Here is a 57,671-nt window from a genome sequence, read left to right as displayed (position 1 = left end):
TAGGTTAAAAGAACGTACCCTTAGTGATGAACCTATTGATGACTGGTTTGAAATTCTAGAAGAGTCTTTTCATAATTATCAATTTAAGTTACCTGGTGGTGAATCCTCTAAGGAAGCATTTAATAGAGCTAATACAGTCCTGGAAGAGTGTTTGTCAAACGATCAGTATGATTCAACGATTATTGTAACACATGGAAATTTATTAGCACTCATGTTAGAAAAATTCCAGGTTGATTTTGGTTTTCATGGCTGGAAAGCACTAACCAATCCCGACATATTTTTGGTACAGCGGGTCGGTGGTGAAGAGGTTATTGAAAGAATCTGGGAGTAATCTTCCCATGAAAACAGTTGAAAATATTGATATTTAAGCTATAATTGTATTCGGGCTTTTTAAAATATGGTAAAATGTATAGGAAGATACATAGTTTGATTCTGATTAAAGGAGGGGACAGTCTTGGCATTTGTTATTACATCGCCTTGTAAAGTAGAGAAAGCAGGCGAATGCGTAGAAGTTTGCCCTGTAGATTGTATAGAAGAAGGAAAAGACATGTTTTATATCGATCCAGATATTTGCATAGATTGTGGTGCCTGTGAAGCAGTATGTCCTGTTGAAGCGATCTATATGGAAGATGAAGTACCTGATGAAGAGCATGAATACATTGCTTTAAATCGGAAATTTTTTGAAGAAAGCTAATTGAAAGCCCACTTTTATAGTGGGCTTTCTTAATGCCTGATTTCAAATTTCTTAAAGGTAGTGTCAATCGGATTCTTTTCTATTCCTATGTTACTTACTTTAGCAAACATAGATGGTCCTTTCCTGACTTTATCAATAAAAGTGTGTATATCGTTCTCTTCACCCTGGGCAACTATCTCCACAGATCCGTCTTCAAGATTTTTCACCCATCCGGTAATGTTATTTTCCATTGCTGTACTTTGTGTAAAATAACGGAAACCAACTCCCTGAACCTTTCCTTCAACAATTAGATGGAATTCTCTCATAATTATCACCCCTCGTTTCATCATAACACTTGTTCTATTCTGCTTCAAAGTCTGCTGAAAAGATGTCATAATCCTGCAGTAATTGGCCATGCTAAGTATAGATGGAATGAGAAAGGAAGATAGAATGGAACATTTACGTATTCCTTTATGGCAGGAAGGATCGGTTATTGAAAAATTCCCTACATTAAATAAAAACGAAAAAACAGAAGTTACTATCATAGGAGCAGGATTAACCGGTCTTACGGCTGCATATTTACTGGCAACAAATGGCGTAAACGTGGTTGTAGTTGATCGCGATAGAATTGGGAATGGAACTTCGGGCCACACTACTGCCAAGATTACAGCACAACATGGGATGGTTTACAATGAGTTTATTTCTCATTTTGGGATGGAACAAGCAAGTATGTATTTTCTAAGCCAGATGGATGCAATGGACAAAATTGAAGAGATAATCCAGAAACATGAGATAAAATGCCAATTTGAGAAGCAAGATGCCTATTTGTTTACTAACAATGAACAAAATCAACGAAAATTAGAAGCTGAATTTGAGTCTTACCGTAAATTGAATATCGATGGGGAAGGATTATTAGAGATACCGGTAAATTTTCCAATTAAATATGCATTGAAAATGAGAAATCAGGCACAATTCCACCCAATGCAGTATATGAAGGCACTGGTAGATGTGATCATTGAACATGGTGGCAAAATTTACGAAAATACTTCGGTATATGATATTGATAGTAATGACCATCGTGTTGTAAGAGCTGTTAACCAGCAGACTATAGTGTGTGATCAGGTAATTATTGCAACACATTTTCCGTTCTTTGAAGGGGAAGCATTTTACAGTGCAAGGATGTATCCTTCAAGATCCTATGTCACAGGTTTTACTTCAAACAGTAAATATCCTGGTGGTATGTATTTGAGTGTAGATCAGCCCGCACGTTCTCTAAGAACTGTGCAACATAATAATCAGGAAATTTGGCTTTTAGGTGGGGAAAACCACAAAACAGGCCAATACAATGAAAACAATACACCATATGATAACTTGAAGGAGCTTGCTCAAACAAAATTTGATGTGAAAGAACGGATGTATGAATGGTCTGCTCAAGATTATACAACACTGGATAAGCTCCCATATATAGGAAGGTTAAATAAAAACCGTGAAGAGATCTTTGTTGCAACAGGTTATAGAAAATGGGGCATGACGAATAGTATGGTAGCAGCAAACGTAATAACAGATATGATATTACAAAAAGATAATCCGTATATTGATCTGTACCGGCCAACGAGATTTCATGCAGATCCCGATTTAAAGAAGTTTATAACAATGAATACCAATGTAGCAAAAGAATATATTATGGGGAAAATCGGTACTAAGAATGATGAAATCGACCAATTAAAGCAAAATTCTGCAATGAAAATGAAGCATCATGGACAAACGATTGGATTATTTAAAGATAGTCAAAATAAAATACATGCAGTAGATACTACATGTACACATTTAGGCTGTGAAGTAAACTGGAACGACACAGAAAAAAGCTGGGATTGTCCATGCCATGGTTCAAGGTTTCAGTATGATGGAGCAGTAATTGAAGGACCAGCAATCGAACCATTAAATAAAATCGACTTTTCAAATTAGGTTTCGTCTCACTATCTTAAGTATACTTGCGCATTGAGATGGTGAGACTTGTATTTTATTAACTTCTCATAATAAATATTATGTAAACTAGAATAAAGGTTAAATAATTCCGTAAGTAACCACCAGATTCTTCCGCCCTTTTACGGTTCGAAAAGTATAATTCACCTCAAATTAAAATACATACACACCAGGAAAAATCCATTCCTGGTATGTATGTATTCATTTCTTATTTTACTGTGGATTTTTGTATGAAGTTAAAAAATGCGATCTCATCATTATGATAAGCAACTTCAAAATAATCTGATAATCCATCTTCATCCGAATCAATCATTAATGGATTCGTAAAGTAAACTTTGACTTCCTCGTAATCTGTTAAACCGTCACCATCTGTATCAACTATATACGGGTCAGTACCTGATTTTCTTTCTTCTTTATCAGTGAGACCATCACTATCAGAATCTTTATCCGGTTTCTTAACCGGTTTACTTTTAGGTTTTGGCCTTTCTTCTTTTGTTTCCATTCTAATCAGGCTATCCATAAATGTATGAATCATCTCGTTACTATCCCTTTGAACAACTAACTTATTCGAAATATAGACCTTGCCCCAACTGTAGTTACGAACAAAGTCCTCTGAATTCTCGAAATAGCCATTGACCAATTTGATATCGGAATAATTATATTCTTTTACTTTTTCGCCATTATGAGTAATCGATTGACTTACATCAAAAATATCATCTTTTTTAATTGTTACAACACTCTCTGTTTCTACAGTAACATTGTTTTCCTCTTCTGTTGAACTTTTGCGATTTACAGAAAGATTTTGATTCTGATCATTTTGAGCTTCTCCAGATGTTCTCACCGTCTGGATTTGTTCTAAAGAAATATCCGTACTTTGTTTCTGCACGTTTACTTGATCAGATAACTTTTCTTTCTGTTTTGTCGAAATATTTGCTTTTTGCTGTTGATTAGCATCAGCAATTGCGCCAGCTGTTTCAACCGACTGTTTCTGTTCGGAGATGATAACCTGGTTCTGATCCTGATTATTTCCATTAATTTCCTGAGATTGAGATGCTAAAAGACTTGCCTCTTGTTCCTGACCTGCCACGATTTCATCAGCCTTCTCAACTGATTGCTCCTGATTTAATTCAATTTCAACATTCTGGCTCTGTTCAGCTGAATCATTTTCTTCATCATATTCCTGTTGCTGTGTCTTCTCACCATCTGCTGTTTGTTCCTGAATTAGTTCCCCTTCGTGCGTACCCTCTGTATCAATAGATTGCGATTGTTCTGCATCACCTTGTGTAAATTGATTTTGATCGGTAGCTGTTGTTTCTTCTGCAAGAACCGACATACTTACTGAGGATTGAAATATCAGCATTGCTGTAAATAAAGAAATTATGGTTCTTTTTAACAAATGATCACCTACTTAAAGCCATCTACGTTCTTAAAAACGAACACAGATGGCTGGATTTAATTACCTAGCGCGTTGACGCTGAACAACAGTTGTTGTTGATGATTGGCTTTGGCTGATGTTAGTTCCTTGGGCACTCGAGTTTTGATTAGTTGTGTTGCTGACGTTTTGTGACTGGTTATTATTGCTGCCCACAGCAACTTGAGTTTGCTCTGATGCATTATCAGATACCTGGTTTTGGCAAATATCTTCACCGACTGCTCCAGCATTCTGATTTGTATTGTTATTTACCTCTTGCTCCTGGTCGTTATTCACACCAGCTGAACCTTGATTTGAGATCGAATCATTAAAAGAATCTTGATTTTGACCGATATCTGCACCAATTGCTCCAGCATTTTGCTCCGTGTCATTGTTTACTTCTTGTTCCTGATCGTTTGCAACACCTAAAGAACCCTGGTTTGATAAAGATTCATTTGTAGAATGCTGCCCTTGACCGATATCCACACCAATTGCTCCAGCATTTTGCTCCGTGTCATTGTTCAGTTCTTGTTCCTGGTCATTGGATACACCAGCAGATCCCTGGTTTGAGACAGACCCGTTATAAGAAATTTGACCTTGATCGATATCCGCACCAATTGCTCCAATGTTCTGCTCCGTATCATTGTTCACTTCTTGTTCCTGATCATTATCTATACCTACAGTTCCTTGATTTGATTCAGAGCCATTTAGAGCATCTTGTCCCTGACCAATATCCACACCAATTGCACCAGTGTTTTGGTCAGTATCATTGCTTACTTCTTGATCCTGATCATTGGATACACCTGCAGATCCCTGGTTTGTTACTGTTTCTGTAGCAGAATCCTGCCACTGACCATTTCCTGCGCCAATTGAACCGGCATTTTGATCAGTATTATTTTCAATTTCCTGATCCTGGTCATTGAATAATCCTGCAGATCCCTGATCTGAAGTCGATCCATTAAAAGAAGTTTGGCCCTGATCTGTACCAACCCCAATTGCGCCGGCATTTTGGTCTGTGTTATTTTCTAATTCCTGCTCTTGATCATTGAATCCGCCAATAGTATCCTGGTTGGAATTAGAAACGTTATTTGAATCCTGTCCTTGTCCAATACCAACACCGATTGCACCAGCATTCTGGTCTGTGCTGTTATCAATTTCCTGCTCCTGATCATTGACAGCACCAGTTGAACCCTGACCTGCAGTAACTTCATTTGAACTAGTTTGTCCTTGATCAATTACAGCACCAATTGCGCCGGCATTTTGGTCAGTTGTGTTATTTGCTTCCTGTTCCTGGTTATTGAAAGCTCCATCTGTATCCTGATATGAACTATTACCGTTATAAGATCCTTGTCCCTGATTAATTGCACCGCCTACAGAGCCTGAAACTTGTTCTGTATTATTATCAAGGTTTTGTTCCTGGTCGTTAAATCCACCATTAGATGACTGGAATTGTTCTGAGCCATTCATTGATTCTTGCTGCTGATTATTGTTACTTCCAAAAGTAAATTGGAAACCAAATGAATTATTTCTTGTACCTTGGTTTTGATTATTGAAAGAACCTTCAGTCTCAGCATCCTGGTATGTATCATTTACAGACCCTTGACTTTGACTGGAATTGTTTCCAAAACCAAACTGAAAGTGCCCAGAAGAATTTCTTATACTTGAATATTGACGGCTGTTCCATGCATTTTCCCCAATCTGGAACTGGCCTACTGAGTTATTGCTATACTGGTTTTGTTGCGAATTGGAACCAAAAAAGTTTTGATATGAGTCCACTCGATTGTCAAAAAGGGTGTCTTGAGAATTTGAGTGACTATCTGCACTAACTGATAACCCTCCAATAAACATTGATGATACGATGAAACTTGTGCTTAATACATTAATGATTTTTTTGTTTTTTCTTTTCAAAATATATCCCTCCTATTTTTTTCTGTACATATCTGTACGTTATAAAGTATATAATAGATGTTTTTATAAATAAAACCCGATATTCGGCGAAAAACAAACAAATAAACGGAAATATCGTTCCTAATAAAGAACAAACGCGGTTTTTCTTAGTTTCTCTCTTTTTATCGAACAATTATATTCGTTATATAGAACAAATATAAAAATCTTCATCTGAAAACGTTTTATATAAAATGACTGGTTATAAAGTGCTGTTCATCGTTCATAGGATAATAACAGTTAGTCAAAAGGAAAAGTTTGGAAAGGAGTTTGCATGATAACATTACCAACAAATAAAGATATATATTTATTTCATCAAGGTACTAATTACTTTAGTTATCAATCACTTGGTTGCCACTATCATGAACTAAACGGCAGGAAAGGATATCTTTTTTCTGTGTGGGCCCCCAATGCTGTTTCAGTTACAGTTGCAGGTGACTTTAATCATTGGACTGGATCTGGTTATAAATTAGAACGCATTCCAGATACAGGTATATGGAAAGGTTTTTTTACTACACTGGCTGAGGGCATTCCATACAAGTATAAAATCATAACCAAAGATGGGCATGAATTATTAAAGGCAGACCCCTTTGCGTTTCAAATGGAGTTACGACCACTTACAGCATCATTAACCCCTTCCACTTCCAGTTACAAATGGAATGATCAAAATTGGCAAAAATCCAAAGAAAAACAATCTTCCTATCAATCTGCTGTTTCTATATATGAAATACACTTTGGTTCGTGGAAACTAAAAAAAGATGGTACGTATTACAGCTACCGGGAAATGGCTGAAATGCTGATACCATATGTTAAGAAAATGGGTTTTACTCATATTGAATTAATGCCAATCGCTGAACATCCTTATGATTTATCCTGGGGCTACCAGATTACCGGATATTTTGCACCAACGAGCAGATATGGAACAGCTGATGATCTGAGATTCTTCATTGATCAGTGTCACCAGGCGAATATCGGAGTAATCCTGGATTGGGTCCCTGGTCATTTCTGTAAAGATGAGCAAGGTTTACGGTTATTTGATGGATCACCTATTTATGAATACTGTGATCCGGATAAGGCAGAGAAACACACCTGGGGAACATTAACATTTGATTTCGGGCGACCGGAAGTGCAGAGCTTTCTCATATCCAATGCACTCTACTGGCTTAAAGAGTTCCATCTGGATGGTTTACGTGTTGATGCTGTAGCAAGTATGACTTGCCTAAACTTTGACCGGCCCGAACATTTAAATAAAGTAACAAACAGTTATGGAACGGAAGTAAATTTAGAAGCTTTAGCTTTTCTTAAAAAATTAAATGAAGTAATATTTCACTATTTCCCTCATACGTTTATGATGGCTGAAGACAGTTCGGATATGGCCCTTGTCACAAGCCCGGTAAGCACTGGCGGACTTGGCTTTAATTATAAATGGAATATGGGATGGATGAACGATCTTTTAGAATATATGTCATATGATCCTGTATATCGCAAATGGCATCACCATTTAGTATCATTTTCAATGATGTACCATTACAGTGAGAACTTTGTCCTTCCTTTATCCCATGATGAAGTAGTACACGGTAAAAAGTCCTTATTAGATAAAATGCCTGGTGATCAATGGCAACAGTTTGCAAATTTACGGGTATTATATGGCTATATGTTTTGTCATCCTGGTAAAAAGCTTTTATTCATGGGTGGTGAATTCGGTCAATATATGGAATGGCGGGACCACCACGAACTGGACTGGTTACTATTAGATTATCCATTACATAATCAGATGCAAAAATACTTGCAATCCCTGTTGCATTTTTACAGAAAAAACCTTCCTCTATATCAATTAGATTATGATCAGTCAGGGTTTGAATGGATTGACGCTGATAATTGTGACCATAGCATATATGTGTTTCAACGTATAAGTAAACAACCAGATCAATTTCTAGTTATAATCTGTCATTTTACACCAAATGTTTATGAGAATTATAAAGTTGGTGTGCCATTACCTGGCACATATAAAGAAATATTTAATTCAGATGATAGTAAGTATGGAGGATCAGGTCAAATTAATACCGGCAATCAAGTTACAATTAATGAAGAATGGCATTGTCACAAACAACATATCCGGGTAAAAATCCCTCCACTCGCAATAAGTATTTATCAATTAGTGAAAGAGTTTGTGAAGGAGGAAACAAAGTGAAAAAAGAATGTGTCACAATGCTTCTGGCAGGGGGAATTGGCAAAAGGCTAGGACAATTAACAAAAAATGTAGCTAAACCAGCAGTCCCTTTTGGTGGAAGATACCGGATTATTGACTTCACTTTAAGTAATTGTGTTCAATCAAAAATGTATACAGTAGGAGTGCTTACGCAATATCAGCCCTTAACTTTACACAAACACATTGGTATAGGGAAATCGTGGGATCTGGATCGTATGGATGATGGCTTAACCATCCTCTCCCCTTTTACAGAACATGATGGCGGGAAATGGTATGAAGGGACAGCAGATGCAGTAGCTAAGAACATTCGCTTTATTGAGCGGTACGATCCGGACTATGTACTTATTTTGTCTGGTGATCATATTTATCATATGGATTACAATGAATTACTTCATCATCATAAGTCAGTTAATGCGGATGTTACCATTTCTGTTATTCAAGTACCTTGGGAGGAAACGTCCCGTTTTGGAATAGTTAATATGAACAACCGTTATCAGATTACGAGTTTTGAAGAGAAACCTCTCTCTGCGAAAAGCAATCTAGCTTCCATGGGGATTTATATTTTTAAGTGGGATGTATTAAAAGATTTCTTGCAATATGATCATAACAATCCAGATTCAACCCATGATTTTGGGAAAGATATCCTGCCTTATATGTTACATAAAAAAAGGAAATTGTATGCATACCCATTCAGCGGGTACTGGAAGGATGTCGGAACGGTTCAAAGTTATTGGGAAGCACATATGGATTTGTTGGATGATCACTTTCTTTTGCAATTAAATAAAAAAAACTGGATAACATATTCCCATGATAATAACTTCGCGCCTCAGCTGATTGCAAGTACTGGGTCTGTCAATCAGTCACTGATTAATAATGGGTGTGTAATTTCTGGTTCCGTGGAGGCTTCCGTATTATTCGAAGATGTACAAATCGGGATTCACACTATTGTGAAAAATTCAATTTTACATCCAGGTGTAAGAGTCGGCCATCATGTAATATTAGAAAGAGTTATTGTGCAAGAAGGCGTAAATGTGCCTGACTTTACCACTGTTTCTGTTCCTTTATCTGAAGAGCCAGTCGTTTTAACGAATGAATACTTTCAGGAAATACAAAAAGTAGGTGGATTGAATCGATGAATAATGTGATGGGTATTATTAATCTGGCAGGGGATAATGCTTGCCTGTCAGAGTTAACGAAAGATCGCTGCTTAGCTGCAGTTCCTTTTGCGGCACGGTACCGGCTAATTGACTTCTCTTTAACTAATTTGATTCGTTCGGGTATTAACAATATTGCTATCTTTGCCAGAAAAAATTATCGTTCATTAATTGCCCATGTTGGTAATGGAGCAGATTGGGAACTTAACAAACGGCATGGTGGTTTGTATGTATTGCCTCCATTCTGGGAGGAAAATGGCTCCTTGGGTGATTTAGAGTTTTTTGGATATAATTGGGATTATATAGAACGCAGCATGGCAGACCACCTGTTAGTTACAGGAAGTTCATTTATAGCAAACACTGATTATCTTGACTTGATTGAACGCCATATTGAACAGAAGGCAGATGTCACCCTATTATCAGCATATTCCTCATCCTCCAATGCTAAAAAGTTAGCTATTCAGTTAGATCTTGATCACTCTGTTACCGATATCGCTGATAATTTATCTGGTGAACCAATTTTTACAGGGGTGTTTATTATAAAGAAATCTTGTTTGTTCGATTTAGTTCACTCTAACAAGCAGATGGTTGGAGGGAATTTCCTTGTGGATACAATTTGGGAAAATTTATCTTCTTTAAATGTTCGCACAGCTGCACACGAAGGTTATGGCAGTTTCATAGAATCTTCAGTGGATTATTTCCGTGAGAATATTGCTTTACTGGATCCAAATAATTATTTTCGACTATTCCAACCAGGGAAAAATGTTTCTACTAAAATAAGTAATTATAAACCTGCGAAATTTGAAAAAACGGCCAATGTAAATAAGTCTATTATCAGCAGTGGCTGCCAAGTTGCTGGTAATGTGGAGAAAAGCATGCTGTCAAGAGCCGTAATTGTTGAAGAAGGATCTACTATAAAGAATTCAATCATCCTGGATCATTGCAGGGTCAAATCTGGGGCATATATTGAAAATGCAATTATCGACAAATATTCCGTATTATCTACAGAGGATATAATTATTGGCAAGTCAGATGATCCGCATGTAATTGGAAAAATTGATAAAACACCCGTGGTGCCGGAATGATGAAAAAAAAAGTACTATTCGTAGCATCGGAATGTACTCCGTTTGCGAAAACCGGTGGTTTAGCAGATGTCATTGGTTCTCTTCCTCCTGTACTTAACCAGCTTGATGATATTGAAACACGTGTCATCCTGCCATTATATCGATCTATTTTAACTAACTGGCGTAAACAACTGGTAAAAGTGACTTCATTTGATGTCTCTGTTGGCTGGAGAAAACAGCCAACTAGTTTATATATAATGAGATTTGATCAAGTGACATATTATTTTATTGAAAATGAGTATTACTTTTCAAGAGATGATGTATACGGCTATGAAGATGATGGAGAACGTTTTGTGTATTTTTGCGAAGCGGTGATCTCTTCCCTGCCATACATGAATTTTCAGCCTAATATTATTCATGCCCATGATTGGCAAGCTTCCCTATCACTGTTATTTAATAAAGTTTATTCAAATACGCCAAAGATGAAATCTGTCCTCACCATCCACAATTTAAAATATCAGGGTATTATGTTACGAGAATCCTATCATGATTTGTTTCGATTGGATGATGAGCATATTGCCGGAATGGAATGGCATGGATTACTTAATTGCCTGAAGGCAGGGATTTATCACGCAGACAAAATAACAACTGTTAGTCCGACATACGCAGAAGAGATTAAGACTCCATATTATGGCGAGGGGTTGTTCAAATGTCTTCAAGACCGAAGTAAAGACCTTTCAGGAATACTAAATGGAATTGATACAAAAAGCTATCATCCAAAAACAGATCAATCCATTCGTTTCAAGTATCAGTACTCTTCCTCAAGAAAAAGATTAAATAAACTTTATATTCAGCATAAATTTCAAATGGAAATTGACCCTGATAAGCCGATGTATGTGATGATTACTCGTTTTGTAGAACAAAAGGGTCTACATCTTATTGAGAGGATATTAGATCAGTTTTTATCAGAAGAAGATGTCCAATTTATTGTATTGGGTACGGGAGAATATCACTTTGAACATTTTTTCTACCAAATGGAACAACAGCATAAGGGAAAAATGATTGCATATTTACAGTTTAATGAGAAACTGGCACGGCAATTATATGCTGCTGGTGATTTTTTTGTGATGCCTTCCAAATTTGAACCTTGTGGTCTTGCTCAGTTAATTGCACTTCAGTACAATGCAGTTCCAATTGTCAGAGAAACCGGAGGGTTGAAAGATACGATAGTACCATATAATGAGTATACACATGCAGGAAATGGATTTAGTTTCTCTCATTACAACGCCCATGATCTTTTAGCAGTATTACGTTATTCACTTACTATTTTTAAAGACCAGGATAAATGGTACCCTCTCTTCCGAAATGTAACTAAGTCTTCCTTTAGCTGGGAGCTATCCAGAGATCAATATGTTAAGATTTATGATCAGATACTTGGAGTCGGACCATCTAATGTTAGGAGTGATAAAACTTGGCAAGTTTAACGGTCCAGCAGTTTATCAATAAAATTGAAGAACAGCGGTCCTTGAAAGAGACAAATGCTGCTAGTTATAAAGAAATATACTATATAGTCTGTTCCATTCTTAACGAATTCATCTCAGAGGATTGGAAACAAACATCTGATCAAGTCCGGTCATCTATGGCTAAGCGTGTTTATTACATTTCTATGGAATTCTTAATCGGCAGTTTATTAAAAAATAATCTGTTACACTACAATTTATTAACAGTTTGTAACGATGCATTGTTGGAATTAGGATTTGATCCGGAAAAGGTGTATGAAGCCGAACATGATCCAGGTTTGGGAAATGGTGGCTTAGGCAGGCTGGCTGCCTGTTTTCTGGATTCTATGGCCTCATTAAAATATCCGGGTATCGGCTGCGGAATAAGATACCGATATGGTTTATTCGAACAAAAAATTATAAATGGTTACCAGACAGAATTCCCTGATGATTGGTTAAAGGAAATTTATCCTTGGGAATTGAGAAAAGATGAAGACTCAGTTGTTATTGAATATGGAGGAAATGCCTCTCTTTATAATAATGAATCTGGAAATCTAAGTTGTAAATATTCCGGAACGGAGAAAGTCAGAGCTATCCCTTATGATATACCAATTGTCGGTTTCCGCAATCAATTTATAAATACACTAAGGCTATGGAGTGCAGAACCTGTTCTCGAACTAAATCATGCCAAAAAGGATAATTATTATGATCATTTAGAATATGAAAAACAAATCGAACAGATTTCCGGCTATCTTTATCCGGATGATTCAAGTATTGCAGGGAAAAAATTACGTCTTAAACAGCAATATTTCCTAGTTGCTGCATCTTTAAGGCAAATATTAAATGATTATCGAGAAAATCATTCGTCAAATTATCATTTACTATATGAAAAAGTAGTTATTCAAATTAATGATACCCACCCTACTCTTGCTATTCCGGAATTAATGAGGATTTTGATGGATGAAGAACAATTTAGCTGGAGTGAAGCATGGAACGTTGTAGAAAATTTATTCGCCTATACCAATCATACGATCATGTCAGAGGCATTGGAGACTTGGCCTGTCTGGATGGTGCAAGAAATTGTACCACGCCTGTACATGATTATCGAAGAAATGAATGAACGTTTTTGTCTATATATATTCTATAATCATCCTGAATTGCGTCATAAAATCCCTCAGCTTGCAATTATTGCGGATGATCACGTACACATGGCACGTTTAGCAATTGTTGCAAGTTTCCGAGTGAATGGTGTGGCAAAACTTCATACAGAAATACTTAAAACTAAAGAAATGCGGAGTTTTCATTCTGTTTTTCCTGGCAAATTTCAAAATAAAACAAATGGAATCTCTCATAGACGCTGGTTACTAATGGCAAATCCTACATTAGCAGAATTCATTTCCTCAATTATAAGTCCAGTATGGATCGACCAGCCATGTGAATTAAACCAATTACTTCGTTATTCAAATGATCGGGAACTTCTGAAAGAGCTAGCTGCCATAAAGTTAGCTAATAAGCAGGATTTAGCCCGGTATATTTTCAAGCAGACCGGCATTACTGTTAATGATCAGTCGATATTCGATATTCAGATAAAAAGGCTCCATGAATACAAGCGGCAACTGTTAAATGTATTTCATATCATCTATTTATATGAACGGGTTAAGGAAAACCCTAATTTGAATGTGATGCCAAGGACATTTATTTTTGCCGCAAAAGCAGCACCAGGTTATCATTTAGCTAAAGAGATAATAAAACTTATCCATACAGTGGCAGATATCGTAAACAATGATCTATCGATTCAGGGGAAGATAAAGGTTGTATTTCTTGAAAACTATAATGTTAGCCTTGCTGAAAAAATTATTCCAGCAGCTGATGTTAGTGAGCAGATTTCAACAGCGAGTAAAGAAGCCTCTGGAACTGGTAATATGAAAATGATGATGAATGGTGCGTTAACGATTGGTACATTAGATGGAGCTAACCTGGAAATGGAGCAATTAGTTGGAAAACATAACATGTTTATATTCGGTCTGCGATCCGAAGAAGTATATCAGCATTACAACCTAGGGGATTACCAGGCAAATGAAATCTTTCAAACAGATCAGAGAATCCAGTTTATATTAAATCAACTACATGATGGTCTTTATCATACATCTTCTTTTAAAGATATATATTTTCAGTTATTACAGACAAATGACCCATACTTTATCTTAAAGGACTTTGACAGTTATGTAGAAGCACAACATTTAATTGATCTCACCTTTCGCGATCAATTAAAATGGCAATCCAAATGTTTGATAAATATTGCGCACTCAGGTAAATTTTCCAGTGACCGAACAATTAATGAATATGCCAGTGCAATATGGAACATAAACTCCTTAAAATAGTTGCTATTTCCTAGATTTCTTTTTGTAATTAACTGTTACAGAGCTAATTAAGTTTCAGATCTTTTAATTTTGCCATATAAAAACTGCACCCTCCATTTGTTTGTGTCCAACAATTGGGGTGCAGTTCAATAATTTTATCTGAATGTTTTATCATGTGTTTCGGATTCTCTTCTTAAACGCTCCTTCTAGCGAAATACAGTTTCTTCTAAAAGGGTTTTATTTTCTCGCTCTTTCGCTCCCCTTCTGGTGAAATCCATTCTATCACTGCATAATAGTTATCTATATCTGTGAGCTTTATTCCTTCCCCTTTAATTACTGGTATTCTCTGTGTCGCACTGCCAGTCCCTATATTATTGAAATTTGACACAGAACTAACAATCTTCATTCCTTGTAATTCGACCTTTTCATCATCGATCATTGCAATCATTTTAAAAGAAACATAGTCAGTAATTTCCCTTTTGATTTTATGGTGTAATTCCCCATCTCCAGCGAACATTTCGTTATCTTCAATTTTTAACTCATACCCGGTCAGGTTCCAATACTCACTATCACCATTTATAGTAATCAATTGTGTCTGTTCCTGCTTCTCAAATTGTTCTTCTAACTCGCAACCTGTAAACAGTAATAACAATAGAAAAGTTATAACTAAGATTAAGCTATTTTTTATCATTAAATGCTCCACCTCAAATACTTAGTTAAAATAATACTTTACCCACTAAGAGCAACACTAGTTGAATATGCTCGTTCTGTTTTTTTCTAACTATATTTTATCATAAAATACTTAACGAATCTTCTTTAAAAGGGGGAGCGTCAGGAAAATACGGATTTACTACGATAAGGAAATTCCAAATGAAAAAGCCCGATTTCTCTTCAAAAAAATAGAGAAAGTAAGCTTTTCAGTTACAATGAAGAATTATTGCACCATATCTCACCTCTAGGTTGGAACATATTAATTTACTTTTGGAAAACCCTTTTAATTCATAAATAATGGTCTCGTTAGATTCTTTAGACCTTTGAAAAATCTTAACGTTGTTAAAAAGAGATAAAGATTGACATAACACTAAAAAGAGTACAAAACTCCATGCTTTGTACTCTCTTTTTGTGCTCTTCTGTTGTTTTTTCTTCCGTACAAGACCCATTATGCAAATAGCGTGCTTCTTTACTCTTTTACTCTATACTTCTCTTCGAGGCTGTTTCTGATTAATTTTGTCGTGCTTGCTATTTCGATTCCCAGAATATAAGCAATATTCTCAATAGTCATGCGTTTCTCCTGGTATAAAAACGTTGCATATTCTTTTCTAATTCTTGATACTGTGATTTTTGGGTCGATAGAATAATCGTTTGAGATTATTTCCAAATGAGAAACAACAGTAGTGAATGCAATCGGGAAAATTGATTGGTTATGTTTTTTAGTGATTAAGAAATACGGTGTATCCTGATGTCTTATGAATTTCTCCTGCTCGATAAATAATTCCCTATCAGCCTTATCTTTAAATGTAATAATTCGATTCTTTAACAGTAAGTTTACACACTCTCTCTCAATCTGTACATCTTGTTTTTTAAATTGAAAGTCTACATTGCGCAATCCTTTTAATGCTAATAAATAGACTAATTTTCTCTGTGTCGTATAGTCTGAATGATTTCTTATTTCTGGTAATAATTCAAGTAATTCAACGTAAGACTGTGCAGACGGTGGTATACTTTTTTTGTGAATTGGAAGTGACTTGATTTTCATAACAGGATCAATTGATACTTTGCCAACCTGCCATGCATAATCAAAAAAAACACGGAGTATAGATAAGTATTTATTTACTGTACTTCTATTACTGCCTTTCTCCAATTTATCCTGAAGAAAATCTTTTACGTCCCTCGGATTAATTTCATATAATTCTTTTTCTTTATGAAACTTTTTATCAATGAATTGAAAGAATAGTTTTATTACAAGCTGGTAGTCTTTAATTGTCTGTTGACTTTTCCCCTGCTCTTCTAAAAATTTACCAAAACCATACGGCATCCTAAACCACTTCCTGATAGTTGGTATCATTCATTATATGAATATTTTACCACAAATCTTGCAGATAAATCTTCGTTGTTGTAAAATAGACTTTGTTTTGTTTATAAAGGATATTTGAAAGTAATCTATTACTTATAAATAAACCTTTAAAAAAAAAAGAAATTACTTTATTAACCACTCAAACAGGTATTTTTCCCTGTACATGTCGTCAGGGTACTTTACAAACCCACTGTCCCCTTCCTCATATAAACTTTGCAGAAACTCATTTAACGCTCCCATATATTGTTCATATAAAAATTCAAAACTTACTGGTTCTTCAGGCATTAACTTATCCTGGCATACTGTTGGATTGGCATAATTAACATACGTTCTGCATGGTAATGGCCTTATTTCATATGCCAGACATTGATTTGTTTCTGTATTTAACATTACGCATGGCAGATTATTCTTCCTGTATTCAAATTTGAAGCTATCATCCTCTTTTTCAATATTTTTCAACTGAAGTAAAACTCTTTTATATTTTTTATAATAATTGCGGATATGGTGATCAATCTCCTCTTGTCTCTCTAACGGCATTTCTTCTATAGATGCTTTCATAAGTTTCGCTTCAAGTTCATTTATGATAATCGGAAAATAACAGCAAAAAGCGCAGCCCATCTGACAGCTTGGCTTTACATCCATTAATTTTTCCATTGAATTTATCTCTCCGTTGATTAATTCCAATAATCCTTTATAACTTGCTAATAGTTTCTGGTCTATCGGTAAATCTGTCATAGTATAATGTTCCACTAAGTCATAAAATTTATCTTCTTCTATTACATATCTCTCGCTTAGCTCCATACACCTTGTTTTTATTTCTTCTAAAGTTAAATATTGCTCCATGCTTCCTCTCCTTTTTCACCTTCATTCTTCTCATGATAAAGCAATACTGCTTACAAAACAATACAACTTGTGTCAATTTTAAAAAGCAGATACCGAATGATAGAAATTGAATCGAGTCCTGTGTTTCATAATTAAGCAAAGCTTTCCTTCCCATAATACCTGTTAATACTAGTCTATTATCACTAGAACTTATACGTATCTTTTCAAGCAATTCAATCTTTATAGTGAAATTAAAATAATTCAGCAATAGAATCATATAAAAATTGTCCGTATGTCCAATATTACTTAATTATAGGCATATAGAATATGAAAGAGTTGCCATAAATTGCTGAATTTCATTTTTACTGTTGAGCATTATCCGATCTAGTGGTTTAATTGGCATTGTAATCAATTGGCCAATTGATACAAAATTAATAAAAAAACTGGAGGGATTAACAATATGAACATAAGAAATATGGTTATTGCTGCTTTTAGTTTATTATTATTTTTCGTTTGTTTTTCTGATACTACCCTTGCTGCATCCTATGATTCAAGTAAGTCATATAAAATTATTAATCGCAACAGTGGAAAAGCATTAGAAGTTTACCAATGGTCATCAAGTGATGGTGGCAATATTGTTCAATATGATGATCTTGGCGGGTTAAATCAGCAATGGCGTATTGTCGATACTGGCGAGGGATATCACAAATTCATCAATATGAATAGCGTAAAAGCAATGGAAGTTTATAACTGGGATACCAATGCCGGAGCAAATGTCGTTCAATATAATGACTCAAATATCAGTAGCCAGCAATGGGATATTGTCGATCTTGGGAATGGTTACGTTAAAATTATTAACCGGTATAGCGGAAAAGCACTGGAAGTGTATGAATGGTCCACCGCTAACGGAGCAAATATTGTACAGTGGGATGATTTAGGCGGAGAAAATCAGCAGTGGAAAATAATTGAAGTGCCTCCGAGTGAAACGATTACTGTTAATGAAACAATTGTAGTTGAAGCAGGAGAGACATTTGATGGTGAAGGAAAAAGGTATGTCGCTAACCCCGCTACTTTAGGTGACGGAAGTCAGGATGAAGGACAGAAACCGGTCTTTCGCCTAGAAGAAGGTGCCACACTAAAAAATGCAGTACTTGGTCACCCAGCAGCTGATGGTGTCCACACTTACGGAAATGCTCGCGTCCAAAATGTAGTTTGGGAAGATATCGGTGAAGATGCATTGACTATTAAAGAAAGCGGCCATGTAATTATTCGTGGCGGAATGGCTCAACATGGTTCGGACAAAATGTTTCAAGTAAATGCACCAGCAACGCTTGAAATAATCAATTTTACTGCACGAAATGCCGGAAAGATGGTTCGTCAGTTGGGCGGCAGTACATTTCATATGACGTTAAGAATTGAAGGATCTGTAATAACTGATATGAATGAAGCTATTTTCCGGACAGACAGTTCTACTAGTGAAGTCACTATGATTAATTCACGATATTCAGATGTAGGAAGAAAGTGGTATAATGTCCAACATGTTTCAGAGTCAAACAATTTCGAATTCTAATTATACACTTGTTTTTACAATAATAAGCGCAAAGGTTATTTCTTTGCGCTTATTGTGGTTTCTAGAATTGGAAATTAAACTAATGAAGTACTCTCTCTACAGGAAGAAACGAAAAGTTGGTTTGAAGATAGTAACAAACAGTAATGCCACATATTAATAAAATACAAAAGAATAGATCTTCCCGGCCATATTTTATCTGGTAGTAATAGGTTCTTCCACGGTTACCATTAAACTGTTTCGCTTCCATTGCAATTGACATTCGATGGGCTCTACGGATACTTTGTGCAAGAATTGGTACTGCATAATATCTTATTCTTTCATAAATCCCAGAAATAGTGTGGGAAAAGGTTACTCCACGCACTTTCATCGCTTGTCTTAATGTATTGACTTCCTCAGCAATCATTGGTAATAACCGGATAGCTGCCATAAAACTATAAGCTATTTTCGGCTTTAATTTATATTGCTGCATAGTTGAATAAAACAAAGAAACAGGTTTAGTTGTTAAAGCAAATATCAAACCAAGCAAACCGAAAATAATGCTCCTTATGCCTAAATGAAGTCCTCTATACAAACTCTCTTCCGTAATATGGAATAATCCAAACTGATAGAGCGTTTTATCTCCTTCCCCAAAAAAAGCCATTGACGTGAAAGATGAAATAAAAATTACAATGAAAGGTAGAGTGAACAGTAATAACCATTTATACGAATAACCTGTCATAAAAAAGTATATAAACGACAAACCGATAACAAAATACAAATGAAAATGAATGTAATCAATTAATAATAAACCAACAAATACGACTACGAGAAGAATAAGCTTTATTGAGGGATTGACATGATGAAGCCAAGTTTGTTTTGAACTAAGTTCCCATGACACTCTGCCTTACCCCCATTCTATCACTATGATAATCCGTTTCATAAAGTCTTCGAGCATCTGTTAGCATACCATCTCTGATTTTCCATTCTGTGTTTGCATAGTGTTCCCTGATATTTTTGTCATGTGTAACCATTAGAATTGTCATCCCGCTGCGATGAAGAGAAGCAAAGTAGTCGAGCATGCGAAAAGTATTCGCAGCATCCTGGCCAAATGTAGGCTCATCTAAAAGTAAGATTTGAGGTCTTGTTATGGCTATGGCTGCAATGCTTAGTCTTTTCATTTGTCCAACAGATAATTGAAAAGGATGTTTTTCTTTTACATGGTCTAATTGAAAAATATTAAGCTGTTCCATAATCCGCCTGTCACACTCATCATTTGAAAGCTGGCTGTTCCTTAAAGAGAAAGCCAGTTCTTCATAAACTGTGTCTGTTATGAATTGCAATTCCGGATTTTGAAACACATATCCCATATAGCCGTAATAGTTGCTATCATTGTTCATGGAATAGCTTATTTCACCTTTTGTTTTGATTAATTTCGCTAAAGCTTGTAAGAGTGTACTCTTGCCAGACCCATTGTCTCCTGTAATGACCACCCAGTCTCCCCTATTAACCGTCACTTCCTCTACCCGTATTAATTCTTTTTTATTTTTATAACCTTTGAGTTGTTGAATCGTCACTTCCGGAAGGAGCACTTCCACGCATTGTTTATCATTTTTAAGTTTTTCTTGCCAGACACTCGGATACCATACTCCATATTGACTGAATAGATATTTACACTGATGCACCATCACTTCTGGTTCACCACTCGCAACTAACGATCCTTCTGAATTAATCATAATAATCCTGTCAACAAAGTCAAATACCTGTTCAATTTTATGCTCAACAATAATGACTGTTTTATCTGATGCTATGTTCATAACGGTATCCCAAACCTGCTTCGTCCCTTCCTCGTCAAGCATAGCAGTCGGTTCATCTAAAAAAAGGACATCAGGCTGTAATGCCAGTACACTAGCAATAGCTAACCGCTGCTTCATTCCACCAGATAACCGGTCTATCTTTGTATGTATATCTGGTAGAGATAAACAAACATCATCAAGGTATTTTTTAATTAATGTTGGCATGTCATCGGGAGGAATTTGAGTGTTTTCTAAAACAAACGCTATTTCTTCATCTACATACGGCATACAAAATTGCGAATCAGGATCTTGAAACACATAACCATAACGGTTCGGCAGCTTGCAATCGGTACATTTCATAGGTACTTCTACAGAATTCGGAATAATCCCTGCAAGAATTTTCAACAATGTAGACTTACCTGCTCCGGACGGTCCAACGAGCAACACCTTCTCTCCCCGGGTTACTGACAGTGAGAAATCCTTAAATAAAAAGGACTTCTCATTTGGAAACTTCACTTTCAAATCTTCTACACTTACTGCTGTTTCAGCCATAAAATCACCTAATTTCTTCATCCAGTGCCTGATAATGTTTCTCATTAACAGGTCTTACCAGGTTAGTTACACCAGTCTTTTCAAGAGCTTTTACAAGATAAAATGCAAAGAACCCTGTAATAATTATGGCTCCAACAGTTCTCATCACAATTAATAGAGTTAAATTCCACCAGACTAATTCTGTAATATAGCCATAGTATAGGTCCAGCCAGAGTGATCCAATTGTTGCTCCTACAGCCGCAAGACACATCACAAAGATTCGAGAACTTTTGTAGCGAAATATAGCAAAAATAAGTTCACAGCCTAAGCCTTGTACAAGACCGTATAATAGGAGGCTGATTCCCCAATGACCTCCAAACAGAAATTCCCCTTGAGCTGCTGCTAATTCTGCCAAAAGAGCGACTCCCGGTTTTCTGATAATTAAGAATGCAACAGTAGCAGCCATAAACCACATTCCATAGATCAATTGATCAATGTGTAAACCAAGAATAGATAGACTGCTGTATAAGGGACCCCACAGTTTATAAATCACACTAAATCCAATGGCGATAACGATAGTGACTAAAATATCTGTTAATGTAAGTTTAGTTTTTTTCATAAACAGCCGCTCCTTTCGCTGTCACACTGTCCCAGGACTCCAATTGATAGGCCATTTCCCAAAATAGCAATTCATAGTTACTGCTTATCACAAAATGTTCCTTCATCCGTTCTTTATCTTCTTCCGTTACTATTTCGGCGATTTCATCTAAGCGATTAATCTGTTCTTCTACTAGTGATCGGAACCAATCACCACCGTATGCAGCGATCCATTTCTTATAAACGGGATGGTCCGGCTGACAATCTTTTAATACTTCACCAACTTCATAATATAACCAGTAACATGGTAATATAGCTGCAATGATGTCACCTAAATGGCCTTCATATGCGGCACGGTACATATGGGAAGTATAGGCATATGCTGTAGGGGATGGCTTAAATGCTGCTTTTTCTGCTTCACTTATACCCAGAATTTCTGAAAAACTGCGATGCAACTCCATTTCTGCTTCATATGTACCCTGAGCATGGGAAGCCATTCGGTTAGTCATTTCCAAAGACGGAGCCTTTGCCGCTCCTAACGATTGAATACGGGCAAAATGTGACAAATAATAGGCATCCTGCAGAACATAATACTTAAATTTGTCAACCGGCAGAGTACCTTGACCGATCCCTTGCACAAACGGGTGAGTAAAACTCGCCTGCCAAATCGGATCCACTTCTTTACGTAACATTTCTGAAAATTTCATTAATATTCCTCCTCTTATAGATCACAAAAAAACCACTATCCATACCAACGTACAGATAGTGGTCATAATTACAGAATTATGATAAAGAAGAGTATAATTACACCTTATACCTTCGCCACTTCCCTACGCTGGTATGAACCAGATCAGGTTCTAAGGGTCTTAAAGTACAACTTTAATCTCAGTCTTCAAAAGACACCCCTAGTGGAATGATGTGATATTTAATTATTTCGTATTTACTATAACAAATTTTGCGTACTTGTCAATACATTAACTGGTAATAAAACAAAATAGTTCCTTTTCCCCCTGTTGCCTCATCTTCTCTTCCACCCTGGTTTACTGTGTGTTACTTATATTTCAAATTTTTGAACGACTCCATGAAGTTTTTTAGATAGATCATTTAATTCGTTAATATTAGTAATAATCTGATTCATAGACTGACTCGTTTGTTCTGAAGTTGCCGTTGTTTCTTCAATTCCGGCAGCTGACTGTTCAGAGATCGAAGCTACTTCCTGAAGCGCTGCATTCATTTCCTGGCTACTTGAAGTGATATCAGTTAAGTTGCTGGAGATATTCTGAATATTCTCGACAACTAATTTTACTGCCTGATTAATTTCTTCAAATGTCCGCCCAGTTTCTTCAATTTGTGAGGTCCCTTCCTTAACCTCTGTATAGCCACCTACAAGTGAATCTGACACCGTAGTAGTTTCCTCTTGGATACTATGAACAATTGTTGTAATATCTTTAACAGACACACCTACTTGTTCAGCTAACTTCCGAACTTCATCTGCCACTACTGCAAAACCTTTTCCGTGTTCTCCAGCTCTTGCTGCTTCAATTGCTGCATTTAATGCAAGGAGGTTCGTTTGTTCAGCAATATCTTTAATAACAGAAATTAATTTCGTAATTTCATGTGATTTGCTGTCAAGGACTTTCATTTTGTCTACAGCTTCTGTAACGATACGGTCGATCCGTTCCATTTGTGCAATCGAATGCCCCATTAAATTTTTACCATCTGTGATTAATGTTTCAGCAGATGAAGTAGAATCAGAGATGGATTCAGCGTTTTCATTTGTTGTCGAGATTTTTGCGGTAAAGTTCTGCATCTCTTCTGTTAAATTACTTAAGAAGTTGGCTTCATTATCTGAACCTTTTGCCAGTTCCTCCATAGTTGCAGACACTTGTTCTGCACCAGTATGTACTTCTTTTGCGCTAGATGTCAGTGCAGTACTCTGCTGTGTCACTACATTGGAAATATCAATGATATGTGTAATCATATCTCTTAAATTTTCTCTCATTGTATTAATAGATGCGACCAATTTACTTATTTCATCTTTGCCTTTATATTTAATATTTTCAATATTTAACTTTCCTGTGGCTATTTGATTACTGTAATCAATGACTTTTTTCAAATTGCCGGATATGTTTCTACTGATAAAGAAAACTGCCAGAATACTTAACAGGATTGAAACACCGATTGATGTAATCAGCGTGATAAATGTTTGATTTTGTGCTAAGTTTGCATTAGAAACAGCTATCTCTCTATCTTCATTAATAATATCTACTAATATCTCAAGAATAGCTACTGTCTCCAATTGAAGATTATTTAAATTCTGGGCATTTCTTTTTGCTGCAACAAAGTCATTTACTTCCACAGCAGGAATTACATCATTTACAAAAATTTCATCCATTGTACCCATATTTGCAATTACCTGATTAAACAATTCGGATGATTCGGGCGTTTCCATATATTTTTGCAAATCTTCCGTTAATAGATCAAATTGATGTTTTCTATCTTCATATTCTGCCACATATGATGAAGTGGAATAATGTACATAATTGGCTACTCTTAAACCCATCGATTCTGTCAAATTACTCATTTGGGAAATATCCAGTGCTATATCACTTCTCTTTTCTAATTCCTGAATATTATTACCCACCCCTTTTACTAACCACGTCGTTAATAAAGTTGATAAACAAAACAAAATAATGACTGCCGCAAATGACAACGCTATCTTTCTGCCTATACTTAGATGATTGAAAAAATAAAATTTTGGTAACTTGATTTTTTTTAGTAATTTCTTTCTCACAATAATTTCCCCCTGATGTCGTGTTTGCAAAAACTTAAAACAAGATGATTGTACTAATCAATAAAGAAAATCATGACATTTAAACCACCTCTAACCAATAAATATGACTATTTGAGCAGAAACAGATAAAATAATTAGGCTAAATTATCTATTCTTAACTCAATCATACAACATATACGCACATAAAACAATTTTATTTTAAATTTTTTTATAATAAGTTACCTGTTATAAGTATTATGATGAAAGTTGACCGAACAAGTGATGTTTTATTTTAAAAGGCATTGCAATCACAAAATCAATCTGATATAGTATTAGCTAATACTAAAACAATTAAATAAATACTGCTTCAATGAATATTGAAGTGAGAATAGAGGTGCAAAGACCATTAGTATATAGTTGGAGGGGATGTGACCTGTGACAACTATTGAAAGGGGGATTTGCCGAAGTGATAAGATTTGCATCCATCTTAATCACTGGTCCTGCATTGAAGAAATGCCGGGCTGTCATATAGTTTTCAACTATATGGAGGGCTATCTCACGCATCTTATCCTTTGTAATGATGCCACAATGAGACCCTCTCATTGTGGCTTTTTGATTTGCGGGACAGGATAAGTTTGCTGTAAAACTAGATTGCTAACCTTAATCAGGTAGTGGCAGGTTTTCTTTTACTGTGTTGGGATATGCTCTATTCATACTTATATAAGAAGAATTGTTTTAAAACTATGAATAGAGGTGGATTATTATCATGAATTTTGGACGTGTAATTACAGCAATGGTAACACCGTTTGATCAAAATGGAAAAGTAGATTATCCAATGACAGAACAGTTAATTAACTACTTAATTTCCAATGGGACGGAAGGAATTGTAGTTGCCGGTACAACTGGTGAGTCACCAACCTTAACCTGGGATGAAAAAATTAACTTAATTCAATTCGTTGTCAAGATTGTCAATAAACGGATACCTGTCATTGCAGGAACGGGTTCGAATAGCACTCAGGCATCTATAGATCTGTCTAAGCAGGCGGAAAGATGTGGGGCAGACGCCATTATGCTAGTAACCCCATACTACAATAAACCTTCCCAGCAAGGCATGGCGGCCCATTTTAAAGCTATAGCCAATTCAACAGCTTTACCGGTCATGTTATATAACATTCCTGGCAGATCCGGAGTGAATTTATTACCAGAGACAATTATTGAATTAGCTGAAACGGATAATATTGTCGCTGTTAAAGAAGCAAGCGGGAATCTGGATGCTATGGCGAAAATTATCCGTGATACATCAAGCGATTTTTCTCTATACAGTGGCGATGACAGCCTAACGCTTCCTATACTTGCTATTGGAGGTAAAGGAGTAGTATCAGTTTCCTCCCACATTGTCGGTAATGAGATGAATGAAATGATCAGTGCCTTTCAACAAGGCCGTGTTTCGGATGCTGCCGTTTTACATCAACAATTGCTACCAACAATGCAAGCATTGTTTACAGCACCTAACCCTTCCCCGGTGAAGGCTGCTCTTGGACTTATCGGATTAAATGTTGGCTCTGTTAGACTGCCGCTTCTCCCACTCAGTGAAGAAGAGATCCATTCACTGGAAAAGCAACTGTATTTTACAGAAAATAAATATCATGCAGGTTAAAGGAATTGCAAAAAAAGAGAAGTCGTTAACTAATTGACTTCTCTTTTTTGTTTAATATTTTATTTGCCAGTTTTTCGATTACCTGTGCTAAAAGTAATGTTCGGGGAATGAAGGAATCGAGTTCCAAATACTCATCTTCCCTGTGGGCATTACCCCCAACGGGCCCCAGCCCATCGACTGTCGGGATGCCTAATGCAGCAGGAAAAGATGCGTCAGATCCGCCGCCCGTTTCCGTATCCTTTATATTTATCTGCAATTCACTTCCAACTCTTTTGATAATTGTCAGTAAACGCTCCGTTTTTTCTGTTTTTTCCATTGGAGGACGATTAATTTCACCATCTATGGATACCTTTGTACCATCTACCTCTGTTGTGGCGGAAATTTGTTCGATTTTCTTTTCAATATCTTCTGCTTGCTCCTGATTTCTGAACCGAACGTCAATCTCTGCTGTTGCATGATCGGAGATCGTATTTACCGAACTGCCCCCTTCAATTAAACCAACATTTACATGAATACCTGCTTCTTCATCTGTGATCTCGTGCAGTTGAATAATTTTATGTGCTAATTCTTCTATCGCGCTTCTGCCTCTTTCCGGTTCAATTCCTGAATGAGCAGCCTTTCCAATCACCTCTAATGTGTAGCGACCCTTCCCTCTTCTCGCAGAAACAATTGCACCGTTTTTTCTTGCTGGTTCCATAACCAGCGCAAACTTTTTCCCTTTTGCTTTTTCTTCAATTAAATGCCGCGAGCTAATCGAACCAACTTCTTCATCACTAGTTAAAAGTATTTCTGCCTCATGGAATGCTTGGCTATTAATATTCTTCAATGCTTTCATTGCGTAATAAACAGATACTAAGCTTGCCTTCATATCAATAACACCTGGTCCAAAAGCACGGTTGTTTTTCATTTGAAACGGTCTTCTGGCAGCTGTTCCTTTTTCAAAAACTGTATCCATATGTGCTATAATGAGAATGGAAGGGGTCTTGTCTTTATGTTTAATTGAACGGATTGAAAGGTGATCACCATATTTTGATTGGTTGTGTTTTTGGACATGTAAACCTAAATCCTCATAAAGTGCTTTCATCTTACCACCAATCAAATTGACACCCTCTTTATTATTAGACCCGCTATCAATGTTGACCAGTTGCTCTAAGAGTTTCAACATTTCATCTAGATGCTGTTTTAAATAATCGTTCATTATATGTTTCCCTTACCTTCTTTTAAGATTAAGAAAATCATACTATATTTTATGAAAGAATGCTATATTTATTGACAAGGATCTCTAACCATTTATTAAGGATGACAAAATTTACGGAAAGGAAATGATTATGCGTATATTTGTAGATGCAGACGCTTGTCCTGTAACTGATTTAATAATAAATGAAGCAAAGAGCTTTAACATCCAGGTCACTTTGGTAAAAAGTTATAACCATTTCTCTCTGCAGAATTATCCCGATCATGTGAAAGTAACATATGTTGACACAGGTGCGGATGCTGCGGACTATAAAATTATCGGTATGGTAAAACCAAACGATCTGATCATCACCCAAGATTACGGTCTTGCTGCTCTCGGTCTTGAAAAAGGATGCTATGTTCTCCATCATGTGGGGTTCTTTTATTCAAAACAACGGATTGACCAAATGTTAGAGGAGAGACATCGCAATGCAAAAGCAAGAAAAGCCGGATATAGAACGAAAGGACCAAAGAAACTGGAAGACAGCCAAAAAGAAAACTTCCGTAAGACTTTACGAAAGTTTTTAATAAAGGATTAAGTATTATGAGGGACGATTTCAGCAATTTTACTAGCATGCCAGCGTTCTGCTGTTTCTGTTGTTACTTCATAAATTTTCCCTTCTCTTAACAGTTGGCCATTATATGTTGTTTGTACTAACATTTTTACTTTAATCATAAATAACTCCCTTACTTTTTACTAATATACTGGTTTAACCAGTTCAGACAGACACTTTGCCACATATAGACATGCGGATGTTCATCTGCTAGACCGAGGCCATGTCTTCCTTCCTGATAAATATGTAAATCATACGGTATATTTTTATGCTGTAATGCTTCTGCATAATGCAGACTATTAAAATTGGAAACAGATGGATCATTAGCTGTTGACCATATAAAAGCGGGTGGAGTGTTTTCAGTAACTAACTTATCCGCCGAAAACCTTGCAACCAATTTCTCATCAGCCTGCTCACCTATTAAATTATTTTTACTACCTTGATGTGTATGTTCACCCATTGTAATAACAGGATAGCACAAAATATGGAAGTCCGGTCGGCTGGAATAATTCATTATTGTATTTTCGCTCGATTTGTCACCATCGTCGAACAGGTTACTAATAATTGCCGCTAGATGTCCTCCAGCAGAGAATCCTAAAACACCTATCTTTTCCGGGGATATCCCCCAATTGTCTGCATGAAAGCGGACAGCCCTTACTGCCATTTGTCCATTAGAAATTACTTCCTGTTCGTAAATTGGTGCAACTTGGTAGCGTAATACTGCTGCATGAAATCCATTTTCATTGAGCCATTTTGCAACAGGTTCACCTTCATGAAATGCACGGTGACTGTATCCACCCCCTGGTATGACTATAATAAACGGTGCATTCTTTTTATTTTCCAACAGAAACGGCGTTAAGCTGGGACATTTCTCGTGAAGGGAATCGTTTTGCCAATCAATTTCACTTTGTTTTAAAATCTTCATTATTCCTTCCTCCCCTGTATTTTTTTTCTCTATTTTACCATAAAAGTGAAAGCATTTTATCATAATATTGTGGGTCTGATAATTGTTTCAGGAATATGGGTATATACCCTTACATAATGGGTAAACGTGCATAGGCTGTTAACAGGAAATGAATTAATTGTTTAATTATGAGAGGAGTATGTATGGTGTATACACCTATGAATTATAATTACCTCAACGAACCGCAATTACGCGGGCATGATGAACGCTTCTTCGGTCCCATCGGGCCATTGGGAGCTGGATTACTTGGTTTTGGATTAGGCTTTCTTGGAGGAGAATTGGCAGACGGTCCACCGAGGCCTTACCCCTACTCGTACGGCCCTTACGCACCATATGGACCATATTCACCCTATTATGGGCCAGGACCAAAAGCATTTGGGCCACCTCGTCCACCATACGGACCTGGGCCTTATTATGGACCTTTTTAAAACTATTAATGGAATCATAATGAAAAAGGATTTAGATGATTTATCTAAATCCTCTTTCATTATCTAACAAAAATATTTAAAAGAACATGAGTTAAAAGAGATGCATGCTTAAATACCTTTCACCTGTATCAGGGGCTATGCAGACAACCTTCTTCCCTTCCCCCAACTGTTTTGCAACTTGTATTGCAGCAAAGACAGCAGCTCCAGCTGATGGTCCTGTAAAAATACCTTCCTCAATTGACAGCCTTTTAAAAGTATTAACAGCATCTGCATCACTTATTTGAATAATCTCATCATAAATCGTTGTATTTAATATTTGAGGGACAAAACCAGGGCTCGTCCCAACTAATTTATGTTTGCCAGGTTTTCCTCCAGATAGTACAGGGGATCCCTTCGGTTCTACTACAGCAATATGTAAATGAGGGATTTTTTCTTTAAGTGTTTCACCAGTTCCTGTTATTGTCCCGCCGGTTCCAGCTGTTGCGATAAATCCATCCAGTTGCATATCCATTTGATCTAATATTTCCACTGCTGTTGTATGGCGGTGAATATCCGGATTAGCAGGATTTTCAAATTGCTGTGGCATGAAGCTGCCAGGAATACGATCAACCAATTCTTTAGCCTTTTTAATTGCACCAGGCATTTTCTCACTGCTCGGTGTTAAAACTACCTCCGCGCCATATGCTTTTAAGATATTGATTCTTTCCTGTGTCATATTATCCGGCATAACTAATATCGCTTTATAACCTTTTGCTGCTGCATTCATAGCTAAACCAATTCCTGTATTTCCGCTGGTTGGTTCAATAATTGTCGAATCTTCATTCAATAATCCGGCTTTTTCCGCCTCATGAATCATGTTAAATGCAGCCCGGTCCTTTACACTCTTGGACGGATTAAACATTTCAAGTTTAACAAAAACGTCAGCAGCATTAGCCGGAACTATCCGATTAAGTTTTACAATTGGTGTATTCCCAATTAATTCTGTTATATTTTGATAAACTTTCATAAACTACACCTTCCTTCAGCTGTCCTTATCATACCAAGGAATGACCATAATTATCAATTCATTAACCTGAAGGAAGGAACATAAAAAACCAACAGTACTAACATTATTTAAGAAACTTCTAAAGGAATGTCATGCTATTTATCATCCACAATGATATAGGCAGCCCGTATTGGACCATGAACACCGACTACTAATTTCATTTCAATATCTGCACTGTTACTAGGACCTGTAATAAAATTAATACATGAAGCAATATCTTCACCGTTGTCGACCATCTCCTGTACATATGATGTGGCCTGGGTCATTCTTGGCACTATTGTTGATTTGGGAACAATAGCAATGTAATCACGTGGCAAAAGGCTAACAGATCGCCCCTGGCCTTTTTTATTGAATAAAACGATGGTGCCAGATTCAGCGAGTGTCATATCACTAAATGTAAGCCCGACATCAGCTTTCTCCGCAAAACTTATGGATGTTTCCTTATCCTTCTCATTCCACCTGTAGATTTCCCTACCCGTACTCAAAGATGATTCAAAATACGGATTTAGCTGATAACTGACAAAACGTTCATCATTTGAATAAATAACTGACTTTGCACCATAATGATTTAACACTTCATCCAATGTTTTTTCAAGCGAATTGGACGAAGTACGGAAAAAATCAGTATGGATATGCTGACATTGTTCTTCTAATACTTCAACTAACTGGTCTGGTGTATAATCTTTCAGCACCTTTTTTTGCGGGCTCACAGTCCAGACCGGCTTTTCTACAGGCTGGCTTGCTGTTAAGCCGCCGATTTTTGTTCGTATATTCGTCAAAAACCTGTCTCGATTCATAATGCTACCTTTCATTAAATCGCTCCTCCCTGTTTATTCCGCTTTTTAAACCAATCACGGAACCTCTCATTAGCTGGCTGTGGGAGATCCCTTATATCTGTCCAGTTTCTAAGCGGGCCAGGTCCTTTGGTAATTCGATTGTTCTTCGCGAATGGTGTGGTTAAAAAAGGGGCCATTTTCGTCGCGGTCCTGTACAGATTGGCAGAATGAACAATTTGTTCGAAACCTCTCATTGCGACTCTTTCTGCAAGGGTTGATTTTTTTTCATCTTCTACAATCTTTCTTCTATGCATGATAAGTTGTTCATGTAAAGGTATTTTTACCGGACAAACTTCTGTACATGCTCCACACAAAGAGGATGCATAGGGTAATTCTTTGTATTCATCATAATCTGATAAAAGCGGAGACAACACCGCCCCAATTGGCCCAGGATAAATTGAACCATAAGCATGACCGCCAACATGCCGGTAAACAGGACAGACATTAATACATGCTGCACATCGAATGCAATGTAATGCCTCTTGAAATTCGGTCCCAAGTATCTTAGATCTTCCATTATCGACAATAACTAAATGAAATTCTTCCGGTCCATCTGCTTCTTCAGCTTGTTTCGGCCCAGTTAATGCGGTTATATAGCTAGTTAGCTTTTGTCCTACCGCCGCTCTTGTTAATAAACTTACTACAATATCTAATTCTTCCCATCCTGGGACGATCCGTTCCATTCCCATTACGGTTATTTGTGTGTTCGGTAATGCAGTAACCATTCTTGCATTACCTTCGTTTGTTACAAGGGCAAAAGACCCTGATTCAGCTACAGCGAAATTACAGCCAGTAATACCGACATCTGCTGCTAAGAATTCTTCCCTTAATTTCTCCCTTGCAAATAATGCTAATTCTTCCGGATGCTCTGTTTTTTTATAATTTAACCGCTCTTTGAACACATCTCTAATCTGTTCTTTATTCTTATGGAGAGCTGGTGCGACAATATGTGATGGTGGATCATGATCATCAATTTGCAAGATATATTCACCTAAATCTGTTTCAATCACTTCACAGCCAATCTCTTCTAATGCTGCGTTCATGGAAATCTCTTCCGTTACCATAGATTTTGATTTTGCAATTTTTTTAGCATTTTTTTTCTGTATAACTTGTTTAATGTATTCATTTGCTTCTTCCCCTGTTTCTGCAAAAAACACATGGCCCCCTAGTTCAGCAACCTTATCACTTAACTGATGCAAATAATAGTCGAGATGCTCGATCGTATGACTGCGGATTTGCTGTCCGAGTGTACGCCACTCTTCCCAATCACCTAACTCTTCCGCAGCTGCCGCTCTTCTGTTTTGCAGCCTTTCCTGCGCTGAACGTACTGCACCCCGCATATAATCATCGCTAATTCCCTTTGACACACGTTTTCTAAAGTCCTTTTCCCCAATGTGCATCGGCATTATTCTTCACCTCTGCTGTTTAAGATTTCTGCAATATGCTTCACTTCTATCGGTTTCCCTTGCCTTGTAATTCGACCACCAATATTCATTAAACAGCTTCCATCTGCCCCAAGTAATAGATCGGCTTCTGTTTCTTCAATATGTTGGACTTTTTCATCAACCATTTGTTCCGATATGCTGGCCATTTTAACAGAAAATGTCCCTCCAAATCCGCAGCAGTCATTGCGGTTTGGTAAATCTATCAGTCTTAAGCCCTTTACATTTTCCAATAGCCTAAATGGCGCTTCCTTTACACCTAGTAATCTAGTCATATGACATGATGTATGATATGTTGCTGTTCCATGATAGCTCGCACCCACATCTTCTATTCCCAGCACATCCACTATAAACTGGGTCAATTCATAAGTTTTTCGTTTCAGTGCCTTCGCTCTTTTTTGCCAATTTGAACCGTCTTCAAACAGGTGAACATATTCATGTATCATATAGACACAGGAACCGGAAATTCCAACAACATAATCAGCATGCTCAAATACTTCCACCATATGTTTTGCCACTTCCAGTGTTTCCTTGTGGTAACCACTATTATAAGCTGGCTGGCCGCAACATGTTTGTGTAGGGGGGAAATCGACTTCACAACCTAATCTCTCCAGCAATTCTACGGCAGACTTTCCTGCATTCGCATAAAAAATATCACCCAAACAAGTGATAAAAAATGAAACTCTCATCTGGTTACGCCCCTTTTTAGGATGCTTTTTCTATTATTGTATCATTAATCAGCTGGATAGTAGAATGGATAAACCCCCTTGTTGGAAAGTTTATCCATTTTGATCATTATCGAGTAAAAGCTGCTGCTACCCCGCCATCTACTGTAACCATACACCCTGTTGTTTTTGCTGCTTTCGAGCTAGCCAGAAATGCGACTGACTCTGCTATATCTTCTGGTAGGATATTTACATTTAATATCGTTCGCTTGCGGTAATGTGCTTCTAAATCATCCGTGCCTATTCCATAAGAGGAAGCACGTTCTTTTTTCCATGAGGAATCCCAAATTTTTGAACCGCGTATCACTGCATCTGGCAAGACTGAATTTACACGAATCCCTAATGCACCACCGTCAGCAGCGATAGTTCTTGCCAAATGAACCTCTGCTGCTTTTGCTGTACTGTAGGCAGCTGCATTTTTTCCTGCATAGATGGAGTTTTTTGATCCAATAAATACCATATTCCCACCGATAGCTTGTTCTTTCATTAATTTGAAGACTTCTCTCGCAACAAGAAAATAACCGGTAACTAATACATTGATATTTAAATTCCACTGCTCCATTGTTGTTTCTTCAAATGGACTAGAACTTGCAAGTCCTGCATTATTTACGAGAATATCAATACCGCCATATTTTAATACTGATTCCTTTATTGCTTTTTGTACTTCCTCTTCTTTCGTTACATCCATTTTAATCGCATATGCACGGTTTTCCCCATACTTTTCGTTCACTTCTTTTGCTAAGTTTTCCGCACCTTCCAAATTAATGTCAGCGATCACTAGATGCGCACCATCTTCCAGTAGACGATATGCTGTTGCAGTACCAATCCCGCCAGCACCACCTGTTACGAATGCTACTTGTCTGGAAAACTCTTTTTCTGCAGGTGCTAAACTGAGTTTATACAACTCTAGCGGCCAGTATTCTACTCCATAAGATTCTGATTCATCTAATGAGACGAAATTCCCCAGGACAGTAGAACCAGCCATTACCGAAATTGCACGATGATACAATTGCTCACTGACATTAGCAGCTGACCAGCTTTTACCTGTATTAATCATACCAAGACCAGGAATTAGAATAATCCGTGGCGCCGCTTCGATTAATTTGTCACCCTGCTGCTTGTTTCTTTCAAAATATGCCTCATATTCTTCTTTAAAGCGGTCAAGCCCTTCCTTTACTTTTTCTTTTAAACTATCTCTATCTTCTAATTGCGGATTCCAGTCAATAAAAAGCGGAACGCGTTTCGTATGAACTAAGTGGTCAGGACATGCGGCACCTATCTGTGACAGTTCCTTTGCATCATTACTGTTGACAAATTCAAGCACATTTATGTCATCATTATATGTTGCTAACATTTTATTATCCTGACTTACCTGTCCTCGAACTAAAGGCATTATCTCTGAAAATAAATCTTTTCTGTCACTCTCATCTAGCGAATCGTATTTTTTTCCTCCAAACAACGCTTTATCTTCTGCTTTTTTATTAATATAGCTTTCCGCCTCATTAATGATATCAATCGTTTTATTATAGCTTTCCTCCGATGTTTCTCCCCATGTTACCAGGCCGTGTTTCTCCATAATAACAAGTTCAGCGTGGGGATTATTCTGTACACCTTCTGCAATCATTTTTGACAATTTGAATCCCGGGCGAATATATGGTACCCAGACAAATCGGTTACCATAGATTTCTTTTGCGATTTCTTTTCCATTATCCGCACAAGCTATACTGATAATGGCATCAGGGTGTGTATGATCAACTTGTTTAAAAGGTAAAAATGCGTGTAACAATGTTTCAATGGAAGAACGTGGGTGTTTTGCATCAATCATGCAATGGCCTAAGTATGAAACCATTTCTTCATCAGACATGTTCTCACGCTCTAATAACGGACGAATATCTGCAAGATTCAGGCCAGTGAAATTTTCTGCCTTCATTGTTGCAAGGTCAGATCCACTCCCTTTTACCCACATTACCTCGATCTCTTCCCCTTTGAAATTCTTTTCCAATGTTTTCGTAGAAGTATTCCCGCCTCCCCAGTTAACAACTGCGCGGTCTGATCCTAAGAGATTAGATCTGTATACAAGTGATGCTAAGCCGTCTTTCTCTGTTACTTTACTGTTATCCCATTTATTTTGTACCAAACTGATTCCTCCTCTAAAGTGACAGTTTTTGCTTTTCCTTTTGTTTATTTGTGTTAATGTTTATATTATAGTATTAAAGTAAAAATAAATCAACATAAACAAACGTATTTCCTATTTTATTGACGTTTTATGAGGACTTCTTTTTCATATTCTTTGACTTCATTCAGCCAACTTTCCTGTACAGGGACCCCCATTTCTTCACAATACTGATCCCAAACCGCGCCAAATGGGTATGTTTTGAATTCTTCCATTAATGCCAGACGGTCTGTAAAGTTTCCTTCTTCCTGTAACTTTTTAAGATAGTCATTCGGGAGTAACAATGCATAAAGTAACGATTTAATCATGTTACGAGTACCTATCGTCCATGCAGCAACTCTGTTTATGCTCGCATCAAAAAAATCAAGACCTATCATCACTTTATCGATTGCATCATTCCTGACAATTTCTAAACCGATTTCACGCAATTCATCATCTAAAATTACGACATGATCACTGTCCCAGCGAACTGGTCTGGAAACGTGAAGTGCTAATTTATCATTAAATAAAAGCAGTGCCGATATTTTATTTGAAACCATCTCTGTTGGATGGTAATGTCCTGTATCCAGCAGACAGAGCTTGTTATTTTGCATAGCATAACCCATATAAAATTCATGCGAACCAACCACATACGCTTCCGAGCCAATTCCGAACAATTTGCTTTCCACTGCGTCAATATTTAGTGATTCATCCACATTTGCTGCAAAAATTTCATCTAATGAATCTTTTAATCTCATTCGGGGAGTTAATCTGTCACTGGGAATATCTTTATAGCCATCAGGAATCCAAATATTTGTTAATGCCGGTTGACCTAATTCCCTCCCGAAATATTCTCCGATTTTCCGTGACTGAATACAATGGTCAATCCAGAAATCCCGAATGTCTTTATCAGGATGGGACAATGTTAATCCATCCTCTGCTTTTGGATGGGAAAACAAAGTTGGATTAAAATCTAATCCTAACCCATTCTGTTTGGCCCACTTCACCCAATTAGCGAAATGCTTTGGTTCGATTGCATTACGATCAACGATTTCACCATCTGTTTCGGCATAAATTGCGTGCAGGTTGACTTTATGTTTACCGGGAATTAACGAAAGTGCTTTCTCCAGATCTGCACGTAATTGTTCCGGATTTGTGGCCTTACCAGGATAATTTCCTGTCACATCTATTCCACCTGACAGCTCCTGCTGATTGACTTCAAACCCTCCAATATCATCACCTTGCCAGCAATGAATGGAAATAGCTACATTTTTCAGTTTGTCAAACGCTTCCTCAACAGATACACCCCACTTCTCGTATTGTTGTTTTGCTTTGTTAAAGTTTTCCTTAACGAACATGTTTATTCTCCTCCCGAACTAAATTTTTGGATATGAAATGATTGGTTGATTATTTCTTTTGATTTTTCGATTGATTCTATTTCATTGGTTGCAACCATCTGGGCAATCAGATTGCCAATGGCGGTCGCTTCTGTCGGCCCTGTATAAATCGTTTTCCCTGAAATGTCTGCTAATCGTTCGTTCAAATAATTGTTCTTACTGCCGCCACCGATAATATGGATGGACTCAAATTCCTTCCCTGTTAATTCCTCAATCTGTCCCACAGCCTCGTTATAACTTACTGCGAGACTATTAAAAATGCATGCAGCAAATTCACCAGGCATTTCCGGTATGATTTGTTTTGTTTCCCTACAAAAATCCTGAATTACCGTCAACATATTATCAGGGCTTAAAAACCGCTCCTCGTTTACATTAACGATAGATGGAAAATCAGCATTTTCATATGCCAAATTCGTAAAATCAGGGTAATCATATTGATGATTGAACGCTCTTTTAACCTCCTGTATCATCCATAAGCCCATAATATTCTTTAAAAATCGAAAGTTATGATTCACTCCACCCTCATTAGTGAAATTATATAAAAAAGCTCTTTCTGTACTTATAGGTTCCTGATGCTCCACGCCGATTAATGACCATGTACCAGAACTGATGAAAATCGTATCATTACTAGGTACACTGACAACTGCCGATGCCGTATCATGAGTTCCAGGCAGAACTACCTCAAAGTCAACCCCTAATTCCACTTTCAACTCGTCCTTTATTTTCCCAATAGCTTGTAATGGTTTCTTAGGTTCTGAGAAAATTCTTTGAGAGATTCCTAACTTTTCTATAAAAGAAGTGTTCCATGTCTTACCTTTCGCATTCAGTAACTGTGTTGTCGTAGCATTTGTGTATTCATTTGTAATTTTATCCGTTAATAAATAATGCAAATAATCAGGAATCATTAAAAAATGCGCAGCATCTTTAAGAATCTCTGGAGATTCCTTTTTAAGGGCATATAACTGATAGATCGTGTTAAATGGCTGAAATTGTATTCCCGTTTCTTTATACAACTCTTTTTTCGGAACAATGTTAAATACTTCTTCCATTACACCATCTGTTCGGTGGTCTCTGTAAGCTACTGCCTCTGTAATTCTTTCTTTCTCTTTATTCAATAAAACAAAATCAACTGCCCATGTATCAATACCGAGAGAAACCGGCTGGCAGTTCTTTTCCACACTTTTTTTTATACCGGTTTTTATCTGTTCAAATAATTGATCGATATCCCACGATAGATGGCCATTTTTCGTCGTCATCTTATTTTCGAAACGATGTACTTCTTTCAGGATAAGTTCTCCGCTCGCTAAGTAACCCGCAATGACACGACCGCCCGATGCACCAATATCTACAGCCAGGTGACATTTTTGCAATATTTCAACCCCCTTAATGTAAGCGATTTATATCATTATATTAAGGGATATTTTTCAGGAATAATATGACTTCTTTTATCTTTCTATTGTCCATTTTTGCATTTGGATTGAAGAGGCTATTTCCTTGAGCTACAGGTTGATTGGTCTGAAACTGATTGAGCAAGTAATTTTTAAACAAAGGAAAAGAAAGGGGGGATTATGGAGGGAGTAGAATGGAGTGCTAAGGCTACAAAATGGGGAGAGGGCATTTCCAGTAAAAAATATTAAACAAGTAAAAGACCATTTATATCTAAAACTTCAATTCTTTTATTAGATTTTTGTTTAATATAACCACGGCTTTCCAAATGTGTCAGCTTTCTGCTGATCGTTTCAGGTGTAGTGCCAAGGTAGGAAGCCAAATCTTTCTTGTTCATTGGAAACATGACTTCACTTGAAGGTGTATCTTCAAGAGTCTGAACAAGGAAAAAAGCAATTCTTGTCTCCGCTTTCTCTGTTGCAAACAGTGTCGTTTGTTTTTCAGAATGTTCTAACCTATCTGAAAATACGGACAGGATTTTCAGGGAAATAGTAGGATATTTGATGAGAAGCTCCTGCAGGTCAGACCGCTTCATTAGACATACATTTGTATCTGTAACGGCTTCAGCATAGGACTCATGTATTGATTCACTAAATAATGCGTATTCGCCAGTGAATTCCCCCTGGTTTAGTAAACGGATAAATTGTTCTTTTCCCGATTCAGCTAATCGGTAAATTTTTATTTTCCCGTTATTTACAATATAAAGGGTATCTGATTGGTCCCCTGCATGGTAAATTGTCTCCCCCTTCTTGTATGAAACGGAGTTCATTTTATTCATTACTTCATTTAACTGACGGTTTTCCAAATGATTAAAGATTGGCACTAAAGAAACACAGTTTTTTTGAATTCCGGTCAAATGATGGTGGTGAGTATGGCAATGTGTACACATACTGCTCACTCCTTTTCTATTATTTTTTATCAGGGTGCTAACCGTCTGTACCACCCTGATAAGTTTCACTAATGATCAGTGGGGCTCCTAAACCCCACTGATCAAAGTCTCACTTTATAACGGAATGGAGGCTAGTGTCCCGCCCCCTCACACTATGGTTATTATTTATTGAGTGATTCAAAGACGTTAAATTGCTTCTTACCATTTAGCACATGCAATCTATTAAAGCATCTAACAATCCAAATCACATTTAGGCGCTCCTTATGAATAAACTTTTCATACTAGGTGTTTATTCTCTTAGCCTTTGTAATTTGAAAGTTTCCGCTTGTATCCCTGCTTTTTTGAGTGAAGTGAATTAGCCGCATTGCATTTAAAATGACGATCAGAACACTTGCTTCATGGATAAACATCCCTAAGGCCAAATGGACAGCCCCTCCCAGGACTCCGGCGAGTAAAATGAAGACGACCGCAACAGCAAAGTAGGTGTTCTGTTTCATATTCTTAATGGTCATTTTAGATAGAGAAAAGGCATGAGAGAATTGCTGCAGCTTATCTGCCATTAAGACGACATCTGCTGTTTCCATTGAAACATCTGTTCCGCCTTCACCCATCGCGAGCCCGACATCAGCAGTGCAATAGCAGGAGCATCGTTAATTCCATCACCTGCCATTGCTACGATACGACCTTCCTCCTTTAATTTCTTAACATAATCTACTTTGTTTTCAGGTAATAACTCTGCATAATATTCATCCAAATCCAATTGGTCGGCAACTAATTCTGCAGTATGTTGATTATCCCCAGTTAGCATAATCATTTTTTTAATACCATTTCTTCTCATTTCTTTCAGTGCTGTAAGTGCATCTTCACGAATCTGATCCGCAACTGAAATGATTCCACTTAACTCGCCATCTATAGCGACGAAGATTGCAATATTTCCAAATTTCTCACGTTCGGTTGCAACTGATTGAGCCTCATTAGGTATATGAATATGTTCTGCATTCATTAACTTCCGATTACCAATCGCCACAGCATGCCCTTCTACATTGGCACGCAGACCATTTCCTTTAATAACAACTCCATCTTCAGGTTTCTCACCAAGTTTTAATTTTCTTATCTTTGCTTCTTTAACAATTGTTCGCCCTAGATGGTGTTCGGAGATCATCTCTGCCTGAGCAACTAACCGTAACAATTCATTTTCATTCTGTGTTCCAATAGTGTAGATGTTTGTAACTTCTGGTTTTCCTTTTGTTAATGTACCTGTTTTATCAAATACAAGTGTATCAACTTTAGCGAATTTCTCGATCACTTCTCCACCCTTAACAAGTACCCCATTTTTAGCACCATTCCCAATTCCGGCAACATTCGAGACAGGTGCTCCAATCACAAGAGCCCCCGGACATGCGATAACTAAAAATGTAATTGCTTTGTGCAGATCTCTTGTAAAGATATAAACAAGGACAGATAACATGACCACTGCTGGTGTATAAACATTGGCAAACTTGTTTAGAAATTTTTCTGTCTTAGTTTTAGAATCCTGAGCTTCCTCGACAAGTTCCATAATCCTCGAAAAGGTCGTATCATCTCCCACTTTTTCTGCGAACATCTCAATATATCCATTATCGACAACAGTACCACTAAACACTTTGTCACCCTTCTTCTTTAGCACCGGGACAGATTCCCCAGTAACTGCAGCTTCATATAAAGCAGCTTGACCTGAAATGATTTCCCCATCCACAGGTACTTTTCCACCAGAACGGATGATAATATGATCACCTCTGTTAACATTTTCCGCAGGCAGAATCATTTGAATTCCTTCTCTAACTACCGTCGCTTCCTGTGGCGCCATATCAAACAGTTCTTTTAACGAAGATCTGGTTTTTTGTAAGGTCCGTGTTTCTAAGTAGTCACCGAATAAAAACAGAAATGTGACAACCGCTGATTCAACATACTCCCCAATAAAAAGAGCCCCTGTTACAGCAAGTGTCACAAGCAATTCAATACTGAATACTCTCAAATGTAGGGCCTGAAATGCCTTTGTAAAAATGGGAATACCAGCAACAATCGATGCAGCAAGCAGGATGCCCTGCCGTAAACCATAAAACCCCGAAATGTGGCTAAGAAGCGCAAAAATTAGCAAAAAAGCAGATATTGCTGTTATTTAATTTTTATATTTGTATATTGCCCGGATCATTATTATCCTCCTTTTAAATCGTAATGTTTGTTCAGTTTAGGTTACTTGAATGCTTTTCTTTCTATATTTATTATAAGATCACTTCACTCTTTATAAATTGATCCTCGTCAAATTTTAGCTAGTATTCTATAAAATCATCCACTGGGGATCCGCTTTTACTGTTAAAAAAATAGACAGTCTCTATTTCAGAAACTGTCCACTTCGTTTATCAGCCGATAACAGAATAACCCAACTTAACAATCATTTCCTGCAATTTCTCTTTCGAAGTATCCTCTTCATTATAGGTAGCTTTGACTTTACTGGAGTTAAATAGTACTTTCACTTCATTTACCCCTTCCATATTTCCCAGTTTCGCTTCAATCTTTTTTATGCAGGATGGACAAGTTAATGGCTCTAATTGAAATTTTGTTGTTATCATATAAATTTCTCCTTTATTAAGTGATGCCTTTATTGTACAGGGTAACTAGGTTTCCTTCCTTGACCTGCATCAAGTTTTCACAAGTTCTTTATAAAAACAAAAAAAGCAGTTAACGTTATTCCGTTAGCTGCTCTTTATATACTTTCGGGGTATCACCGTATTTCCGCTTAAATAAACGGTAAAAATAGCTGATATTCTCATAACCTACTTCTTCCGCGATTGCCTGTATGGATAAATCGGTATAAAGCAATAAGTTTTTAGCAACGAGTAACCGCTTTTCTTGCACTAAATCTTTAAAATTCTGTTTGGTTATCGCTTTTATTTGTTTACTTACCCAGTAATCAGATTGATGTAATTTAGCAGCGAGAGTTTGTAAATTAGCATCTTGATAGTGCACTTCAATATATTCGAATACTTTTGATAAAAACTCATGATGTTCTGAGTGCACGGAAGAATTATTCTGTATGTTTTGCTGCTCCATCAGTTCAATAATTAGCAGACCCATTAGAAATTTCAACTTGGATTTTGACAGTAAAGTCGGTTCCATCATTTCATTCAATAGTTGTTGCATTAAATGTTGAATATGCGGGGAATTTGCGACAGGATAATACAAAAACTCACCTTTTTGACTGTACTGGAACATACTATTCATTAAAAACTGCAGCATTTGACTTTGAATAAATCCTGTTGAAAGATTTGCCAATATATAATCGAAAAATCCCGGGTGGATAATAAAGTTAATGACAATATCCTCTTTTTTACAAGCTGTCAATTCGTGTTCTATGTATTGATTGAGAATTAAAATATCCCCTTTTTTTAATGTTAGCGGCTCGCCAGCGATTTTCTGTTGAAATACTCCATGATACACATAATTCATTTCAATATAATCATGTGAATGCTTTGGAAAATCAATATATCTCGGATGTTTTCTAATCATAATTAAGTCATCTTTTAGAAATTTTTCACTCTGTATTACAAAATCTGAAGTTAAGTTTGTGTAAATTTCTTTATTTATGGCTTGATCGCCTGCTAAAATGGCTCTTTCTTCATCCGTTTCTTCCATTAACTTTTCAAATAACAGGCTATCCATATCATCTCCCCTTTAAAGAAGGAAGCAGATTAATCTGCTTCCTTGTCAAATTAATAGATGAAATAGTTGTTCATCTTTGTTAATTTCAATATACGTAAAGCCTTTTTTCTCCATCCGATCTAACAGTGCGGAGTAATCCTCTGACTTGTGTAATTCAATACCAACAAGAACCGGTCCTTTATCACGGTTATTTTTCTTTGTGTATTCAAATCTTGTAATATCATCATTTTCGCCAAGCACATCTCCCATAAATTCACGTAATGCCCCGGCACGCTGTGGAAAGTTAACAATAAAATAATGCTTAAATCCTTCATAAATTAAGGAACGCTCTTTAAATTCCTGCATTCGGTCGATATCATTGTTTCCGCCACTTACCACACAAACGATATTTTTCCCTTTGATCTGGTCTTTGTAAAAATCTAATGCTGCAATTGGTAAAGCTCCTGCCGGTTCTGCAACAATGGCATTCTCATTGTATAGATCCAGCAGTGTAGTACATAGTTTTCCTTCTGGAACAACAACAATATCATCAATAAACTGTTTCGCAATGTCAAACGAAATATCACCAACTTGTTTTACACTAGCTCCATCAACAAACTTATCTATTTTATCCAATTTAACTACCTGATCTTTTTCGATAGCCGCTTTCATTGATGCAGCACCTTGTGGTTCCACACCGATAATTTTAGTTTCAGGACTGATACTGTTTATATACGATCCTACACCAGAAATTAACCCTCCGCCACCGATTGACATAAAAACATGGGAAATTGGATCTTCCATACTATCTAAGATTTCCAGACCAATCGTTCCCTGGCCCGTTATCGTTCTTGTGTCATTAAACGGGTGAATAAACGAGGCATCGTGTTCATTACAGTATTCCATTGCTTTATCGTATGAATCATCGAATGTATCCCCAATTAAGCGAATCTCTACAAAAGGCCCGCCAAAAAACTCTACTCGATTAACTTTTTGTCTGGGAGTAGTACTTGGCATAAAGATTACTCCTTTTACACCTAAAGCCTTACATGAATATGCAACACCTTGAGCGTGGTTCCCAGCACTTGCACATACTACACCATTTTCTAGTTCTTTTTTAGTTAAACCTTGCATTAAGTTGTATGCCCCTCTTATCTTAAAAGAACGAACAACCTGCAAGTCCTCTCTTTTTAAGTACACATTACATTGGTACTTTTCTGACAAAATGGGATCTAGTTGCAAAGGTGTCTTTACAACCACGTCTTTTAATACCTGATTAGCAATAATAATATCTCTTACCTGGATTGGATTTACTTTTGTACTCATAATACGAACCCTTCCTACTACAATTATTAGATTTATACTAACATAAAGTAAGCAAATAGAAAATAATTTTTGCTTAATTGCATTTTGAAAGGTTAAATAAACAAACAAAACTCACTCCTTCATCTATGAAAGAGTGAGTTCACTTCTAGCAGGAGAGAATTGCGACATCTTTTCCTTCCAGAACTATCTCTTCGCTAATCTCTTCATCCGTTAAACAGCTTGTATACATCTTACCCTTTTCCAACTTTATGGTTACAGGGTCATCATTATGATTTAAGAAAAACAGAAAACGCTCTTCTCCAGTTACTCGTTCTGCTACCTCTACTTTAGGCGGGGTGTTAAATGGTGCCGTAATCTTCAGTTGAGTTAACAGTCCGGAAAATAACTCCGTCAAGTAATCATCTGCAGGATTTGTTCCTATATAAATAGATGTTCCTTTACCATAGCGGTAGGAAGTGATTGCCGGTTTTCCTTTATACCAGTTCTGTGTAAAATGAGCGATAGGTTTTGCACCTTCCAGTTTAATGATATCAGCCCACAAATTGACCTTCATTCTCTGACCATTTGTTAATATTTCATTCACTTCGTCATCTGCCATAGGAGCGAATTCATCCACAGTTAGTCCAAGTAAATTCCGGAGAGGAGCCGGGTATCCTCCGAGATGAATATGATCCTGCTCATCAGCAATTCCGCTAAAGAAACTGACAACCAGTGTTCCTCCGTCTTTGACGTAATTTTCTATATGAGCTGATTCTCCATCCTTTATCATATAAAGCATTGGAGCAATAACTAAATCATATTTATCGAGAGACATATCTGGTTTAACAAAATCAACTGCTATATTTTTCTCATAGAATACTTTATAATACTGATAAACTTGATCCAGGTAGGATAGTTTATTATGAGGTTTTCCTTCCAGTTCAACTGCCCACCAGTTTTCCCAATCAAACATAATTGCCACTTTTGCTTTTGTCTTCGCACCAACCAATCTGTCGAGTTTCTTTAATTCATTTCCCAGCTGTTTCACTTCCTGGTACACACGACTTTCCGGGTTTGATGAATGGGGCACCATTGCACCGTGAAACTTCTCCGCACCCGCACGTCCTTGTCTCCATTGGAAATACATTACGCCATCCCCGCCGCGCGCTACAGTGGAATAGCTCCACAAACGCATTTCACCAGGTTTTTTCGTTAAGTTTATATCACGCCAATTCACGTGTGAAGTTACTTGTTCCATCAGATAAAATGGTGCTCCGTCTTTTAGGCTTCTCATTAAGTCGTGATGCATTGCATGCCGGAATGGCGTTCCTTCTCTCGGATCCGGATACGAATCCCATGTTACCAAGTCCAACTCTTTCGCCCATTCGAAATAATCAAGAGGTTTAAATTCATACATAAAATTTGTAAAAACAGGAATATCAGGTGTGATTTCTCGTAAGATCTCTTTTTCTGTTTTATACAAGTTAAAAATCGCTTGATCCATAAATCGTTTGTAGTCCAGCATCTGGCTAGGATTATAAAATGTTGGTAAATTAACTGGAAAGTGTATCTCATCCCAATTATTATACCTCTGACTCCAGAATGCTGTACCCCATTTTCTGTTTAGTGTATCTATTGTTTGGTACTTATCTTTTAACCATTTACGGAAAGCTTGTAAACTTTCTTCACTGTAACACTCGGCAAGATGACAAGCATATTCATTATTAATATGCCACATTTTTACTGCTGGGTGATCTTGATATCTTGTTGCCATCTCAGTTACTAGTTTTCGAACAGATTCCAGAAAACGCTTACTATTTGGTGAATAATGCTGTCTTGATCCAACTTGATATCTGCTTCCATCCGGTTTGACCGCAAGGACTTCAGGGTACTTGCTGGAAAGCCAGGCAGGTGGTGATGCAGTTGCGGTAGCAAGTGCCACCCCTATACCATGTGAATGCAATATATCCAGTATTTTATCCAACCAGGCAAAGTCAAATTGGCCTTCCTTCTTTTCAATAACAGACCAGCTGAAAATTGCTACGGAAACAAGATTAACACCCGCTTCCTGCATTAACCTGGCATCTTCTAACCATACTTCTTCTGACCATTGTTCAGGATTGTAATCTCCTCCAAATGCTATATGCGGCATTACTTCTTTGATTGATTTAACCATCTTCATCCCATCCTTCAGTAAAATTTAACTTATCTATTTTACTAAATTTATTGTAAATGAATCCGCTATCATATTCAACTGTTTTTTTCTCCTGTATGGCTATTTTCCAGTCTTTTTTTTGATAGATTCCAGTATAAAAAACAACCACCCTTTCATACTAAAAAAGAGTGGTTATTCATTCATTAAAAAACGAGAATTCCTTTAAAGTGGATTAAAAGGCGTTTTGCAAATTAGGAACTACCTGTTTCTTTCTTGAGACTACACCTTTCAGTTTTGCCGTCTTATTTTCTAAGGTGACATTAAATGCTTCTGCAACTTTTTGTTCCGCTTCACCAGCGGCTAATACCACCGAGTCATTGTTTAAGATATCTGTTATAACAAAAACAAATAATTTAAGATTTTTATCGGCAATTGTTTTTTCAATTACTGGCTCGATCTCAGAACGAAGTGCCAATACTTCTTCAACATCTACCGTATTTACTTGGGCAATTTCAACCTTATTTCCATTCATATCAAATTCTTTTGCGTCAATCGAAATGAGTTCACTTGCTGTTTTGTCACTTAAGTCTGCCCCTGCCTTCAACATTTCCAATCCATATTGTTCCGGATCTACTCCTGCAACTTCGGCTAGTTCTTTCGCTGCCTGAACGTCTTCTTCTGTACATGTAGGTGATTTAAATAGTAATGAGTCTGAAATGATTGCAGATAACATTAACCCTGCTGTTTCTTTTTTAATTTTAACATTTTTCTCTTTAAAAATTTTGTTCAGGATCGTTGCAGTACAACCAACTGGTTCCGCACGGTAATACAATGGATCCTTTGTTTCAAAATTTGCAATTCGGTGGTGGTCAATTACTTCAAGCACTTGTACCATATCAATATCTTCTGCACTCTGCTGACGTTCATTATGATCTACTAAAATTACCTGATCTACTTCGTCTGCTACGTTTTCTACCATGCGTGGCGCAGAAACTTTAAAGTAATCTAATGCATATTGTGTTTCATTATTTACTTCACCTAGTCTCACTGCTTCGGCATCTTCTCCCGTCGCCTGCTTTAATTCTGCATATGCAATCGCAGAACAAATCGTATCAGTGTCCGGATTTTTGTGGCCGAAAATTAATGTTTGTGCCATGTTCATTACTCCTTTATTTACCAATTATTTATATCCATTCCTCATTATACAGGAATTGATTCAAAAGAAAAATAATTTACTTAATCTGACCATTGCCATGTAATAAATATTTAGTGGATGTCAAAGCCTCTAACCCCATTGGTCCTCTTGCATGTAATTTTTGTGTACTAATCCCTATTTCTGCCCCAAATCCGAATTCAAATCCATCCGTAAATCTCGTCGATGCATTATGGTATACAGCAGCTGCATCCACCTGATTCATAAATGATACAGCATTCGCTTCATTTTCTGTAATAATAGATTCAGAATGATTTGTTCCATAATGATTAATATGATTAATGGCTTCTTCTACTGTTCCAACTACTTTCAATGCAACAATTTTATCTAAATATTCTGTTTCATAATCCTCATCTGTTGCTTGAATAATATTGTCACCTTTAGTCATTGTAAAATCGTCGCCATGAATTTCTACATTTGCTTCCTGAAGTTTCTTAATTAGTGTGTCTATGTTTTTCTCTGCCCAATTCTTCTCAACTAATATTGTCTCAATGGAATTGCATACAGATGGCCTTTGTGTTTTCGCATTAATTGCAATCTCAACCGCCATATCTGTCTGGGCTGATTCATCGATAAATAAATGGCAGTTCCCTGCCCCTGTTTCCAAAACAGGTACAGACGCATTTGCAACTACAGTGTCAATTAATTTTTTCCCGCCTCTCGGGATCAATACATCTAAATAGTCATTTAATTTAAACATTTCCGAAGCTGTTGTCCTGCTTGTATCTTCTATAAGCTGAACCGCATTATTCGGAAGCTCGGATTGTTTCAGAGCATCCTGTATTACTTTTACTAATGCCATATTGGAATGGATGGCAGAAGAACTTCCCCGCAGAAGGACGGCATTCCCAGTTTTTAAACAAAGACTCGCAGCATCAATGGTAACATTTGGGCGAGCTTCATAAATCATACCAACGACACCAATTGGAACACGTGCCTTTTGAATCTTTAATCCATTTGGCCGTTCCCATTCTTCGATAATATCACCAATGGGATCATTTAATTCAATTAATTGCATTAAAGCATCTGCCATATCATCTATTCTCTGTTCGTTTAGTACAAGTCTGTCAATTAATGATTCATGCAAGCCATTGGAACGGCCCTGAGCAATATCCTTATTATTTTCTGTGATAATAAAGGATTTTTGCTCTCTTAGTGCATTCGATAATAATCTTAAAGCCTCATTTTTTTGTTCAGTTGTAGATGCAGCAAGTTTTGTTGTTGTTCCTTTCAACAGTTTTGCTTTTTGTAGTAAATCACTCATAATCATATGCCTCCCTCATTGATAATACTAAACGATCCCGATGAATTACCTCTGGTCTGCTTCCCATTGTGATTTCCATCGCTGTTTGACTTGACTCACCTTTTGACAAAATCATTTCCTCTGACGAGTAATTCACCTGGCCTTTTGCTATCACTTTGTCTTCATAAAACACTTCGACAACTGCCCCTGCCTCAAATTCACCGTCTATCCACTTGATCCCGGCAGGAAGCAGACTCTTTCCCTGAAGAGTTATAGCATCACTAGCCCCTTTATCCACATGTATTTTTCCAGAAATTTCGGAATGAAATGCAATCCATTGCTTTTGCTTGCGTAAATTACTTGTAAGATGTTCACCAATATAAGTGCCATCACCATTATTTGCTAATATATCTGTTAATTTGTCCTCACCGCAACCTGTTCCAACAAATACACGCACACCAAGAGAAATTGCTGTTTTAGCTGCAAGGATTTTCGATTTCATTCCACCTGTACCAAACTTAGAGCCTGATTCATGTTTTGTTTGATTTAATATTTGGTCAGAAATCGTCGCAAGCCGATCATACCTTTTAGCTGAAGAGTCTGTTTTTGGATTTTTGTCATATAGGCCATTAATATCTGTCAGCATGATTAAAAAGTCTGCATGAACTAAGCCACTAACCAAAGCAGAGAGCATGTCATTGTCACCGAAAGTAAGTTCATCGATAGCTACCGTGTCATTTTCATTTATAATCGGTATTACATCCCGCTTTACCAATTCAGTTAATGTGGAATATACATTGCCGTATTGTGTTTCATTACTGAAATTATCTTTCGTTAACAGAAGTTGTGCGGTAACCATGTCATATTTCCGAAAAGCTTCCGTATAAGCCTGGATAAGCAGCCCCTGACCAACCGCTGCTGATGCTTGCTTTCCTGAAACTGTAACAGGCCTTGTGGGGTACCCCAAATCACTGAATCCAGCTGATACAGCCCCTGAAGATATAAGTATTACTTCATAATCATTTTGTTTTAACTTTGCAATTGCTGCTGTATGCTCATGGATTTTAGCTAAACTGAGCCCCCCATTTTTATTCGTTAGCGAGCTGCTGCCGATTTTCACAACGATCCGCTGCTTTGCCATTTTAATCACGCCTTCATATTCAATAATTAACGTAAAAAATGACCCTTCTTCCTTCACAATAAGGACGAAAAGAGTCATTCCGCGGTACCACCTTTTATTGGCAATTTAATATTGCCCACTTATCTCTTTAACGCAGAGTAACGTTTAAGTTTAAAGCTTAACAGTTCATAGAATAGGTTCATTAGTAAGAGGACTGCGGAATTTTCCAGCCTGTGAATCCCGCTCTCTGTAGCCGTTAGCTAATTACTGATTCTAATCATTACTTTTTTATCTTTTATCTAATTACATTATAAAAGAACTTTTTTCTTTTCTCAAGAATTATTATTTTACATCAACTACCCATCCAAATGGATCCCTTACGGAGCCGTATTGAATTCCTGTTAATGTATCATATAAACGCTTGGAAATTTCTCCGGTTCTCCCTCCGTTAATTTCCATCTTCTTCCCTTCCCAGGCCAATTCTCCAATTGGGGATATAACAGCTGCTGTTCCCGAACCAAACGCCTCTTCCAGTCCCCCATTTTGATAACTCTCGTAAATTTCTTCAATGGTGATCCTGCGCTCCACAACAGGTACATCCCAATATTTTAGTAGTTCAATAACTGAGTTACGTGTAACACCTTTCAGAATACTTCCATTCAGCATTGGTGTAATAATTTCTCCATTAATTTTAAAGAATACATTCATACTGCCAACTTCTTCAATGTATTTCTTTTCTACACCGTCAAGCCATAATACTTGCGCGTATCCTTCCTGTGCTACGATTTCTTGTGCTTTTAAGCTTGAAGCATAATTTCCTGCAGTTTTCGCTTCACCTGTACCACCTTTTACCGCCCGTACAAATTCATTTTCCACTGCTATTTTAACCGGATTAATTCCAGACTCATAATATGCACCTACCGGTGACAGAATAACAATAAACTGGTAAGTACTAGAAGGATTAACACCTAAGTACGGCTCTGTTGCGATGATAAATGGACGAATGTATAAAGATGTGCCTTCCGCATGAGGTACCCATTCATTATCAATATGAACAAGATGTTTGATGGCCTTTATCCCAAATTCTTCATCAATTGCCGGTATACATAGCCTGTCATTCGATCGGTTTAACCGTTCCATATTTTTATCTGGACGGAATAGTTTAATACTTCCATCTTCTGTTCGATATGCTTTTAAACCTTCAAAAACCGTTTGACCATAATGAAAAATCATTGCTGCAGGATCGAGAACAAGCGGCTGATACGGCACAATACGAGGGTTATGCCAGCCTTTTTCTTCACTGTAATCCTGGATAAACATATGGTCGGTAAAATATTTACCAAACTTCAATTTGTCAGCAGCCGGTTTCGGTTTAGGGTTTTCATTTTTTATTACTGTGATTGTATATTCAGACATTGCCAAGACTCCTTATAATATGTAAATTCCTTTAACGAGAATGAATTCCTAACTTATATTTTATTACTAAAACAAGCAAAAACACAACCATAAAATATCAAAATCTGCAAAACAAATAAGAACAAGCCTAAATTTAAAAGTTAAAATCAAATTCATAAAAAATTGGAAATTGTTCATTCTATTAAAAGTGAGGTGTAAAACAGATGGAACGTTCGGAAAAATTTGAAGCAGCGTTTAACCAAATTCATGATTTATTATGCCAGTATGCTAATGAAGTGAATAGCCATGTCTCTTTTACGGAAGCTCTCGAAAAAGCAAAACCATACCATAAAATTATAGAACATCATTATGATTTATTAAAACAATGCAGTAAACTTCGCAATGCGATGGTGCATCGAAAAATTAAACAGGATTTTTATATCGCAGAGCCTCATCAGGAGGTAGTCCTCGAACTCGAATACATAGCAGAGACATTAGCCGAACCACCTCTTGCCATGGATTTTGCATCAAAGCCTGTTATATTTTTTGAAAAACAAACAGAAATCACAAAAGTATTATCAATGATCCGTAAACATAATTATTCACAGTTCCCCATTTATCATAAGCAAACATGTATCAGTTTATTAACAGAAGGAACCATTCTTCATTGGTTAGCATCAAGTGTAAACGAGCATACCTCACTAGTAAATCAAACAGTCAATGAAGTTCTACCACTTGAAAAGGAAGTAAACTTTGCCTTCATACACGAAAAAGCAACTATTTATGATGCACAGGCTGTCTTTCAGTCTTTCATGGAGCAAAACATAAAATTAGAAGCTATAATCATAACAGAAACTGGTGATAATAGCCGCTTACCAAGTGGGATTATCTCATCGTGGGATTTAGTTCAACTGAAATTACGTACATATCGGATATTGAATCACACATGATCTTCCAATTATTTGTATTAGCCTGTAATTGAATGGCTTTAACCCAGTTGGATAATAAACATCAAGTGAATATAGCAGTATTTGCGGGAAAATCTGGTTTAGAAAAATATGCAATATGTCCTCACATGCTTGCTCTATTAAAAAAACATCTGAGGCCATTTTAAGCAAAAATGGCCCCACATGTCATGTGTTCTAAAAACAGATTTACATATTTACTACAGTTGGTAATGTTGTTTCTCCCATCAAATACTGATCGACTTGATAGGCGACTTCTCTGCCTTCATTAATCGCCCAAACAATTAGACTTTGACCACGACGAGCATCCCCTGCAGCAAATACATGACCGATATTTGTCTGGAAATCGCCATATTTAGCTTTAACACGGTTACGCTCTGTATTTACTCCAAAAGCCTCCAATACAGGTTGTTCTGTCCCTTCAAATCCAATGGCAATGAGAACGAGCTGGGCTGGCCACACTTTTTCTGTGCCAGGGATTTCTTCAAAAACAAACATACCATTTTCATCACGAGTTTTTTTCATTTGAACTGTATGAAGTTCTTTCAATTTCCCTTCATCATCTGTCACGAATTTCTTTGTCTGGATCGAATATTCCCGGATATCCTCTCCAAATTTTTCCTTCGCTTCTTTATGTGCGTATTCCAAACTGAATACATTAGGAAACGCAGGCCACAGATTATCATCCTTACGTTTGATTGGTAATTGCGGATGCTTGCCAAACTGTACAATACTTCTTGCCCCTTGGCGTAATGCAGTTGCAATACAGTCTGCCCCAGTATCACCGCCACCAATTACAATTACATCTTTATCTGCTGCATTTAACTCATCTTCTACTTGTACCTTCGTATCCAGAACCGACTTAGTAGCAGTCGTTAAATAATCCATGGCAAAACGAACACCGTCTGCATTTCTGCCTTCCAGTGGCAAGTCGCGGTGCTTCTGGGCACCGGTACATAAAATTACCGAATCGTAGGAATCCTTAATCTTTTCTGCAGATATATCTTTACCTACTTCTGTATTTAGAATAAAATCAATGCCTTCCTGCTGCAATAAGTGAACTCTGCGTGCTACAACTTCCTTGTCTAGTTTCATATTAGGAATACCATATGTCAGCAGACCTCCTGCGCGATCTTCGCGCTCATAAACGGTTACAGTATGTCCCGCCTGATTTAACTGGTCAGCTGCAGCTAAGCCCGCAGGTCCTGATCCGATGATTGCAACTTTTTTTCCAGTCCGCTGTTTTGGTATACGAGGTATAATCCATCCATTCTCAAAACCTTTATCAATGATTTTCTGTTCAATATTTTTAATGGTTACGGCAGGATCGTTGATTGCCACCGTACATGATCCCTCACAAGGTGCCGGACATACTCTTCCTGTAAATTCAGGAAAATTGTTCGTCTTTGTTAATCTCTTTAAAGCTTCTTTCCATTTTCCACGATAAACAAGATCATTCCACTCAGGAATCAGGTTGTAAACAGGACAACCTGAAGTTGCCCCATCTATTTCCATTCCAATGTGACAGAATGGTGTTCCACAGTCCATACAGCGTGCCCCTTGCGTTGTTGCTACCTCATCAGAGAAAGGAGCAGAATATTCTTTCCAGTCACCAATTCTCTCCATTGGCTTGCGTTCATTAGCTGTTTGTCGTTCAAATTCCATAAAACCAGTTGCTTTCCCCATACTTATCTGTCTCCTTTCTACTTCGTTACTGCTACTTCTTGATTTAAAGAAACTGTCATTTTGTTATCTTTTTTAGCATTAAATGCTTCATAACGAGCTTCTTCTGCTGATAAACCTTGGTTTTCAAACCATTCTATCTGCTTTAACATTAATTTATAATCTGTAGGAATAACTTTTACGAATTTCTCCACTTCATCTTCCCAGTTTTGCAAAGTAATAGCCGCTTTATTGCTGCTGGTATACTCAAAGTGTTTCATTACTAATGTCTTTACTTCTGAAATTTCTTCCGGATCTGTCAGCTTTTCAAACTGAATCAATTCATCATTTGTTAATGCTTTAAATTGGTCAATACAATCAGGTTTTACATAGGCTGTACCACCTGACATACCTGCAGCAAAGTTCTTTCCGACATTTCCTAAAATGACTACGCGTCCCCCTGTCATATACTCACAACCATGATCACCAACACCTTCAACAACAATATGGGCACCGGAATTACGAACAGCAAATCTCTCTCCAGCGTAGCCATTTATATATGCTTCACCGCTTGTAGCTCCGTAGAAAGATACATTTCCGGCAATCACATTATTTCCAGCATCAATGGTAGATTTTTTGGAAGCACGGACAATTATCTTTCCACCAGATAATCCTTTTCCTACATAGTCATTCGCATCCCCAGTTACCACCATTTTCATCCCTTTCGGAATAAAAGCGCCAAAACTCTGACCAGCGGAACCAGTAAAGTTTAATGTGATCGTATCCTCTGGCAATCCTTCTTCTCCATATTTTTTAGAAATCTCGCTACCAACAATTGTACCTGCAACTCGATCTGTATTTTTGATATGATAAGAAGCTTCTACTTTTTCTCCTGTTTCAATTGCTTCTGCAACATCAGGTAATATTTTTATCAAATCTAGTGATTTATCAATTTTATGGTCCTGTTTCGTACGATTTACTCTTTCTCCATCTACCTGGTAAAGCAATGTGGATAAATCAAGATATTTTGCTTTCCAATGAGATTTAGCACGATCAGATACTTTTAATACGTCTGTTCTTCCGACCATTTCTTCGATCGTTCGGAAACCTAACTCCGCCATTATTTCACGCACTTCCTGTGCGAGGAACATCATATAGTTAACCACATGATCAGGATTACCTGTGAATTTTTTGCGTAGTTCTGGGTTCTGTGTTGCAACACCAACTGGACATGTATCCATATGACAGACTCGCATCATTACACAGCCGATGACAACTAATGGAGCTGTAGCAAATCCGTATTCTTCCGCTCCAAGAAGTGCTGCCATAATGACATCTTTACCAGTCAACAATTTCCCATCTGTTTCGAGAATCACCCGGTCTCTTAGTCCGTTAAGCATTAAAGTCTGGTGTGCTTCTGCTAAACCTAATTCCCAAGGCAATCCGGCATGTTTAATACTTGTTTTAGGACTAGCTCCTGTCCCGCCGTCATAACCTACTACTGATATGACATCTGCGTTTCCTTTTGCCACACCTGCTGCAATAGTCCCAACGCCTGATTTTGCAACTAATTTTACACTTACTCTTGCATCCCTGTTTGCATTTTTCAGATCATGGATCAGTTGTGCTAAATCTTCAATTGAATAGATATCATGATGTGGTGGTGGTGAAATTAAGTCGACACCTGGTGTGGAACCTCGTACATCGGCTACCCATGGGTAAACTTTCATTGCAGGAAGCTGTCCGCCTTCTCCTGGTTTTGCCCCTTGAGCCATTTTAATTTGCAGTTCTTTTGCATTTACTAAATAATGACTTTTTGCACCGAATCTTCCGGAAGCCACCTGCTTAATTGCACTTGATCGTAAATCACCGTTTTCGTCTACTTCAAATCGGGCAGGGTCTTCTCCACCTTCTCCACTATTGCTTTTGCCACCTAGACGATTCATTGCTATAGCGAGTGCTTCATGTGCTTCCTGGCTGATGGAACCATATGACATCGCCCCTGTTTTAAACCTTTTCACTATCGATTCAACCGGCTCCACTTCTTCTATCGGGATAGCATTCCCTTGCTTAAATTCAAACAAGTTCCGCAAAAATCCAATGCGTTCTTCATTGGCTTTATAGGAGAATTTCTTAAATAAATCATAATCTCCACGACGGCAAGCCCATTGAAGTGTATGAATTGTTGTCGGATTGAATGCATGGAATTCGCCTGTTTTCCGCCACTGAAAGTCACTTCCGGATTCCAGTGATTTATCAATAGCTTCTTTATATCCTTTATGGTGACGTTTCTCAGTTTCTTCCTGGATAATTTGCAGATTAATTCCATCAATTTGCGATGCTGTACCATTAAAGTATTTTTCAATAACTTCCTTACTAATTCCAACTGCTTCAAAGATTTGCGCCCCACGGTAACTTTGAACAGTGGAAATACCGATTTTTGACATAACTTTAATAATACCTTCTGTCACCACATCAATATAACGGGTTTGTGCTTCTGCCAGATTCATTTCAAGTTCATTTTCCAGAATTTTTGTATACAGCGTCTGATATACAAGATAAGGATGAATCGCATCGACACCATATCCTAATAATGCTGCAAAGTGATGAACTTCTCTCGCTTCCCCTGACTGAGCAATGATACTCGCTTTTGTACGAATCCCTTCACGAATTAGAAACTGATGTAATCCACTAACTGCCAGCAATACAGGAATTGCCTTATTATTCATATCCATCTCTTTATCTGACAAAACGATAATGTTTGCACCATTCTCTATCGCTTGCTTTGCTTCCATAAAAATACGGTCTAATGTCTCCTCCATATTTTCATTATATACAGTATCAAAAACCGCAGACCGGACACCTTCCACTTTATTCTCTGTTATTCTGTCAATCTGTGTGTTTGAAAGAATAGGAGAGTTTAGACGAATACGCATTGCTTTAGTTTTCTCCGGATGGAGAAGATCTCCTTCTCCTCCAAGCCATGTCAACATGGAAGTGACTACCTGTTCCCGGTATGCATCAATTGGAGGATTTGTTACTTGTGCAAATAGTTGTTTAAAATAATTAAATAAACTTTGCGGGCGCTCAGATAAAACTGCCAATGGCGTATCAGTGCCCATCGCTCCTATAGGGTCTTTACCACCTTTTACTAATGGAACTAAATATTTTTCGATATCCTCCGTTGTATATCCAAAAGCTTTTTGCTTTTGTAATAGTTGAGGATCAATATAGTCATCGTCCTCCGAATCAGCCTCCATACACACAGTCTGTTCTTCCAGCCATTCATCATATGGATAGGCTGTAGCAATCTCTTCTTTAATTTCCTGGTCTGAAATGATTCTTCCCTCTTCAATATCGATAAGCAGCATTTTTCCTGGACTTAGACGTTCTTTTAAGAGGATGTTCTCTTCCTCGTAATCTATTACTCCTACTTCAGATGAATAAATAATATAATCATCTTTTGTCACATAATATCTTGCTGGACGCAAACCATTCCGGTCCAATATTGCCCCAATTTGTTTACCGTTTGTAAATGTAATGGAAGTTGGCCCATCCCATGGTTCCATCATCATACTGTGGTACTGGTAAAATGCTCGTTTTTTCTCATCCATATGGGGATTTTTCTCCCATGGTTCAGGTATTAGCATCATTGCAGCATGAGCTGGTTTTCTGCCTGCCAATGTAAAAAACTCCAAAGCATTGTCTAAAGTCGCAGAGTCGCTTCCTCC

45 protein-coding genes, 2 pseudogenes, 2 riboswitches and 1 other annotated feature (2 of these 50 cut by a window edge) are annotated in these 57,671 nt (G+C 37.2%); of the genes and pseudogenes, 14 read left to right on the top strand and 33 right to left on the bottom strand.

The genetic code is table 11. The features are described 5' to 3' along the window. Positions 1-331 carry the 3' portion of a histidine phosphatase family protein gene (locus BMW36_RS01385; RefSeq protein ID WP_089738231.1) on the top strand. Its footprint begins 218 nt before the window's first position, so only the last 331 of its 549 coding nucleotides appear in the window; the start codon falls outside the window, past its left edge; it ends in the stop codon at positions 329-331. A 123-nt stretch (positions 332-454) separates the two neighbouring features. Further along, complete coding sequence (locus BMW36_RS01380; RefSeq protein WP_089738229.1) at positions 455-694, top strand: ferredoxin family protein; 240 nt, start codon at positions 455-457, stop codon at positions 692-694. Positions 695-723: 29 nt separating this feature from the next. Here BMW36_RS01380 and BMW36_RS01375 read toward each other — a convergent pair whose 3' ends face one another. Next, on the bottom strand, positions 724-999 hold the full coding sequence (locus tag BMW36_RS01375) for an acylphosphatase (RefSeq protein WP_089738228.1): 276 nt from the start codon (positions 997-999) through the stop codon (positions 724-726). A gap of 124 nt (positions 1,000-1,123) precedes the next feature. Between BMW36_RS01375 and BMW36_RS01370 the strand changes: the two genes are divergently transcribed. Next, the gene (locus BMW36_RS01370; protein ID WP_089738225.1) at positions 1,124-2,638 is read left to right on the top strand and encodes an FAD-dependent oxidoreductase; all 1,515 of its coding nucleotides are present in this window, start codon (positions 1,124-1,126) and stop codon (positions 2,636-2,638) included. A gap of 226 nt (positions 2,639-2,864) precedes the next feature. Here BMW36_RS01370 and BMW36_RS20525 read toward each other — a convergent pair whose 3' ends face one another. After that, on the bottom strand, positions 2,865-4,052 hold the full coding sequence (locus tag BMW36_RS20525) for a cell envelope integrity TolA family protein (RefSeq protein ID WP_089738223.1): 1,188 nt from the start codon (positions 4,050-4,052) through the stop codon (positions 2,865-2,867). Between the two features lie 60 nt (positions 4,053-4,112). Then, complete coding sequence (locus tag BMW36_RS01360; RefSeq protein ID WP_089738221.1) at positions 4,113-5,975, bottom strand: midas domain-containing protein; 1,863 nt, start codon at positions 5,973-5,975, stop codon at positions 4,113-4,115. Positions 5,976-6,285: 310 nt separating this feature from the next. On the opposite strand from BMW36_RS01360, the gene glgB reads away from it, so the two are divergent. From glgB to BMW36_RS01335, 5 genes are read left to right on the top strand one after another with little or no spacing between them, the layout of a single operon-like run. Then, positions 6,286-8,202: a 1,4-alpha-glucan branching protein GlgB gene (glgB, locus tag BMW36_RS01355; RefSeq protein ID WP_089738219.1), complete on the top strand. Its 1,917-nt coding sequence runs from the start codon at positions 6,286-6,288 to the stop codon at positions 8,200-8,202. Further along, positions 8,199-9,356: a glucose-1-phosphate adenylyltransferase gene (locus BMW36_RS01350; RefSeq protein WP_175480317.1), complete on the top strand. Its 1,158-nt coding sequence runs from the start codon at positions 8,199-8,201 to the stop codon at positions 9,354-9,356. Before glgB ends, BMW36_RS01350 begins: the two co-directional genes overlap by 4 nt. Then, positions 9,353-10,459: a glucose-1-phosphate adenylyltransferase subunit GlgD gene (gene glgD, locus BMW36_RS01345; protein WP_089738215.1), complete on the top strand. Its 1,107-nt coding sequence runs from the start codon at positions 9,353-9,355 to the stop codon at positions 10,457-10,459. Before BMW36_RS01350 ends, glgD begins: the two co-directional genes overlap by 4 nt. Next, positions 10,456-11,922 carry a glycogen synthase gene (locus BMW36_RS01340; protein ID WP_245711547.1) on the top strand — a complete coding sequence of 489 codons (1,467 nt, stop codon included), beginning with the start codon at positions 10,456-10,458 and terminating at the stop codon, positions 11,920-11,922. The genes glgD and BMW36_RS01340 overlap by 4 nt, the downstream gene beginning before the upstream one ends. Next, a complete protein-coding gene (locus BMW36_RS01335) occupies positions 11,910-14,318 on the top strand; it encodes a glycogen/starch/alpha-glucan phosphorylase (RefSeq protein ID WP_089738211.1) in 2,409 nt (802 codons plus the stop codon). The genes BMW36_RS01340 and BMW36_RS01335 overlap by 13 nt, the downstream gene beginning before the upstream one ends. A gap of 205 nt (positions 14,319-14,523) precedes the next feature. Here BMW36_RS01335 and BMW36_RS01330 read toward each other — a convergent pair whose 3' ends face one another. From BMW36_RS01330 to BMW36_RS01320, 3 genes are all read right to left on the bottom strand, one after another. After that, positions 14,524-14,988 (bottom strand): hypothetical protein, encoded by a 465-nt coding sequence (locus tag BMW36_RS01330; RefSeq protein WP_089738209.1) that lies wholly within the window; start codon positions 14,986-14,988, stop codon positions 14,524-14,526. Positions 14,989-15,477: 489 nt separating this feature from the next. Next, entirely contained in the window at positions 15,478-16,332 is an 855-nt protein-coding gene (locus BMW36_RS01325; RefSeq protein ID WP_175480316.1) for a tyrosine-type recombinase/integrase, read from the bottom strand. Between the two features lie 162 nt (positions 16,333-16,494). Further along, complete coding sequence (locus tag BMW36_RS01320) at positions 16,495-17,214, bottom strand: YkgJ family cysteine cluster protein (protein WP_089738206.1); 720 nt, start codon at positions 17,212-17,214, stop codon at positions 16,495-16,497. 439 nt (positions 17,215-17,653) lie between these two features. Here BMW36_RS01320 and BMW36_RS20520 point away from each other — a divergent pair. Both BMW36_RS20520 and BMW36_RS20515 read left to right on the top strand, forming a co-directional pair. After that, a pseudogene (locus BMW36_RS20520) lies at positions 17,654-18,157 on the top strand (RICIN domain-containing protein); the annotation flags it as partial. A 6-nt stretch (positions 18,158-18,163) separates the two neighbouring features. Next, on the top strand, positions 18,164-18,763 hold the full coding sequence (locus BMW36_RS20515; RefSeq protein WP_281242982.1) for a pectate lyase: 600 nt from the start codon (positions 18,164-18,166) through the stop codon (positions 18,761-18,763). A 79-nt stretch (positions 18,764-18,842) separates the two neighbouring features. On the opposite strand, the gene BMW36_RS01310 is transcribed toward BMW36_RS20515, so the two are convergent. The 5 genes from BMW36_RS01310 to BMW36_RS01290 all read right to left on the bottom strand — a co-directional run bounded on the left by BMW36_RS01310 (position 18,843) and on the right by BMW36_RS01290 (position 24,457). After that, complete coding sequence (locus BMW36_RS01310; protein WP_089738203.1) at positions 18,843-19,640, bottom strand: energy-coupling factor transporter transmembrane component T family protein; 798 nt, start codon at positions 19,638-19,640, stop codon at positions 18,843-18,845. Beyond that, positions 19,624-21,108 carry an ABC transporter ATP-binding protein gene (locus BMW36_RS01305; RefSeq protein WP_245711546.1) on the bottom strand — a complete coding sequence of 495 codons (1,485 nt, stop codon included), beginning with the start codon at positions 21,106-21,108 and terminating at the stop codon, positions 19,624-19,626. The genes BMW36_RS01310 and BMW36_RS01305 overlap by 17 nt, the downstream gene beginning before the upstream one ends. After that, the gene (locus tag BMW36_RS01300) at positions 21,092-21,685 is read right to left on the bottom strand and encodes an ECF transporter S component (protein WP_089738201.1); all 594 of its coding nucleotides are present in this window, start codon (positions 21,683-21,685) and stop codon (positions 21,092-21,094) included. The genes BMW36_RS01305 and BMW36_RS01300 overlap by 17 nt, the downstream gene beginning before the upstream one ends. Beyond that, complete coding sequence (gene tenA, locus BMW36_RS01295) at positions 21,672-22,370, bottom strand: thiaminase II (protein WP_089738199.1); 699 nt, start codon at positions 22,368-22,370, stop codon at positions 21,672-21,674. Before tenA ends, BMW36_RS01300 begins: the two co-directional genes overlap by 14 nt. Before the next feature lie 103 nt (positions 22,371-22,473). Beyond that, positions 22,474-22,580, bottom strand: a riboswitch (TPP riboswitch). Between the two features lie 137 nt (positions 22,581-22,717). Then, on the bottom strand, positions 22,718-24,457 hold the full coding sequence (locus tag BMW36_RS01290) for a methyl-accepting chemotaxis protein (RefSeq protein WP_089738197.1): 1,740 nt from the start codon (positions 24,455-24,457) through the stop codon (positions 22,718-22,720). 360 nt (positions 24,458-24,817) lie between these two features. Next, a riboswitch (Lysine riboswitch) is annotated at positions 24,818-24,998 on the top strand. Between the two features lie 204 nt (positions 24,999-25,202). Between BMW36_RS01290 and dapA the strand changes: the two genes are divergently transcribed. Then, a complete protein-coding gene (gene dapA / locus BMW36_RS01285) occupies positions 25,203-26,093 on the top strand; it encodes a 4-hydroxy-tetrahydrodipicolinate synthase (RefSeq protein WP_089738195.1) in 891 nt (296 codons plus the stop codon). Between the two features lie 25 nt (positions 26,094-26,118). On the opposite strand, the gene BMW36_RS01280 is transcribed toward dapA, so the two are convergent. Then, a complete protein-coding gene (locus BMW36_RS01280) occupies positions 26,119-27,291 on the bottom strand; it encodes a M20 family metallopeptidase (RefSeq protein WP_089738193.1) in 1,173 nt (390 codons plus the stop codon). Between the two features lie 130 nt (positions 27,292-27,421). Here BMW36_RS01280 and BMW36_RS01275 point away from each other — a divergent pair, with 130 nt between their 5' ends. Beyond that, positions 27,422-27,865 carry a YaiI/YqxD family protein gene (locus BMW36_RS01275; RefSeq protein ID WP_089738191.1) on the top strand — a complete coding sequence of 148 codons (444 nt, stop codon included), beginning with the start codon at positions 27,422-27,424 and terminating at the stop codon, positions 27,863-27,865. On the opposite strand, the gene BMW36_RS20240 is transcribed toward BMW36_RS01275, so the two are convergent. After that, on the bottom strand, positions 27,862-28,002 hold the full coding sequence (locus tag BMW36_RS20240) for a hypothetical protein (protein WP_175480315.1): 141 nt from the start codon (positions 28,000-28,002) through the stop codon (positions 27,862-27,864). The genes BMW36_RS01275 and BMW36_RS20240 overlap by 4 nt on opposite strands. 11 nt (positions 28,003-28,013) lie before the next feature. Continuing rightward, positions 28,014-28,805, bottom strand: a complete 792-nt coding sequence (locus BMW36_RS01270) for an alpha/beta hydrolase (protein ID WP_089738189.1) — start codon at positions 28,803-28,805, stop codon at positions 28,014-28,016. Between the two features lie 197 nt (positions 28,806-29,002). Here BMW36_RS01270 and BMW36_RS01265 point away from each other — a divergent pair, with 197 nt between their 5' ends. Beyond that, entirely contained in the window at positions 29,003-29,272 is a 270-nt protein-coding gene (locus tag BMW36_RS01265; RefSeq protein ID WP_089738836.1) for a hypothetical protein, read from the top strand. 91 nt (positions 29,273-29,363) lie between these two features. Here BMW36_RS01265 and cysK read toward each other — a convergent pair whose 3' ends face one another. The 17 genes and pseudogenes from cysK to BMW36_RS01180 form a co-directional block, all read right to left on the bottom strand. Further along, a complete protein-coding gene (gene cysK / locus BMW36_RS01260) occupies positions 29,364-30,278 on the bottom strand; it encodes a cysteine synthase A (protein ID WP_089738188.1) in 915 nt (304 codons plus the stop codon). Between the two features lie 134 nt (positions 30,279-30,412). Continuing rightward, a complete protein-coding gene (locus tag BMW36_RS01255; protein WP_089738185.1) occupies positions 30,413-31,129 on the bottom strand; it encodes a LutC/YkgG family protein in 717 nt (238 codons plus the stop codon). Continuing rightward, positions 31,129-32,559, bottom strand: a complete 1,431-nt coding sequence (locus tag BMW36_RS01250) for a LutB/LldF family L-lactate oxidation iron-sulfur protein (protein WP_089738183.1) — start codon at positions 32,557-32,559, stop codon at positions 31,129-31,131. The genes BMW36_RS01255 and BMW36_RS01250 overlap by 1 nt, the downstream gene beginning before the upstream one ends. Next, positions 32,559-33,284 (bottom strand): (Fe-S)-binding protein, encoded by a 726-nt coding sequence (locus BMW36_RS01245; protein ID WP_089738181.1) that lies wholly within the window; start codon positions 33,282-33,284, stop codon positions 32,559-32,561. Before BMW36_RS01245 ends, BMW36_RS01250 begins: the two co-directional genes overlap by 1 nt. Before the next feature lie 106 nt (positions 33,285-33,390). After that, a complete protein-coding gene (locus tag BMW36_RS01240; protein ID WP_089738179.1) occupies positions 33,391-35,457 on the bottom strand; it encodes a bifunctional aldolase/short-chain dehydrogenase in 2,067 nt (688 codons plus the stop codon). 116 nt (positions 35,458-35,573) lie between these two features. Continuing rightward, the gene (gene rhaA, locus BMW36_RS01235; RefSeq protein WP_089738177.1) at positions 35,574-36,830 is read right to left on the bottom strand and encodes an L-rhamnose isomerase; all 1,257 of its coding nucleotides are present in this window, start codon (positions 36,828-36,830) and stop codon (positions 35,574-35,576) included. 2 nt (positions 36,831-36,832) lie between these two features. Further along, on the bottom strand, positions 36,833-38,239 hold the full coding sequence (gene rhaB, locus BMW36_RS01230) for a rhamnulokinase (protein ID WP_089738175.1): 1,407 nt from the start codon (positions 38,237-38,239) through the stop codon (positions 36,833-36,835). A 263-nt stretch (positions 38,240-38,502) separates the two neighbouring features. Beyond that, positions 38,503-39,204, bottom strand: a complete 702-nt coding sequence (locus tag BMW36_RS01225) for a Crp/Fnr family transcriptional regulator (protein ID WP_089738173.1) — start codon at positions 39,202-39,204, stop codon at positions 38,503-38,505. Positions 39,205-39,485: 281 nt separating this feature from the next. Next, positions 39,486-41,362 (bottom strand): annotated as a pseudogene (locus BMW36_RS01220) (heavy metal translocating P-type ATPase). 241 nt (positions 41,363-41,603) lie between these two features. Further along, the gene (locus tag BMW36_RS01215; protein ID WP_089738171.1) at positions 41,604-41,813 is read right to left on the bottom strand and encodes a heavy-metal-associated domain-containing protein; all 210 of its coding nucleotides are present in this window, start codon (positions 41,811-41,813) and stop codon (positions 41,604-41,606) included. A gap of 115 nt (positions 41,814-41,928) precedes the next feature. Further along, the gene (locus BMW36_RS01210) at positions 41,929-42,903 is read right to left on the bottom strand and encodes an AraC family transcriptional regulator (protein WP_089738170.1); all 975 of its coding nucleotides are present in this window, start codon (positions 42,901-42,903) and stop codon (positions 41,929-41,931) included. A gap of 45 nt (positions 42,904-42,948) precedes the next feature. Beyond that, positions 42,949-44,208 carry a threonine ammonia-lyase IlvA gene (gene ilvA / locus BMW36_RS01205; RefSeq protein WP_089738168.1) on the bottom strand — a complete coding sequence of 420 codons (1,260 nt, stop codon included), beginning with the start codon at positions 44,206-44,208 and terminating at the stop codon, positions 42,949-42,951. Positions 44,209-44,353: 145 nt separating this feature from the next. Further along, positions 44,354-46,363: a beta-galactosidase gene (locus BMW36_RS01200; protein WP_089738165.1), complete on the bottom strand. Its 2,010-nt coding sequence runs from the start codon at positions 46,361-46,363 to the stop codon at positions 44,354-44,356. Between the two features lie 211 nt (positions 46,364-46,574). After that, positions 46,575-47,498 (bottom strand): manganese-dependent inorganic pyrophosphatase, encoded by a 924-nt coding sequence (locus tag BMW36_RS01195; protein ID WP_089738163.1) that lies wholly within the window; start codon positions 47,496-47,498, stop codon positions 46,575-46,577. A 76-nt stretch (positions 47,499-47,574) separates the two neighbouring features. Further along, entirely contained in the window at positions 47,575-48,819 is a 1,245-nt protein-coding gene (locus tag BMW36_RS01190) for a glutamate-5-semialdehyde dehydrogenase (RefSeq protein WP_089738161.1), read from the bottom strand. Further along, a complete protein-coding gene (gene proB, locus BMW36_RS01185) occupies positions 48,812-49,939 on the bottom strand; it encodes a glutamate 5-kinase (protein WP_089738834.1) in 1,128 nt (375 codons plus the stop codon). Before proB ends, BMW36_RS01190 begins: the two co-directional genes overlap by 8 nt. 57 nt (positions 49,940-49,996) lie before the next feature. Beyond that, positions 49,997-50,208 (bottom strand) — a binding site (T-box leader). A 52-nt stretch (positions 50,209-50,260) separates the two neighbouring features. Further along, a complete protein-coding gene (locus BMW36_RS01180) occupies positions 50,261-51,334 on the bottom strand; it encodes a branched-chain amino acid aminotransferase (RefSeq protein WP_089738159.1) in 1,074 nt (357 codons plus the stop codon). A gap of 203 nt (positions 51,335-51,537) precedes the next feature. Between BMW36_RS01180 and BMW36_RS01175 the strand changes: the two genes are divergently transcribed. Continuing rightward, positions 51,538-52,263, top strand: coding sequence for a CBS domain-containing protein (locus BMW36_RS01175; protein WP_089738157.1), 726 nt, complete (start codon positions 51,538-51,540; stop codon positions 52,261-52,263). Between the two features lie 204 nt (positions 52,264-52,467). On the opposite strand, the gene BMW36_RS01170 is transcribed toward BMW36_RS01175, so the two are convergent. Both BMW36_RS01170 and gltB read right to left on the bottom strand, forming a co-directional pair. Next, the gene (locus tag BMW36_RS01170) at positions 52,468-53,964 is read right to left on the bottom strand and encodes a glutamate synthase subunit beta (protein ID WP_089738155.1); all 1,497 of its coding nucleotides are present in this window, start codon (positions 53,962-53,964) and stop codon (positions 52,468-52,470) included. Between the two features lie 17 nt (positions 53,965-53,981). After that, a protein-coding gene (gltB, locus tag BMW36_RS01165) for a glutamate synthase large subunit (protein WP_089738154.1) crosses the window boundary here: on the bottom strand, positions 53,982-57,671 show its 3' portion. 864 nt of this gene lie beyond the right edge of the window; 3,690 of the gene's 4,554 nt are visible here — the last part of the coding sequence; the start codon falls outside the window, past its right edge; it ends in the stop codon at positions 53,982-53,984.

It is taken from the genome of Gracilibacillus ureilyticus, from assembly GCF_900111195.1.
GTDB classification, from domain to species: domain Bacteria; phylum Bacillota; class Bacilli; order Bacillales; family Amphibacillaceae; genus Gracilibacillus; species Gracilibacillus ureilyticus.
Note: the sequence above shows the minus strand (reverse complement) of the source record. Positions and strands in the feature narration are given on the sequence as shown.

Excerpts from the sequence above, each read along its gene's own strand:
- BMW36_RS01225 (WP_089738173.1), bottom strand. The coding sequence starts at position 39,204 with ATGTGTACACATTGCCATACTCACCACCATCATTTGACCGGAATTCAA.
- dapA (WP_089738195.1), top strand. The coding sequence starts at position 25,203 with ATGAATTTTGGACGTGTAATTACAGCAATGGTAACACCGTTTGATCAA.
- BMW36_RS01370 (WP_089738225.1), top strand. The coding sequence starts at position 1,124 with ATGGAACATTTACGTATTCCTTTATGGCAGGAAGGATCGGTTATTGAA.
- BMW36_RS01200 (WP_089738165.1), bottom strand. The coding sequence starts at position 46,363 with ATGGTTAAATCAATCAAAGAAGTAATGCCGCATATAGCATTTGGAGGA.
- BMW36_RS01170 (WP_089738155.1), bottom strand. The coding sequence starts at position 53,964 with ATGGGGAAAGCAACTGGTTTTATGGAATTTGAACGACAAACAGCTAAT.
- BMW36_RS01325 (WP_175480316.1), bottom strand. The coding sequence starts at position 16,332 with ATGCCGTATGGTTTTGGTAAATTTTTAGAAGAGCAGGGGAAAAGTCAA.
- BMW36_RS01190 (WP_089738161.1), bottom strand. The coding sequence starts at position 48,819 with ATGAGTGATTTACTACAAAAAGCAAAACTGTTGAAAGGAACAACAACA.
- BMW36_RS01215 (WP_089738171.1), bottom strand. The coding sequence starts at position 41,813 with ATGATAACAACAAAATTTCAATTAGAGCCATTAACTTGTCCATCCTGC.
- BMW36_RS01255 (WP_089738185.1), bottom strand. The coding sequence starts at position 31,129 with ATGAAAGGTAGCATTATGAATCGAGACAGGTTTTTGACGAATATACGA.
- rhaA (WP_089738177.1), bottom strand. The coding sequence starts at position 36,830 with ATGTTCGTTAAGGAAAACTTTAACAAAGCAAAACAACAATACGAGAAG.
- BMW36_RS20240 (WP_175480315.1), bottom strand. The coding sequence starts at position 28,002 with ATGATTAAAGTAAAAATGTTAGTACAAACAACATATAATGGCCAACTG.
- BMW36_RS01375 (WP_089738228.1), bottom strand. The coding sequence starts at position 999 with ATGAGAGAATTCCATCTAATTGTTGAAGGAAAGGTTCAGGGAGTTGGT.
- cysK (WP_089738188.1), bottom strand. The coding sequence starts at position 30,278 with ATGAAAGTTTATCAAAATATAACAGAATTAATTGGGAATACACCAATT.
- BMW36_RS01175 (WP_089738157.1), top strand. The coding sequence starts at position 51,538 with ATGGAACGTTCGGAAAAATTTGAAGCAGCGTTTAACCAAATTCATGAT.
- BMW36_RS01195 (WP_089738163.1), bottom strand. The coding sequence starts at position 47,498 with ATGGCACAAACATTAATTTTCGGCCACAAAAATCCGGACACTGATACG.
- glgD (WP_089738215.1), top strand. The coding sequence starts at position 9,353 with ATGAATAATGTGATGGGTATTATTAATCTGGCAGGGGATAATGCTTGC.
- ilvA (WP_089738168.1), bottom strand. The coding sequence starts at position 44,208 with ATGAGTACAAAAGTAAATCCAATCCAGGTAAGAGATATTATTATTGCT.
- BMW36_RS01275 (WP_089738191.1), top strand. The coding sequence starts at position 27,422 with ATGCGTATATTTGTAGATGCAGACGCTTGTCCTGTAACTGATTTAATA.
- BMW36_RS01210 (WP_089738170.1), bottom strand. The coding sequence starts at position 42,903 with ATGGATAGCCTGTTATTTGAAAAGTTAATGGAAGAAACGGATGAAGAA.
- BMW36_RS01300 (WP_089738201.1), bottom strand. The coding sequence starts at position 21,685 with ATGAAAAAAACTAAACTTACATTAACAGATATTTTAGTCACTATCGTT.
- BMW36_RS01330 (WP_089738209.1), bottom strand. The coding sequence starts at position 14,988 with ATGATAAAAAATAGCTTAATCTTAGTTATAACTTTTCTATTGTTATTA.
- BMW36_RS01305 (WP_245711546.1), bottom strand. The coding sequence starts at position 21,108 with ATGAAGAAATTAGGTGATTTTATGGCTGAAACAGCAGTAAGTGTAGAA.
- proB (WP_089738834.1), bottom strand. The coding sequence starts at position 49,939 with ATGGCAAAGCAGCGGATCGTTGTGAAAATCGGCAGCAGCTCGCTAACG.
- BMW36_RS01320 (WP_089738206.1), bottom strand. The coding sequence starts at position 17,214 with ATGGAGCAATATTTAACTTTAGAAGAAATAAAAACAAGGTGTATGGAG.
- BMW36_RS01180 (WP_089738159.1), bottom strand. The coding sequence starts at position 51,334 with ATGTCTGAATATACAATCACAGTAATAAAAAATGAAAACCCTAAACCG.
- BMW36_RS01280 (WP_089738193.1), bottom strand. The coding sequence starts at position 27,291 with ATGAACGATTATTTAAAACAGCATCTAGATGAAATGTTGAAACTCTTA.
- tenA (WP_089738199.1), bottom strand. The coding sequence starts at position 22,370 with ATGAAATTTTCAGAAATGTTACGTAAAGAAGTGGATCCGATTTGGCAG.
- glgB (WP_089738219.1), top strand. The coding sequence starts at position 6,286 with ATGATAACATTACCAACAAATAAAGATATATATTTATTTCATCAAGGT.
- BMW36_RS01245 (WP_089738181.1), bottom strand. The coding sequence starts at position 33,284 with ATGAGAGTTTCATTTTTTATCACTTGTTTGGGTGATATTTTTTATGCG.
- BMW36_RS01270 (WP_089738189.1), bottom strand. The coding sequence starts at position 28,805 with ATGAAGATTTTAAAACAAAGTGAAATTGATTGGCAAAACGATTCCCTT.
- BMW36_RS01250 (WP_089738183.1), bottom strand. The coding sequence starts at position 32,559 with ATGCCGATGCACATTGGGGAAAAGGACTTTAGAAAACGTGTGTCAAAG.
- BMW36_RS01265 (WP_089738836.1), top strand. The coding sequence starts at position 29,003 with ATGAATTATAATTACCTCAACGAACCGCAATTACGCGGGCATGATGAA.
- BMW36_RS01340 (WP_245711547.1), top strand. The coding sequence starts at position 10,456 with ATGATGAAAAAAAAAGTACTATTCGTAGCATCGGAATGTACTCCGTTT.